Raw genomic sequence first — 57671 nt, 5'->3', positions numbered from 1 at the left:
TACTGCTTGATTTGGAGAGGAACAGCCAATCCGAAGCCATAAAGTTTACATCTGCTCTAAAAGAAGGTCCTTTCTGTGCCCAAGAAGAAGCCACAGAAGCGAGCATAATCATCGCTACTAAAAATACTTTTTTCATAAATCTATTATTCCTATAAATTATTCTCGACTATATATTCGTTCCAGCCCTTACCCTTTTGGCAAGCAACTCTCTTTCAACGCTGCAAATATAGTCTGTTCTGTAAACACCTACAACCAAACATCAATTTCTGTTGTCAAACGTGAATTAAAATCCCCATCTATTACTCTTAGAAAAGGGACTTATCCTGCACAAGACAAAACTAAATCAACCAATAGCAGAGTCGTCATTTGCATATCTGATAATAATACGTATATTTGCACTGCACCATATAAGTGTAGAACTATTAAGGTTTATTCCGGGCGAATACACCTTTTTGGTCTGATTTTTGTGGTGTATAGATTAAATAACAATTAAGTGTAAGTATATTATGATTGATTTCAGCAAGTATCCTGCAGAGCCATTTCGCATCAAAAGTGTAGAACCCGTAGCTATGATCTCTCGTGAAGAGCGTCTCAAAGTAGCAAAAGAGGCAGGTTACAACACCTTTTTAATTAATTCAAAGGATGTATACATCGACCTCCTTACTGATAGTGGGACCAATGCCATGAGCGATAGACAATGGGGCGGTATGATGATTGGAGATGAAGCCTACGCAGGTAGTCGCAACTTCCACCACCTACAAGAAGTGGTACAAAAGCACTTTGGTTTCAAGTACATAGTACCTACCCATCAAGGTCGTGGAGCAGAGAACTTGCTCAGCCAAATAGCTATCAAACCTGGTCAGTTCGTACCCGGTAATATGTATTTTACCACTACTCGCTATCACCAAGAGCGTAACGGTGGTATTTTTGTAGACATCATCCGTGACGAGGCTCACGATGCGACCTTAGATATCCCATTTAAGGTAATATCGACTTGGCGAAGCTCCAGAGAGTTATCGACGAAAAAGGTCCTCAAAATGTGGCTTATGTATGCCTTGCCGTTACGGTAAACCTTGCAGGGGGGCAACCTGTTTCTATGGAAAATATGCGTGCCGTACGTGAATTGACCAATAAGTATGGTATCAAAGTATTCTACGATGCTACTCGTTGCGTAGAAAATGCTTACTTCATCAAAGAGCAGGAAGCGGGCTATGCCGATAAGACCATTAGCGAAATCGTACACGAAATGTTTAGCTATGCTGATGGCTGTACCATGAGTGGGAAAAAGGATTGTTTGGTAAATATCGGTGGTTTCTTGTGTATGAACGATGAAGAACTCTTCCAAAATGCCAAGGAACTCGTAGTAGTTTATGAAGGTATGCCCTCTTATGGTGGTCTTGCAGGTCGTGATATGGAAGCTATGGCTATCGGGTTAGAGGAGTCTATGCAGTATGAGTATATCCGTCATCGTGTACTCCAAGTACGTTACCTCGGCGAACGTCTTAAAGAAGCAGGCGTACCCATTATTGAACCCGTAGGAGGTCACGCTGTATTCCTCGACGCTCGTCGTTTCTGCCCACATCTTACCCAAGAGCAGTTCCCCGCACAGAGCTTGGCTGCCAACCTCTATATAGAAAGTGGAGTGCGCAGTATGGAGCGTGGTATCGTTTCCGCAGGTCGTGATATCAATACAGGAGAAAACCACAAACCTAAGTTGGAAACCGTACGTTTGACCATTCCTCGCCGTGTGTACACCTACAAACACATGGACGTAGTAGCAGATGCAGTTATCGACCTCTTCAAACACAAGGAGCAAATCAAGGGCTTGCGCTTTGTCTATGAGCCTAAGCAACTCCGCTTCTTTACCGCTCGCTTCGAAGAAATCTAACAAAAGAATATATCCCTCGTTTACAAAGCCCTCCTCTTTTTGGGAGGGCGCACAAAAAAAGCCGAGTAACTGTAAAGTTGCTCGGCTTCCTTTTTAGCTTTTAATAAAGAGAGGTTATTCCGTGTTTCATCCCTCCAACAAACCCAAATAAAGAGCGGTGTAGAGCTTCTCAAAAAAGGCAGTCAAAAAGCCTCTCTCTCGAAAGACATTGGAGTATGGAGAGTGTAACACAAGGCGCAGACGTTGAGAAGAAATGAAATATACAGAAGGACATCTTTGAAGACGAGACGACGACAACGAAACAGAAACCCCATTATGCAATAGAGGCAAGGAGGTTTCAACTGAGATTCAGAGAAAAATATCCGTTGCTCCTCTTTCCTTTCCAATAATCTCTTTGGTAAGCCAACGCTCCTGTCGAGAAGAGAAAATAATAAGACTATCTTCCTTTTTATCCATAATCTCCTCGGCTGAGAGTTTTAACTCTTTCAACTTAACATCGGTAATTTCTCCTTCAAATACAGAGTTTTGAATCCAGTTGAGATACTTTCGGCAGAGTTTGAGCATTTTAGCAACTCGCTTCTCCTTAATATCGTAAACCAAAATAATATACATTACCAATACATCTTAAAGGGTTGATACTCCTCTAGACCTAATAAATCTTTGCCCAGTTTGTAGCACTCCAATTTAACCAAGTGTTTATAGCTCACCGAGCGATTGAGTTTGCGATGCTTGATAGTCTCCTGCAGTCGCTCTTCGAAGGCTTGTACAAAGAGCTTTTTACCACTATTATTGAGGATGCAACGGTTGAGCTGTTTGTCGAAATGCTTCTCTTGGATGATACGCTTATTCAGCACCTTGAAGATAGTTCTATCTACCAATATCGGTTTGAAAATTTCAGCAATATCAAGACAGAGAGAGTACCTTCTCTCACCAGGAGAGTGCAAAAAGCTAATAGTCGGATTGAGTTGCGTTTGATGAATTGCCTTCAAACAGAGGGTATAGCACATCATATTACCAAAAGAGATGAGAGCATTCACCTCATTCTGAGGTGGTTGTTTACTTCTTACCCCCATCTCAAAAGAGTCGATAATCGTATCAAAAGCCTCGTAGTATATCTGTCGTATATTGCCTTCAATACCCATTAATGCCTCAATGGAGGTAGAGGTCTCTATACAAGCAGTATATTTGTCAATAAGCTCCATCATAGAGAGAAGTTCCTTACCTCTCTTATTATAGTAGGAAAGATTCTTCTGTATATTAAAAGAGGCTCCTGCAATGAACTTCTGTGCTAACTGAAGGCGTTTCTTTTTGTTCCTATAAGCCGAAGTCTGGGCTAAAAGCATCTTGCCCGAAAGAAGGGAGTCACGGGGCATAAACGAACCCGTATAATTCTCATAATAGTCAAAAAAATGGACTACTACCCCTCTCTGACCAAGGAAATTATACAAACTACTATTGGCTCTTAATGAGCCAAACACGTAAAGCTCATCGATATCTTCAATGGGAAGGTAACGAGGAGCACTGGGCGTATATCTATTCTCTTCCAACTCCTCGTAAGGGGTAAATTTAAGCGTGTTATCTTTACGCTCCAATTCCCCTGGATTAAATAGGTAGTAACTTCTTTTCATACTTCTTCTTCTCCACAGTAACAAAAATCATAGTAGCTACAGTTGCGACAAAAACCTTTCTTAGCAAGAGGCGGGCACTGCTCATTCGAAACAATTTGAGCTATCTCCTGCTCCATTTCGACGATAAGCTCTCTTTCTACATCGCTTAGAAAGACCTCTTCTCTCTTTCGAAGTGAAGGATATTCCAAAATACCCGAAACACCCTTTATCCCATTGCGTTCGAAAACGTAGATGTAGTATTTGAGTTGCCACTCATGGGCCTTTTCTATCTTATTGGACTTCTTGATCTCATGTATGATGCGATTTTTAGCATCGTAAAAATCGACCTTAATGCCCTCGATAGCTACCTCTTCATATTTTTCGGAGCGTTGAGGGTAACTATTCTCATGAATCAATTTACCCTCGTAGACGAGATCTGAGTTCTGTTCAAAGTAAATATGATTGGAAAAGAGCCACAGCTTTCTGTGACAAACCTGATAGTAATTGAAGTGTGTCCCTGTGATTATCATGGTAATATGCTCTTAGTCAGCTCTTATTAAGGTGTATTCATAACTACTTAAAAAGAGAGGGGGTTACAAGATAAATCCCTCATTGTCTAAACGTATTCCCCTTTCGAAAGAGTAACATCCTCTATCCAATTTATATAAACTAAAGTACGACCTCGAGTTACCTAATAGAGGTTGGGGGTTACCTGGATAAATACGTATCTGCACAATTTGAGAAGCCATTTTTTTGAGAAGAGAGGCTATTTTTCTCTTCTGCCTACGTATATCTTCCCAATTTGTCGTATCGCCTCCTAAAAGAGAAGTGAGCTTATCCTCTTCTTCAAGCAATCTCTCAAATTGATCATCTTGGTCATTTTGAGGCACGAAGTATTGATGCTCCTCTCCAAAAGACTTCTCATCAATGAGTCGGAAGCCACCTATCTTTCTATACATACATTGGCGTATGTCTTCTATAAAGTCAAAGTCAGGGTTGCTGTTATCCTTATTTTTAGGACTCCAATGTTTGGCGAAATACAACTCTCGTTGGAGCTTATCGAAAAACCTCTTTTGTACTTCAAACAAATCTTTCTCTTCCCAACTATCTCCTCCCTCTAACGCCTCTTTTGTAAACCTCAAGAGTTCTCTATCTCTTCCTCTATATATCAGTTCTGCTCTCTTGCACTTATTCCGAGTCAGTTCGAATAGCACCACTTTTCCCTTAGTAGGCATTTTCCCATTTCGGTTGCACCTACCTGCGGATTGCACCAGACTGGCAACTGTTGTAGCGTCTCTATACAAGATAGGGAAGTCTATATCTACCCCTGCTTCTATGAGCTGAGTAGAAACCACAATGATACGTTTTTTGTCTCTCAACCTTTCTTTGGCACAGTCGATTTTCAAGCATCTATCCGCTGGGGTAATATGAGTATTGAGTAAAAGCAACTCTTCTGAAGGAATATCTTCCAAAAGCTGTTTATACAACTCTTTGGTGTCATCAATCGTGTTAAGTATAACTAAGCACGAATCTTTCTCATTGAGGATTTCTTCTCTTAACCTCTCAGTCTCCCAAGGCTCGGATGCTTTTTGGATATGGTATCGGTCAAAAAGAGGATTTTCAAAGTGCTTCGGCTCCAATAAGGGAGCAGGAGCAGTATATCCAGAGAAAAATTCTTTTTTCTTATCGGGCATCTTTAGCTCCTTAGGCAGTTCAAAGTTGGGTTGAGTGGCTGTAGATATAATTGCATAACTATCAAACTTCTCGCAAAACTTAGTGAGGTAAGCTACGAAAAAACCATACAGGCGTGGGGGGAGTGCCTGTATTTCGTCCAAAAGGAAAATAGAGTTTGCAAAGTTGGGAAGCTTCAATAAATCTGCATTGCGATTGCTTAGTAACGTCTCGAAAAAGCGAACAAACGTGGTAATTATAAAGGGGTAAGAGAAAGTATTTTCCTTAAAGTCGATGAGGTTAATCTTGTCCAAAAGTTCTTTCGTGGGATTGTGTTCCCACTCTTGCTGCGACCTATTAAAATCCTTATTCTCCGATTTAGAATCTATCCGTTGTATGTACACTTCACATCCCTCGAAAATCTTGACTACTTCAGCCTCTACCTGCTCAGTAATTGAGAGGAAAGGAAGAGCATAAATAATCCGCTTAGGACCTTTCTGTTGCATAAATTCCGAAGCTAAAGAGAGCATCATAAGAGTTTTACCAGAGCCTGTTGGGGCTGTTAGCTCAAAGACTCTCTTTTCGGAGGTAAGCTTTTCATGAAGAGTTTGTACTGCCTCTCGACGTATCGATGTACGAAGACGATTTATCTCTCTCTCCTGACTCAAAGAGGAGAGATAATCTTCAAGTAATTGGGGGTACATCTCAGCAAAGTGCCCGCACTCCTTTTTCTGTTGAGATATGAAGTCTGAAAAGTTGGCAGCGTCTACCTTATCTGCCAAAAGAAGAGCCGAAAAAGCAAATTGATAGTCCAAAAAGAAGTCTAAAGGGTATTCATTGGTTTTATCCGAGAACCCCAACTTTTCTTTGAAATATAATCTTGCCTTTGGGGAATATAAGCAAGTCTGAAAAGGTTCTATAGAAGGGTAGAAGTTAACAATCAACTCTGAAAGCAGGAGTTTACCTCTATTGTCTTGATCTTCTTTATCACCTAAAAAATCAAACAGATTTTGAATTTCATCTTTAGATAGGAGTGTAGCCTCACTTCCATTGAGGGTAAAGTTGGGCAAATCAGTGTGATGCTTAGCTATAAGTACAGCAATAGCAACAAAATCATTGACATTCAGAGGATGCTCTGGATTGATAAATGTAGTTAGAAAATCTTTATTTCTTTGAGAGAGAATTGAACAAAAGAAAGCAAAAGCAGAGAGATAAGAGTGATTTGAATATCCTTTGCTTCTGATTTCCTCCAATTTTTGTTGAAAAAAAGGATTGCACTTGCCGACGTCATGAAACACTGCGACCAAATCCGCGACTGCGGATTTGGTTAGTTGATTAACGTTTGCTCTAACTCCTTTAATGTGGTCTATCAGGAGCTTTTCAGGATGAGACTTTAGACTACTTATATCAGATACCATGCACTCTCTTGCTCCACTTTTCCCTTATACGTATAATGAGGTCCTTCTACCGCTAACTTGTAGGAGGCTTCGGGATATACAATCTGGACATATCTCTCGGGCAAGTTCCAAAAATCATCATTCTGAAAAGTCGGCAGCTTATCAAAACCTACCCGAAAATCATTATATAGATTTTTCAGAATATGCTCATCGGTAGAAATAAAACCTTGAGTCTCAAACAATCCATTTTTACGCTCCGAAAAACATCCTTCGCTCCTAAATTGGAGATTAGCTGGGCAATTGTGCCAACCTAACACAGGTGGATAAATCGAATATTCTTTCTCTATCGACTCTTGAAAGGCAGAGTAAATAGCTTCCGATTTCTCTTCTTTTAGGGCCAATGCTACAAGAAATGAGGGATTTTTCAGGAACTCAAAATACTTCGGAGTCCCCTTTTCAGTCGGATTTATAGCAGTTTTACTTGTGAATCCCCAAGACAATTTTCTTAGAGGATTGATTAACTGCACTCCATAGAGTAAATCTTCTGAAAGTTGAGGATAGAGGCTTTTCATCTCTCTACGTTCTATTCCCAAGACTGCACCAATCACTCCAATTAAAGCGGTCTTGGTAATTAGATCGTGAGAGAGAGGGTTATTATTCGTTTCTGGTCTTTTGAAATGTGCCCACTCTCCCGATACTTCTAATAGAAAGCCTTTCATAACTCCATAAATTCAAACTTGGGTCCCTGCAAAAGTTTCTTTATTGCATCTATTTCTGTATAGTATTTTACCTTAGAAACCTTGTCAGAGTTAGCAACCTCTATCAAGCGGTGAAAATCAAGAGTATAGTCATCCATATTGCGGATATCTTCCTCTCTTTTTCCTTCATTAGGGTTGAGAGAGATCAATCTTTCTACTCCATATATTTTTCGATTAGCTTCGACATATTCAAGCTCTAAAAGAAGGACTGAATTCTGTCCGATTTTACTTCGAGAGTGGGAACTTCCGTCTCCACTTGTTCCATACCAAAGCCCTTCGTACATCAGCTTAATATCTTCTGAAGAGAGAGCTGTTGTCTCTGCAACTTTAGGATTTATCCATCCGTGGATTTGCACTAATGAATATGGAACAATCGTAGTTGTTCCTATAGACCCTTGAGCATTGCCTGCTTTGGAGGTAAAGTGTGTGGTGTTTTGATGCATTCTAAGGTCCACAGAATTTAGAGATGGGTTTAGTAGAGCGAACTGAACTGGCCCTGTAAACTGTACATGTCCGTTGGTGCACGTTTCTTTGCCCACTTTTATTTTTTTTGCATCATCTCCTAAGGTAGAAATTCCACCAAACAAACGTACATCAACTTGTTTTTTTAGAATCTCTCCAATATCTGTGAGTCCTTCGTCATTCCGATTAGCTACAATCCAATTAAGTACCCCCTTAGCATCTGTCTTTCCTACTCCTGTTTTTTCACTTACGTAAATAGGAAGCCCTTTTACATCCTCCAAATAAGAACGCACATAACGTTTCATACGCACATCGCTTACGAGAATCTTTTTGGTTTCCGTATCGTAACGTTGTTCTCCCGTAAAAGGGTCTCCATTAGGTATGTTGTACTGCGTTTCGTACAAGAATAGAATCTCTGATTTCTTTGTTATTGTATTCATTTCTAACTAAATATTGATTATTAAACATTTTCTTCCTCACTTGTTTCTTTGGTGGAGTTATTATAGGAGAAATAGCTTTCGAAAAAGCCAAAAGCACATATCTCCTTGTCGTACTGCTCCCTCAGCTCTTTTATTTTTTGGTCTAACTCACAAGAGTGCTTACGCACATACTTCATCTTATCGTGTAGAACGAGTTTCTCAACCACATCGTTTTTGAAACATATAAGGTCTTGAAGAGTCCCTATTCTACGCGTCAAGATACCCACATAGCTCTTCTCGAAAGAGTTTATCTCTGTGTTTAAATTACGAGCCATTAGCCCTAATAGGAGTCCTATTTGATAGCTCTCTGAATTTGTCATTTGCATATAATTGTCTGTTTTTGTGTTTCGGATTCTTTGCAAGAATATAAAATAGAACTTTAGTTGTTTGAAATGTGCTCGATTGCTTTTTTCCTCTCCATTTCGCACCGAAAATTCTATGTTTTGAATGAAAGCGGGCAAAAGTTGCCCATCGTTATAGTAGCTTTCTGTGTAGATTAAAGGTAAAGTCCTAAGTAGATGGGATTCATATTTATTACCATTGTTCTCCAATATTTGACGGAAAGCATTTGTCAAATAAATTGGCTTTAAAGAATTCTTTCCCTTTTCTGTATTAACCTCTTTCTCCCGTTCTTCATAAACCTGTTTGGCAATAGTATCTATTCTATCTTTTATTTGCCTCAATTTACTCTTCTGTATTCCCGATATTTCAATCAAATCTTTATCGGGAGAAGTGACTCCCCCTTGCTTGCAAAATATAAGATCAAAAGAGGTAACCTTCTCTTGAAGATCATCATCAATTTGAAATATAGACTCTGGGGGACTATTGTTTATAATTAGTTGAGCTTCACTTTCTGTCTCTAAAAAGCTCTCATAATCTTCAGCGGTTAGATTTTCTCCTCGAGGAAGGACTATAACCTTCACATCAGTACCTGAAATTCTTTTCCCTCTTTTGGCGTACTCCAAGGCAAAAAATAGATTTCGAATACCCTCTTGTTGAAAAGATTGAGACTTATATCTACCTACAAGAGAGAAGCCAGGAAATTGAATATCATTCTTTTTATCACCAGAGCAAAGCGTCTTATAGAGTGTCTTTTTTAAGACCAATCCATGGAAGGTACTATCCGTATACTCTGCAATCATTTTTTCATCAACGCAGATAGCACCCCTTCAAATTGATACCAATGTTTGGTACTACCAGGGTATTCAAAATGGATAAAAAGAGTGCAATTACTTACCTTGGAGAGAATCTCTCTCTGTTTTTCATCTAACACATCCGAAGAAATACCCAAAGCTTTTTTGTCATTATCAGAAAGAAAAGCTAAGTTAGCCCTAACCGAAAACTCTAATAGTTGTTTATCATCTCGAAGTAGCTCCTCAAGAGGAGTCTTTACAGCTTCTGAAAAATAATATTTTACAGAACTAGGGAACAATAGCATTTTCTCAATAAGTTCCTGGTTGTTGCCTACCATTCCTCGCATTTTCTCGAACTGCTGTAAAGTTTGAGAAGAAATCGAACTCTCCTCTAAAGTAGTATCCTCAGCCTGTTCTCTAAGTTTTTTCAGGATATCATCATAGTCTGGAATAGCTTTCTCAAAGGAGCTTTTTTCTCCTTTGTACAACTTGTAGTTACCACTTTCTGTAACCTCTATTTCTCCAGTTTTGGAGATTTTTGTTACTTTTTTATGATAGATATCTCCATAGAGAAATTTACCCGAAGTATCACTTTCAGAAGTCTTGAAATCTAAGTAGTAGAGTTGGTCAGTTTCTTTCTCTGGAGTTATCCGTGCCTTACTCCAATCTATCGAATAGTTTTCTTTGACGGGTAAAGTGATATAAAAAGCATCTGCCTCTCTTAAGCAAGACTTTGCCCGGCTAAAATGCTTTATCCAATTATCGGACTCTCTTAGAGCTTTTCCGATGGTAAGTATTGTGTCTAAACTCATATAATGGGGTTCTTTTATTGTTGAATTATAGTAGGCGGAGATAGCCAAAGCCTTGCGAGCATTGCTCTCCTATGCCACTTTCGTAGAGGATATGCATCAGTTCCACGGGAGCTTTGACGCGAAAACGACACATAAATCCTTTCACTTTTGTCTCGAAAGGAGTGCCCGCTTTGATGGTTATAAGGGCTGATTTGGGCGTATTTATCGGCTCAAATTGGAAGAAGTCTTCACCCATATAGGGTTTGTTGTAGAAAGCCTCATATCGGTTGATGAGCCGTAACGAATCGCTTCTTCGGCTCTTTCGTGCAGAGGGGATATGTATTCGGTGCTGCCATCGGGTCGGTGCACTCTTAAACAGATAGGAGAGAGTGTCTCAAAGGTCATTTCTGTAGAAAGAGGAGGAGGCGCCATTGCTCGATACGCTCTACCTTGAATTGCACCGAAGAGCGTCTATCCCCCACCTCAAACACTTGATTGGAGAATAGCCCATGAACGAACTTACTTGTGCTATTCTCGGGCAGGAAGGAAAGCTCCCACGAAACCTTATCGCTCAAAATCTCGAGCCTTGCACTCTCTTTGAGGAGTCTAAACTTTTCTACATTGAGGCGAGAGAAGCAGAAAAGTTTGAACTTCTTTTGATTGGCGAGTCCCGTAAAGCCATTGTTATGTAACCACTCCGTATAGGCTTGGTCAGAGCGAGAGAGTATTTTGTATATCACAGCCGAGAGTTCGTACTGATAGTTAAGGGGCAATAGATTGCCATAGGCAAATTTATTGACCTGTAAGGATATCTTAAATCTCATATAGATTCCAAAAGAATTCTTTTTTCATGAGACAAAGATACAAAATAGGGCTTGAATTGTAACGTATGTTAAACTACTCTATAATAAAGAAGATTATTCTCTACGTAATTAGAGTAACAAACTCTTTCACAAGCTCTTGAAGAAGATTTGTAAAACTCTTCTCTGAAAGTTTACAACATACGAATAGGGCACTCTTCTGTTTTGATTTTCCCAAATACCAATCCCTAATTTTGTGATATTACATTGATTTATTTGTACATTTGCCTGCGAAAAATAAGGAAAACAAGGACTACAATCTTGTTAATTTTGACATATAAAGAAAAGAAAACTCTACAGCAAATCCACAAACCTTATGACAAAAAATTTATTCCTCGTCGCTCTCCTCTCAGCGATGCTTCTATCTTTTTAACAGGTTGTAATAAGCCTAACAAAGAACCCATTAAAAAAGAAAATCCTTGGAAGCAATATGCCTATGGCGAATTACCCCAATTGGACTTCAACAAGTCGCCTAAAGAAATAAAAGAAGAGGAATATAAAATGGGAGCTCGTATGGTAACTCAACAAGATGAGTATGAAGGACAATCTCTCATTTTCAGTTCTTATCCGCATACAGGACTCGTGCTACGAAAGTATTTCTTCCAACAAAATCGGTTAGTAGAGGTAATTCAACTCATCCGTCCTCTATCGGAAGTAATCAAGTATGATGGAAAGGATAGTTTTACACTCAATACCACATTTCAAGAATGGGCCGTAGCGTGGGTTTTAACTTTAGCCGATCTCGGGTCAAAGACTACTACTTCTTGAACGAGGTGTCAAGATTGCAGATGGTAGTGCTACCCGCTCAAATTAACCCTAATGGAGGAGAAATTCTTGCGGAAATGCACTTCTTCATGCAAAAGTAGCGAAGTTTCGAGCACCTTCTGTTTAGGACACCTTGTCTTAACTCTCAATTAGGATACTTAATTCTTTAGAGAAAACATATTTACCCTAACATAAAAAACAGTACAATTATGAAGAAGATTTTTCCAATTACCTCTTTTGTCGCCCTATTTATGGCATTACTTGCTTGCAACAAGCCTGTCTCCGAACCACAAAAAGAAAAAGAGAATCCTCAAAATCAGATTATCCTAAAGGCTATTCCTAAAGCACCAATCGAATTGGGAAGTACGCTAACACAAGTAGAAGAGGCTGAACAAAATCTCGGAAGTACCTTACTCGACAAGCAGGCTGCGGCAGGCTTCGTCGTTCTAAAGTATAAAACGACAGATGAAAAAATGCCTCTCAGAACCTATCTTGTAAAGGAGCAAGAAAACAATTTACTTATCGTAGGGCTTTACACTCTACCCAATGAAGCTGTTTGGAAAGAAGAAAACATACTACACCAAGAGATAATAGACCTTTTTGAAAAGGAAGGATATATCTATAACTGCCGTGTAGACCAAGACAATCAACATCATCACTATTTCCTCAAACCGACTGACACAAAGAAAGCCTCTGAATACATTGAATACTTAGTCGAACAGGAAAATAAAGAGGGCATTGTCTATACAACTTTCAGTGTTCGCATAACAGATTCGGTATATCTGCCATAACCTTTGAGATTCATACAATGCTCTTCTTTTTAGGAGAGCATCGTTATCTTTTCGCATTATCTAAAAACTCAATTAACAAAAACAATCACTATGATCCACAATATATGGAGACGTTTTATACTCCCTTTCATTCCCTTTTTTCTTTTAATCTCATTGGCAACTCCACTCTATGCTGAGGAAGTTACTATTACTATCACTCCTGCTGGCGATGTCATTGACCTTGGTAGCACTCGACTCAACACCTACTCTTCTCCACAAATCATACTCGTAAAAATTTCTCCTTTAGGAGGTTTTGATCACAAGTATACAGTAACATTCGAGAGTGCTCAGGCACAGGATTTCTATCACACTTATGCTTATTTTGATAATGACACCGAAACGGCTAAGATGATGATTTATCTAAATCCTAAAAGTATAGGTAAAAAAGAAGGCGCACTCCTGGTAAAACATGATGGTAACGAGGTGCGTCGTGTGAAAATAGTAGGTATGGGTATAGGAGACAGTCAGCCTGAATTTATCTCAGAAACAAAGCTCATCGAGTTTGGCACTATTGCTCCTGAAAAGTCTTACGAAAAGAGTATCTCTATTACCACCAAGAATAGTGGCACTAATCCTACGGCACAGATACGAGGGGTCAATGCTTCCGACTTTACCCTAACAGGGGCATTGCAACCCAATAAGGAAAATCAGACACTAACCATCACTCTCAATACAGCGACAGAGGGCGATAAAAAAGCCGAATTACTTCTTAAAGACGGAGCAACTGAGAGCATTATCCCGATTTCCGCTCATGCCCAATACCCAGCTCCCGTTTTAAGTACAGAAGTTGCAGCACTCTCTTTCCCCGACACCTATGTAGGAGCTACCTCAAGTCAAAAGTTAGAGGTAAATATGGCTAATATCCGTATAGCACCTATGATTACTATTGAGGGAGAAAACAAGGACCTCTTTACAGTCAAGGGAGAGTTGTCTTTAGGCAGTGATAAAGGGACTTTAGAAATAATTTTTACTCCCAAAGTAGAAGCACAAGTGGAGGCAACACTCAAAATCAAGTCTGGCACTGCCGAAATTAGCCTACCTCTTAAAGCATGGGGGTTTGAAGAGAAAAATGCCGTAATAGAGGTAACATCCGAACAATTAGACTTCGGAAACGTGTTGATACAAACCTATCAAACAGTTAGCACCAATGTTACTATAAAACATACTTCTGCAATTCCTACTCTCGAATTGGAGGGTACACACAAAGCAATGTTTTCGATTGTTTCCCAACCTCGAAGAGGCAGCTTTGTATTAGAGATAGAAAGTATTCCTGATAAGGTAGGTAAGTTTCAAGCAGAAGTCGTTATCAAGTTGGATAAGATTGAAAAACGTTTGCCCATAACCCTACTCTGTTATGCAGAGAATGCTCTGCTAAAAGTCAATAGAGAAAAAATAAACTTTGGCAATGCAACTATCGGTAAGCCTACCATAGAGTATGGTGTCGATGTTACCATGGAGCAACTGAGCGAAGATGTCTCTGTAACTATTGAAGGAACTCATGCCAACGAGTTTAAGGCATCTAAGAGTTCTCTCGAGAGAATTTCTCCAAAAGGGTTTGTGGGGGTTGTTTGTTCACCAACCTCCGAGGGGAGCAAAGTAGCCAAATTGGTACTTTCTTCAGGTAGTCATAGAGTAGAAGTAGCACTCAAGGCACAAGGGGTAACTTCAAATGCCGATATTTCAAGAGCTGGAAGCTCCCTTCAAGTGAGCAACAGCAATAGAGGCGAAATCGTGGTACGTGTAGCAGAAACAGGACATCTACTAAACATCTATTCGGCAGAAGGAAAAACTCTGATGCATAAAGTACTTGAAAACCAAGAAACAAGCTATTCGTTACCTCAAGGTACTTATATCCTCTACTACAATGGAGAATCTGTAAAAACGTTGGTTCGTTCAAATTAAAGAAACCCATGCAAACGACCTTTTTAGGTCCTGCATATTATACACTCTAAAAATCCAAAAGGGGGCTGTTCTCAAAATATATTTTGACACAGCCCTTTTTTATTTCTTCCTTGCAATACTATCTCTCCTTGACAAGATAGCTCCGTAATGGTTCAATAGACTCTATCGGAAAAAGAGGCATCTCTTCCAAAGGCATCATTGCATTGATAAATCCAACATGAGAATAGAGAGACAAGTCTTCGAGTTTTATCTGGCGCTCCTCTATCTTCTTAGATGCGAGCAGATGGGTTCTTTGCACACCCTCTAAAAGAGGAGTAGAAGGGGTGTAATAGATATCTCCTTGGAGAAAGAGTAGATTAGTGTAACTACTATCGGTAACAAACCCATTATGGTCAAAAAAAATCACCTCATCAGCTCCTGCATGAGCTAACAATAGCTCTAAAAAAGCACGATTGGTACTCTTATAAAAATAAGTATGGGAGGGCTTCAGGGGGGCTAACGAGAGACTTTTGATGATCTTCTGCTGATAAGGAATGAAAGAAATCTGCTCTATCTTTTCTCTATAAACTACGCGACACTTAGTCAATCCTTCTCGACAGTCATCAGGGCATAACTCCTCTAAATCGGGCAACTGTATAAAAGGGAGCATATGGTCTCTAAGAGTGCGCTCCACACGAGCTTGATGTAGAGAGAGTAATTGAGGAACTCCTCCCCTTAAGGCAATGCTCTCGAAGAAGGGGTACTCTGTCGGGGAACCTGTTTTCATAAAGAAAATTAATTGTAAGAACAAAGGTATGAGAGAAAAGATTCGTTAATGAAAAGGAAGGTAAATCTTCTGAATAACCTCTTCATACTCCTCTTTTGGGGAACTATTGATGGTAATCCCTCCGCCACTTCGGAAGAAGGTATCCCCCTTCTCATCCTTTTCGATAAAACGAATAAGAACGCCCGAATCGACAGAAGAGCCATCGAAATAGCCGAAAACTCCCGTATAGTACCCCCGACTCTCCTGCTCTGCCTCATGGATGGCTTCAAGGGTCGCTTGCTTCGGAGCTCCCGATATAGAGCCTGCGGGGAGTAATGCCTGAAATATATCGCCCAAATGCTCTAAAGCATTGTCTGAAAGATCTGCAACAATACGCGAACTGACCTGTAGTAACTCGCCTCGCAATGTAGCAACTCGGTCGATATAGCGAAACTCTTCGACCCGCACATTAGTCCCTATGCGCGCCAAGTCGTTGCGCATAAGATCGACAATAGTATAGTGTTCGGCTGTTTCCTTATAATCATTGCGTATGACCTCTTCAGCATCGGGAAGAGAGGCATCTATCGTACCCTTCATGGGGCAGGTTTCAATTCTTTTACCTCCCTCAGAGATTGCCACAAAACGCTCAGGCGAAAAACAGACAAAGCGGTCACGGAGAAGCAATTTATAGGGAGCAGAAGCCCTTCGGTAGATTTGTTCCAGAGAGAAAGGGGTAACAATGGGCGTTTTAAGGGTTAGATTGGCAAGAAAGGAGTCGCCTCGTTGTAATGCTTTTTCTATACGCTGATATTTACGTAGATAGGCACTATAAGAGATGGGATGTAGCTGAAGCATCTCCTCAGTAGCATAAGTTCTTTCTTCCTCTTGAGGGCAAGGAAGACCATTACTAATAGCTCCTACTTGAAAAAATATATCGTTCTGCTGCAGAGGATGGGGCAAGATAAACCCCTGCTGTAAGGCATAGTCTACGGCAAAAAGATAGGGCGTACCCGACGCCCCTAATTTATTCATGCTTTCAAATACGCTACGGACCTCTTCCGACACATGTACCTTTTCCATACTATTATAGTTTCTTTTCTACTGCATGGTATTTTCGATAGGGGAAATACCAATTGCTCGACAAATATACTATAACTTTGCTTGCACTTATGGCGCATATATTAGTTGCAAACTGTCACGACTCCTTTGTCTATAATCTTATAGAGATTGTACGCAGCACCTCGGGGTGTAGTTACGAAGTCTATCCTATCGAACAGTGCAGAGGAGTCTGTTTAGATCGTTTCGATGCGCTGTTACTCTCCCCCGGACCAGGCCACCCTACTGAAATGGATGGACTCAGTGAACTAATAGAGCACACCTACCGCTGTATGCCTATAATGGGTGTCTGCTTGGGGCTTCAAGCTTTAGCATGTTTCTTCGGAGGCTCATTGCGCCAACTATCTCGTCCATTACATGGTCATGCCGATCGTTTACGATTGGCAAATGCCGAGGAGGTATGGTTTAAGGCATTCCCCATAGAGAGTTGCATCGGACGTTATCACTCTTGGGTCGTAGATGAGCAGTCGTTCCCCAAAGAACTTCAAGTGATAGCCTATGCCGAAAGTGATGGTACCATTATGGCACTCCGACACAAGGCTCTTCCCATATATGCAGTTCAGTTCCATCCCGAAAGCTACCTTAGCCCCTACGGGAGTGAGCTGGTACGATATTGGTTGCGTTCTGTACATTCAAGAATTTAGGCTGTACAGTACAACAGGTATATCAAATAAAAAAGTTCAGTATTCAACCACTCTATCCTCTTGACTTCGATGAGTTTCTTAGAGCAAAAAGCAAATCGGCTCTTAGAAGAGTATTTCAGAGGAGGCGGAAGCCAACTAATACCTTCTTCAAAAGGGTTAATGCTTTCGAAAGTTCACACAGATGGTTAGGAACAAAACTATCGAACCTTTTGCGAACAACCATTATACCTTTCGGAAAGGCACTATGGATAGTGTACAAAAGTTTGTTTTCAACAGAAATTCAGAATACCTCATAAAAAATCAGGCTACCTAATAGGGGTAACCTGACTTTTAATAAGAGCATTTCGCACAGTCTCCTAATCGAAAGCGTTCGGGGAACTCTACTCCTCGAAGACTTGTTCTCTTTTAAGAAACTAAAAAAACAGCTCTCAATGAAGTGTTTTCACTCAAAAAAGAATACATCTTTACTGCAACTTATAAACAGTTTTGACAGTAATAGTTGCCGTTTTCTCCCTACTCTTAGTATTGAGTGTACCGCCCCAACTATATTCATCATTTCCGTGAAGTGCTACTATTTGGAATACACCCATAGAAGAGGATATAGCCTTGCCCAAAGAACTACCACTACCCTCTGCAATAGTGAGTGCACGTTCTCGAGCATCGGCAGAAGCCTCTCGTAACATCTCCATCTTGAGTTCATTCAGCTTGGTATAGTAGTAATTGGGGGTTTCAGATGCTAAGTCCACCCCTTGATTGTAAAGATCTGATATGTTTTGATAAGCGCGCTCGACATTTGACACCTCGGCAGATTTTACCTCAATAGTACGCAAACCGACATAACCATACGATGTTCTTTTACCTGTCTCCCAAACAGTTTGAATATCCTCTGCTATCGAGACAGGTCTTACGACAATCTCTTCTGGAGCAATACCCTGCTCTTTGAGATAATCAACGATAATCTTTGTATCCTTTTCTATCTTCATAAAGGCATCTTGAGTGCTACGCGTTCTGCTGTTGAAAGAGAGCTTCCAGACGATTAGGTCACTTACAATGTTACGCTCACAAGCCCCCGTAACGGAAATTTTGGCGTACCCCTCTCTAAAATGCTTTATTCCCCTGCCAATGAACCATGCACCTACAATAATAGCCACACATACGGCAATAGTTGTAATAATCGAATTCTTACTCATAAGTAATATATTTATTTAAGTTTTTAGACACCAAACTTAAATATTTATTATGACACCTGACTCTAAACTTCTTATATGTTGAGGCTTTGACACCCTACTAAGGTGTTCATTGTAAGATGCTACATCAAGATAAACTTTAGTATTATCTATATTTCTCATCGGTATATAGACATAGATGGTTCCCTGTATCTGACACTCTCCATAGGGGACATTGCTAAACCAATCTCTTGCTTGCCAAGTAATGTAAACATTAGCTGCAACACAATTTTCTTTTTCATCATACGCAATCTGTTCTAAATAGACCTTATAACGAAGTTCTTTACCGCTCTGTGGAGCAATCTCACCCATAAGATGCTGAGCCATCCGTGAAGTTGCCGTTTTCAAAATTCCCCCATAGGTACGTCGTAGATACCTCTGCTTATCAAACGCCATTGATGTTTCCTGAAGGGGCTGATTATAGCCATGTAATACTTGTACTGAACTCGCTAAGACGAGCACCAACAAAAAAGATAAAATGTACTTCTTCATAACAATATTGATTTATCGTAAATTCTTTCTTCTCGCAGTTCTCTCTACCAATCATCATCCCTCTCTCTCAATATGAACGAAAGGCAAACAAAAATATAGTAAGAGAAAAAGTTAATCTCCTATTCCAAATATCGATAACCTGTACCGCAGGCTCTCTCGCGGAAACTATTGTTTTATAAAAAAGAAAGCGTGAGGTCGTATTGACATCACACTCTGACAGTAGGCTCCTGAGAAAGGCCTTAGAAAAAAGAATGACACAACACAGCCCCCACGCCTATAAACGTGGGAAGCCGCCACAGCATTCTTCCTTTCTTGAATTTTCTCAGGATTCACTGTCGAAAGAATGAAGCAACGCTTCCTTGTAAAAATAAAAACAGACGAGGGTATTAATCCCGCCGCAACAAAGGTACAAAATCTTCATAATTAATAAAAATACATCTCCTTATTTAACACCTCATAAAAATATCTTCTTCGTTAGCTATTTCAACAAGTTCAATCGAAATCAACAACAACTCCATATATTGCCAATTCAAAAAGAACTATTATCTTTGCGGTGGTCAAAAATCCTCCAAGGATATTGGAAGTGTGGGTGAGTGGCTGAAACCAACAGTTTGCTAAACTGTCGTACGGGTAACCGTACCGGGGGTTCGAATCCCCCGCTTCCGCAGTAAAGACTCTGTGAGTAATCTTTTAGAGCAGTTGAGACCAACGATACAAGTGTTGTAATTCTAATGAATTATGACACTTTTCTTTTGCACTCCTTCATTTCAAGATAGGCACAGAGATAGCTAAATAGCTCGAAATGCGCTCTTATAATCCATAATCCAATTACACCCTTGTGAGAAAGCTATATATCTTTGCAATGTGATAATAGAGGCTTTTTTGTCAGGGGCTATATAAAATATGGCAGGGAGAGATATAATGCACTTCAAAGAGTTTACTCTTCGACAAGAGGGGTGTGGTATGCGTATCAGTACAGATGGAGTATTGTTAGGCAGTTGGGCAACGCTTCATTCGAAAGATATGGTATCTTCCATGCCTTCGTCCCTTGACCCTCCTATGATTATTGACGTGGGTACAGGCACAGGGTTACTTACCTTGATGTTGGCACAACGCTATCCTTCAGCTCAACTCTTAGGGGTGGAAATTGAAGAAAAGGCTAGCCAAATGGCACGGAGCAACGCACTCGCTTCACCTTTTGCAGAGCGCATCTCAATAGTACGTGCCGACTTTGCAAAGTATGTATCTATGCTACCCTCTCATTCCGCTAATTTAATTATCTCCAACCCTCCGTTTTTTCCCTCAGGAGTGGCTACCCGTTCGCAAGAACGCAAGCAAGCTCGTTACACTACAACACTTGCACCTCGCCAACTTTTCGGCTGGGCATCTCGCCTACTAAAACCTAATGGAAAGTTAGCTATGATTACCCCTTACGACCAATTAGAGGCATTACGCACCGCAGCAACTTCGGACGGCTTTGTACCCTTCCGTCTAGCAGCAGTGATTACGGTAGAGGGAAAAGCTCCCAAACGTTTGCTTAGTGAGTGGATATATCAGCATCCCGAAGCTCCTTTCTGCCCTTTAACCTCACTCACTCTACGTACTCAGGAGGGGGAATACAGCTCTCTATCTCGTCAGCTACTCTCTCCCTTTTATATTTTCTTGTAGATTTATTACCACTTTAAGGCAGAGAACACCCCTATATTTAACAGACTAAAACACCATTCTTGTAAAAAAACTACTACATTTGCATCGGTAAGCTTTCTTCTTTCTTGGATTAAGGAGGAGGTTATTAGTCGTAATAGAAAATGTTTAATATATAAATCGTAGAAACCACTATGAAGAAATTAATTACTTTATGTGCAGCTGCGCTTACTCTTTCGAGCGGTATCTTCGCTCAAGAAGTAGTGCAAACGACGGTTCCTTTTGCCCTTCAAAAAGAGGTAGGTGCCCTTCGTGCTTATGATGATTATCAATGGCAAGATTTGAAGCTTGATGGCTACAAAACTCAAGACATCAAGGGAAATGAGATTGACATTAAAGCACTACTCCAATCAGGGAAAAAGGTGTTTATTGATTTTTCTGCAACATGGTGTGGTCCTTGCTGGATGGCTCACCAAAAAGGATTGCTCGAAAAGTTCTATGAGCAGTTTGGTCCACAAGGAACTCAAAGACAAGATTTAGTAGTGCTTTGGGTAGAAGGAGAGGGTAAAAAGGACAAGGTAACAGACCCTAACAAAAACTGGAGTTTGAAATATGGGACCACAGAAGAAGTACCTTATCCTGTTATCAGCGATGCCAAACTTGCTGGGAAGCTGGGTATAACCATACAGGCATGGCCTACTTTCGTAATACTTGCACCTACGGGTCAATATACATCTGGTCTCCCTTTCATCGTAGGACAGTTTGCTGGTGTTGAAACGGAAAAGATGAACGATTTTCTCAGTTCTATACCAAGTCCTAACGAAAAACCTGCTGGAGTGTCGCTTCAGGCTCTTAACTTTGCCTATACAGGAGAAGAAGTTGCTTGGAAACCAGACTATCGCTCGATGTCTGATGTAACAAAGATCGAGTGGACTTTCGAAGGAGCTAACGTTACAACTTCTACAGAACGTGAGCCTAAAGTAACCTGGGCTAACCCTGGTACTTACAAGGTAACTTTGGCTGTAACCAATCAATTTGGCACTGCTACTGCAGAACGCGCATACGAGGTTAAGGATATCAATGTGACCAAATTCCCCGTAGCAGCAGGCTTTGATGATGGCTGGTTCCCCTCTAACGAGTGGCGTACTCTGAGTGTAGATGGCGACAAATACTCTTGGGAAAATGTTAAGACAATGCTTGACCGCGTAGGCTTGAAGCTCAACCCAGGTGCTAAAATTGGTTATAAAACGGCTTATCATGCCATATCTTGGAGCTTCTTCCCCACAAGTGCATCTCAAGGACAAAATGGAATACAGTTTGGAGGAGAGGTACATACTCCTAACAACTGGCTTCTTTCTCCGGCACTAAACATCCCTGCAGATGCACAGAATCCAACCCTCTTCTTCGCATCAAATGCTTTCTTTAGCAATGATCCAGACCAGTATAGAGTGTTGGCTTCTACTGGTTCAACAACCAATACTGCAGACTTTACAGAAGTAATCGTAGCATCTAAAGTTGCTGGTGCTGGCCAGGGACAATGGAAAGCTGAAACAATTGACCTTTCTAAGTTTAAAGGAAAACGTGTAACTCTTGCTTTCGTACACGAATCTAACAAACAAGAAGGAGGAAGTGGTATTTCCTTGGATAACTTTAGCGTAACATTGGACGGAACAGTAGGTATTTCTGCTATCCCAGAAGCTGAGAACGTGGCAGTATACCCAACGGTGGCTAATAATGAACTTTTCGTAGAAGCGGCAGAACGAGCAACTGTTGTTCTCTTCGATGTAACAGGTCGCCAAATTGAGTCTGTTCGTATCGAAGGAGGAAAGGCTCGCTTCAGCACAGTAGCTCTTAGCGATGGCAACTATTTCGTTCGCGTAGTAGAGGCAGAAGGTGCTATCAAGGTAGTTCCTGTTATCGTTAAGCACTAAATGATAAATCGTAGACTACAGAAATAATTAAGTAGTCTAAACTTTAAAAGAGGCCTCTCGACCTAATGGTGAGAGGCTTCTTTTTGCATATTCTATCTTGTATGTCTCTTGCAACCTTTATTGTTATTATACGAAGAGAGAACAAAATTCATATTGCACGTTTCTCTCGTTAAGTCGTGTCAGGGCAATAAAATATAAGAGGCTAAAGGAGTGTAGCAAAAATCTCTGGCTAAAAGAGAAAGTAACAAACGAGGTAGTAACTACATGTTATGACCCACCATCATTATGAAACAGCCTTTATCCCCTCGCCTTTTATCGCTCTGAACAAAATTCTACAATATTTTTTTGCAAGAATTGTTTGCCTTGAAATATTTATATTTGCGTTGTTTATATCCTCAAACCCTCTTGTATGTGGGGACTTTGAGGACAAGAGGAGTATGTATTTTAAGTTAGCACAAAAGACAAAAACAGATTTATAATGAGAAAAATTATTACCCTTTGCTCAACTTTATACCTTGGATTCTTATTATTGTGGGGACAAGGGTCAGTCTACAATAGCTACAACTGGAGAAAAATCTCCCGAGAGAAGTATATCGCTACCGATTTTAAAGGGAATAAACATGACATACAACAATTGCTTCGTCAGGGAAAGAAAATACTCATTGACTTTTCGGCTACATGGTGTAACCCTTGCTGGAATATCCATACGAATCATTTTTTAGAAAATCTCGATAAGGAGTTTGGTCCTACAGGAAAAAGTTCTCAAGACTTAGTAATTCTCTGGGTGGAGGCTACAGGAGCTTCGGAAAAGGAGATTAGAAATCCAAGCCGAGATTGGACTATGGTATATGGTACACAAGAAGAGGTTTCCTATCCCATTATCAGTGATGCCAGATTGGCTGGAGCTTTAGGTATTATTGTGTCTGGTTATCCAACAGTAGCTTTTATTAGCCCTTCTGGAGAGTACACTAACCTCTTTTCTAAAGCTCCTATAAGCAATATCCCCGCTATGCGAGCTCTTCTGGAGTCTTGTCCAGAGCCTCAAACTCTATCTACCCCTCCTACGGCAGGCATACCTACGGCAATAGAGTTTGCTTATACGGGAGAGAACATACAATGGATGCCAGAGTATACCTCTGATAGTCCTATCACATCTTTCGAATGGGAGTTTCAAGGAGCAAGAGAGAAAACTTCCTCTTTAGAGCGTCCCTCTGTCGTTTGGGATACCCCAGGTAGTTACAAAGTCAAATTCACAATTACCAACAAGTTTGGCACAGCTACCAGTGAAACGAACTTTGTAGTGTACGATGGAGCGACGACCCAATTTCCACTCCAAGAGAAATTCGAAGATGGCGCTTTTCCAACGAAGTGGCGTACACTTAAAATGGATAGAGATAATCAAACGTGGATAAATATCAAAACGGAATTAGATCGTTTGGGGATTGCTAATAACGATGCACTCGGCGTTGGTTATAATTCTTCCTATTCATTGGTTTCTTGGAGTTTCTCTCCTACCAAAGCAACCCCTAAAGCAGGTACAGAAAATGAATTCACTTTTGAAGGAGAGGCTCTCTTTCCAAACAACTGGCTAATCTCTCCACCTATAAATATCCCCAACGAAGGAGATATAACTCCTTTGCTGACTTTTTCGACAAGTAGTTTCTTTATAGATAATACAAAAAAAGAGAGGTATCGTGTTTACGCTGCCGTAGGACCTGCGATAAAGGCATCGGATTTTGTCTATTTGCTTGAAGATGCTTATGCTACCGAAAAACCTCGAACTTGGAATACACATACAATAGACCTATCTAAATTCAAAGGAGAGCGTATCTCTCTTGCTTTTGTACACAAGACACTAAGACAAGGACCAGGAGTATTGTTAGATGATATAACCATCACTCTCAAGCCCGAAGTAGCTATTCAAGCTCCCGAGGCGGAAAATGTAAGGGTATATCCTACTGTCGCAGACCAAAAAGTTATCGTAGAGTGTGCCGAGGGAGCGACTGTGATGCTTCTTGATATGCAGGGAAGACAAATCTTCTTCCAGCAAGGGGGAGCAACTTTTATTGAGATACTCACAGACAAATTGAGTGATGGAAACTATTTTGTACGTATCATCGAACAGAGTGGTGCCACCAAGATACTTCCCATTATCATACAGCACTAAAATCTAAGGCAAAGCGTATCTACCATAGTAGGGGTAGGTACGCTTTTCGCATTGAAAGGTTATTCAAAAACGTTAGTATCATAGAAGGTAAAAACAAATAACATTTTGGTATAACATTCTCTGAATAGGTTGGTATAACAAGAGGCTTTGAAGAATACATGAATCAGATTATAGCTCCGATAGAGTGTAACATCTTGGGCTCTTTTTTTCTGATACAGGGTTAATACATGATTGGAAAACACTGAGACTAAACACAATCTCCAGACGACTCTTTCATCAATGGTCTTTATAAAAACATTATATTTGCTTGGAGATTAAAAAAATAACCTATGACACGTTTAAGTGTAAATATAAATAAGATCGCTACATTACGCAATGCTCGGGGAGGAATGATCCCCAATGTTTTGCAGGTTGCTTTGGACTGTGAGCGCTTTGGGGCACAGGGTATAACTGTACACCCTCGTCCTGATGAACGCCATATTCGCTATGCCGATGTAAGAGAATTGAAACAACATCTCACGACTGAATTTAATATCGAAGGTAATCCTACCCCCTCCTTTGTAGATCTTGTATTGGAGGTACTGCCAGCACAAGTTACTTTAGTGCCTGATGCTCCCGATGCTTTAACATCCAATGCAGGCTGGAATGTGGGAGCACACTTTGATTTTCTAAAGGGGGTCGTTGCTCGCTTCAAAGATGCTGGCATCCGTACTTCGATCTTCGTGGGTACTGATTGTAATAACATTAGTCGTGCTGCTGAAACAGGATGCGATAGAGTAGAACTTTATACAGAGCCTTATGCAGCCTCATTCGCTAAGGGAGCGGGGGCAGTAGCCGTCACGGATTTTATCCAAGCGGCAGCTCATGCTTCGACTTGTGGATTGGAGGTTAATGCAGGGCACGACCTTAATTTAGACAATTTACACTATTTTGCCACTCAAGTCAAACCCTTAGCGGAGGTCTCCATAGGTCATGCGTTGATAGCTGATGCCCTTTACTTTGGGTTGGAGGAAACCATCCGTCGGTATAGACAAGAGTTAATCGTTGAATGATAGACATGAAATTCTTTCCCTTATTACAATTAAATAGCATCGTTGCCGACTCTACGCAAGATGCTCTTACTGCCGTGGGTACTGTTACAGAAGCACCCGTTACTCTTTCTGTGTGGGATCTTGCTCTCAAGGGAGGGTGGATAATGCTCGTTTTGGGACTTCTTTCACTCGCTGCAATTTACATTTTTGTAAAGAAGTTCTTGGAGGTGCGTGCTGCTCTCCGCTCTAACTCTTCTTTTATGGAGCGTATCAAAGATTATATCAATACCAACAGGATTGATGCAGCACATAATCTCTGCCTCTCAACAGATACTCCAGAGGCTCGAATGATAGATAAAGGCTTATGCGTCTCGGACGCCCGATGGCAGATATCTCTGTCGCCGTAGAAAATGCAGGTAATCTCGAAGTGGGTAAGTTACAAACCTCTATGCCTCTTTTGGCAACCATTGCAGCTGGAGCTCCAATGATTGGGTTTCTTGGCACGGTAACAGGTATGGTTAAAGCATTCTTTGACATGGCAAATGCAGGTACAGCAATTGATATTTCTCTTCTTTCGGGAGGTATTTATGAGGCATTGGTTACGACTGTAGGAGGGTTGATAGTTGGCATCGTAGCCCTCTTTGCATACAACTTTTTAGTAGCTCGTATTGACAAAACAGTTAATCTTCTCGAGGCTCGAAGTATAGAGTTTATGGACGTACTTAACGAGCTTGCCAAGCATACTCCACAACAATAAGTAGAACCTACAAGAATGGCACTTAAAAGAAAAACAAAGGTTAATGAGGCTTTCAGTATGGCATCTATGACCGATGTTATATTCCTTTTACTCATTTTCTTTATGGTAGTTAGTACATTAGTTGTACCCAACGCTATAAAGGTCAATCTCCCCTCTTCGCAGTCTACTGCTCCGAGCGAGTCCCCTATGGTACGCCTTACTCTAACGGCGGAGTAGGTACTACATTGTTACCCCCACGATACAGACAGCCCAAGAGGTTACTATTGACGGACTTGCGGAACAACTAATACGAGCACAAGAGCAAAATGCAGATATGCTTGTAGCTCTCTACGCCGATGAGGAAGTTCCCTATAAGGAAATTGTAAAGATTCTCAACATTACAGCTCAATTAGATCTAAAGTTGGTACTTGCCACCAAGGCTTTACAATCGCATGTTTAACCTATGTTGCGCAATCGTTTAATAGCCTTAGCTCTCACATTGACTCTCCATCTGATAGGTGTTGGTCTACTCTTTTGGTTAACCCTTTCGAGTAGCGTAAAACCTCGTACTAAGGAGATTACATTAGTACCTGTAGGGGTTTTAGAAGAGACCCCTTCTCAGGAAGTGGCTACTGCAGCGGTAGCTTCATCGCCTGCACCAGAGTCAGTTGCACGACCTATGGCAAAGAAACCTCAAGCCTCCACCCTATCTCAAGAAGAGCCTCTTGTTGCTGATAAGAGAGCGGAAAAGACTGTTCCTTCCCCCACTCCGAAACCCGTGGAGCAGCCTAAAGAAACGGCAGAGGAACGTAGGGGACGCGAGGCTAAGAAAGCCCAAGAGGAAGAACAACGTCGCCGTGACGAGATTAATCGTAAGGTCGTGGGAGCTTTCGGTAAAGGAGGCTCTAAAAAACAAGAGCAAAATGGAGCTGAGGGTAATGCTACACAGGGCAAGAATGTAGGTGCAGGATTTTCATTAGCAGGGCGAAGCATCACAGGTAATGGCGGTATGCCTGCTCGTCCTACAGGGTTTAGACCTACTCGAGGCACCGTAGTAGTGCGCATTGTGGTAAATGATGAGGGTAGAGTTATAGAGCTACCGAGCGATTAAAAGGTACTAACATTACAGACCCTGCTACGCTACAAGCTGCAGTACGGGCGGCAAGGGCGACACGTTTTAATGCTCAACCTGGGGCTGCCGACCAAGAGGGTACTATTACTTACCATTTTGATATTCAGTAAACTTAAAAATAGAAACACAAACGATATGGAAAAGAGAGCTTTTGTTTTTTTAGCAACAGGATTTGAAGAGATAGAGGCGGTTACATCAATAGATATTTTGCGCCGTGCAGGAGTATCAACCACTACTGTTTCAGTTACAGCAGAACTTGTCGTTGTAGGTGCGCATGGTGTACCCTATACAGCAGATAAGACCATAGACCAAATAAAGGGGCAAAAAGCAGATGCTTTAGTACTACCTGGAGGATTGCCTGGAGCAGACAACTTGTATGCTTGTACCTCTCTTCTTGCCATGTTAGAAGAACAAAATAAAGAGAATAAAATCATTGCTGCCATCTGTGCATCTCCTGCAGTAGTATTAGGTGCAACTCATCTTTTAGAGGGTCGTAAGGCTACTTGCTATCCTCTTTTGAGCCTAAGATGCTGGGGGCAACCCCCATCGCACAGCCTGTAATACGTGATGGGCATATTATAACAGGGCAAGGGCCTGCTGCTTCTATGGCTTTTGCTTTGGAAGTTGTAGAGGCTTTGACTGATACTTCTACTCGTAAAGAAGTTGCTGCCGGACTACTTTATAAGGAATAAAAAGCCTTGCGCTAAAAGCAACCCATTGTAAAGGAGTTTCTTCAAACGAACCTTTTGGGCGTGTATCGTATGTTATAAGGGGGAGAGTTGTTGCTCTCCCCCTATTTTTGACACCTATGATGGATATATCACCTCAACATGGATAATCAGACTTAAGTCGAAGTATTGTCCAAACAAAAAAAAATACTACTTTTGCAAAGGATTTGACAGAGAAAGTTAAGTCTTCAATGCGGAAATAGCTCAGTTGGTAGAGCATAACCTTGCCAAGGTTAGGGTCGCGAGTTCGAGTCTCGTTTTCCGCTCTCTTTCATAATACAGTAATTCAAATAGGGCCATTAGAGCAAGTCTCTTGTGGTCTTTTTTGTTCGCAGAGTATTCTTTTTCCATCCGCTAAAACTATGCGAAAAGGTTATTTTTGAAATACTTTTTTGTACTTTCGAAGCAGGAGAAGATTTTAGGACTTCTTCTCCTTGGAAATACATTTTCTTTTGATGAGAAGAGCAAGTAGGCATATTTGTGAAGCTTCTCTTTACTTATGAAGAGGCATTCCCTCAATAAGAGAAATTATAAGAGACCCTCTCAAACTAAATTATTCAGCAAAAAGTAACAGTGTAGTTAGAACTAAAAAGATGAAAAGAATTTTTACCATTGGTTTATTCCTATTGGGACTTATTAGCCTTTTGAACAAGGTTTTTGCCCAAAATGAAGCTATCATTTCTGAGGGAGATATTCCACACTATGTGTCACGTAGTAATGTGCATTTGTTTGAAAAATTGTTACGCTCTCAAGAAGACATCGCAACTCAAGAGAGCTTTCAGAGCATATCCCCAGCCTCTTTGAAAGCCGATAATGATAGCTATGTAGATATCGTTCTTGCCAAAAGTGAGGGAGAAGAAGTACGCTTCGAAGCTAATGTCCCCGATGAGCAAATCGAGGGATTAAACCTTGTTCGCGTTGAACCAGATCCAGATGGAGGTAGCCATAATATACGCATATATCAAGTCAAAAAACAAAATATCCGTATCAAAGGCTCGACAGAAAAACCTCTTACTTGGATAGATACTGAAAATACAGGGATCCGTTCTTTCGACGCTTCTCATTGCGAAACTTTAGAAGAGTTCTATGCTAACAATAACCCAGAGCTTTCCAAAATGGACTTTTCGAAAAATCCTCGTATGCGTATAGTCGCAGCTGCCTTTACACAAATAGATGAGGTGAATGTAAAAGGATTGAAGGCTCTCTCCATTCTGGCAGTAGCTCCCGCTGCTCTCAATGAATTGGATGTAACAGGCTGTGATGCTCTCTCTTTCGCTTTGATATTCGGCAATCGGATTAACGATAACAAAATGACTGATTTTATCACATCTCTCCCTGATTTAACAGCAACAACAAATCCAGGAATGCTCTTTGTTGTAGATGAAAACCCTGTAACTTTTGAAGAGAGAAATCGTTGCTCTGTGGCTCATGTAACTGCGGCTGTACGTAAGGGATGGGGGGTCTTCAACGAAGCGAGAAAGCCTTATAGAGGATATGACTATGCTCCCTCGTATAGCGATGATGTGATTACCTTTCAAACCTCCATCAAGCAGAACAACTCCATCTTCATGCGTATTGAGGGTAAGGATAATGCCGATGTTTTTGTCGATGGTGCAGAGTACTGGCAACGCAAAAATGAGCGCGATGAATATATCCTAAAGAAAAAGACAGTTACTCTAAAAGGTAAAGTGGGATATTTAGATATTTCTGGCTGTGAGATCACAGATTTGAACATTTCGGGCAACCTCCATCTAACCACTCTACGCTGTGCGGACAATCCTGCGATTAAAACATTGGACCTCTCACAACATAAAGACTTGGAATATATTGATATTAAGGGAACTAATATAGCTTCTATCAATGTATCCAATGCAAAAGGCTTAAAGAGTCTAAAGTGCGCTACTACGAAGATTAATAAACTCGATTTGAGTAAAGCTACTCAGCTCGAAGTGCTCCATGCGGCTAATAATACGATTAGGCAAGTAGACCTCAGTGTGGCGAAAAAGCTCAAAGAACTAACAATTAGCGGTTGCTATCTGACAAAATTAGACCTTACAAACAATCCTCTTTTAGAGATGGTACAGGTGCATGATAATTCCCTAAGCGAACTTCTTTTTACCTCTGATAAATTGAGACGTATAAGTGTTTTTGGCAATCAAATTAAGGGGGAAGCTATGACTGCAATGATAAAGTCGCTCCCCACGGCAGAAAAGGGGGATATTGAGGCTTCCATTGTTATTTTTTCCGAAGGTATGGAAAAGCCTGATGGTAATGTCTGTACAGAAAGTGATGTACGAGAAGCTCTTTCGAAAAACTGGAAAGTAAAAAAAATAGATGCCAACTATAATGAACATGATTACCCTGGGATAACGGCTCTTGCCGATGTAGTGGGAGCGCTTGCCGTAACAATTTATCCCAATCCTGCCCAAGAATATGTGATACTTTCAGGTGTACAAAAGGGAGATAAGATAGAACTCCGGACCATAGAGGGAGTATCCTTGTGGAAGAGTGTAACTGAACAAGATAGCCTTCGTATAGATCTCTCTACCTATCCTTCAGGTTGGTATCTGCTCTATACACCTCAAAAAACGCAACTTTTGCGGGTAGATAAATAATCAATCTTCATAGAAAAGGGGTCTAAGACCTCTTTTTTTGTATCCATGGGGTCCATTTTGTAGTGCTTTTTAAGGCTTGTAAAGCTGGGTTAAAAGGATTATCTTTGTGAGACTTCCTTCCAATAATATGAGTAGGAGCTCTTATATTGGAAAGGAAAAGATACAATAATCATCTAAATAGAAAGAATATGAATTTCTTAACCGAAGATAAACTGACCTTTGTAGGAGCAGCGGGTATGATTGGCTCCAATATGGCACAGACGGCAGCTATGATGCGCCTCACCCCCAACATTTGTCTCTACGACCCCTTTATTCAAGGGTTAGAGGGCGTAGCAGAAGAGATGCGTCACTGTGGTTTTGAGGGCTTAAACCTTACCTTTACGGACGATATTGAAAAGGCTTTCACGGGGACTAAGTACATCGTTTCTGCAGGAGGAGCCCCTCGTAAGGAGGGGATGACTCGCGAAGATTTGTTGCGCGGAAACTCTGAAATTGCGGCTGAATTGGGACGTAACATCAAACGCTATTGCCCCGATGTACATCACGTAACCATCATTTTCAATCCTGCAGACATTACTGGCCTTGTAACATTGGTACACTCAGGATTAAAACCTTCACAGGTAACCACTTTAGCGGCATTAGACACCACTCGTCTACAAAGTGAATTAGCGAAGCATTTTGGTGTACTTCAAAGCAAAGTTACCAACTGCCGCACCTATGGAGGTCATGGTGAGATGATGGCTGTTTTCGCATCTACAGCACAGGTAGAGGACACTCCGCTAAGCACTTTGATCGGAACAGACAAACTCTCTAACGAAGAGTGGATAGCTCTCAAAGAGAGAGTAGTAAAGGGGGGAGCCAATATTATCAAACTTCGTGGTCGCTCCAGCTTCCAAAGCCCCTCTTATGTATCTGTAAAGATGATTGCTGCGGCTATGGGAGGAGAACCTTTTGTACAACCTTCGGGCTGTTATGTAGCCAACGAAAAGTACAACCATATCATGATGGCTATGGAAAACAATATTACCAAAGAGGGAGTTATATGCCACGAGATGAAAGGTACGGCAGAAGAGCTGGCTCTTCTTGACCAAAGCTATGAACACCTCTGTGCCTTGCGCAATCAGGTCATCGACATGGGCATTCTGCCTCCTCTTACAGAGTGGAGTAAGATAAATCCTAACCTAAAATAAGTCTAATCCCAGAGAGACTATTAAGAAGTCTCCGTAGGAGAAGTAGTATCTGACACATTCGGGTACTACTTCTTTTTTTATTGATAGAAACTTTTGACACCTCTCTGGAACTTATTCCTTGAAGAGTTAAGATACAACGATGAGAAGCTACAAAAGGGCTTATTTCTTGCTAAGAGCGTTGTTTTTAGATATTTAAGTGTACCTTTGCGGAACATATCAAATTTCAACGTTCGACAAGTATAACACATTAAATAACCATATACGATGGATACGAACAATAAAGTGCGCATTGAAAGCGACCTTCTCGGCGAGAGAGAGATTCCCGTAGATAAACTCTATGGAGTGCAAACACTCCGAGGCATTGAGAATTTTCGTATAAGTAACTTCCGCCTCGACCAGTACCCTCTTTTTATCAACGGTTTGGCTTACACCAAGTGGGGGGCAGCTATAGCCAACTATGCTCATGGACTCCTTACCAAAGAGCAATACGATGCTATCGTTGGTGCTTGTCGTGAGATTATTGAAGGCAAACATCACGACCAATTCCCAATCGATATGATACAGGGAGGAGCGGGTACTACCACCAATATGAATGCCAATGAGGTGATTTGTAACCGTGGGCTTCAACTCATGGGACACCAGGCTGGAGAGTATCAGTACCTACAACCTAACGACCACGTTAATTGCAGCCAGTCTACCAATGACGCCTATCCTACCGCTATTCATTTAGGGCTGTATGCTAAGCATCTTGCTTTGAAGCCTCATCTCGAAGAGCTTATCCGTTCTCTTAGAAAGAAGAGCGAAGAGTTTGCCCACATCTTAAAGATGGGACGTACTCAGCTCGAAGATGCTGTACCTATGTCTTTAGGACAAACGTTCGGTGGCTTTGCTCTATCCTCGAAGAGGAAATCGAGTACCTTGATTTTGCTGCAAAGCAATTCCTCACCATCAATATGGGAGCTACGGCTATCGGTACAGGTATCTGTTCAGAACCTGGTTATGCAGAGGCTTGTGTCAAAGCCACAGCAGAGATTACAGGTTGGGACATTAAGCTGACCAAAGACCTTGTAGGGGCTACCAGTGATACTTCGGTGATGATTGGTTACTCTTCTGCCCTCAAGCGCATTGCTGTTAAGCTCAATAAAATTGGCAATGATATTCGTTTGTTAGCTTCTGGACCTCGTTGCGGATTGCACGAAATTAACGTACCTGCTATGCAACCCGGTTCTTCTATTATGCCTGGTAAAGTGAACCCCGTTATCCCAGAGGTATTGAGCCAAGTATGCTACAAGGTAATGGGTAACGACCTGACTGTAACCTTAGCAGGAGATGCTGCTCAAATGGAGCTAAATGCTATGGAACCCGTTATGGCACAATGCTGTTTCGAGAGCTGTGATCTCTTGATCAATGGTATGGACACCTTCCGCCTACTCTGTGTAGATGGTATTACTGCCAACGAAGAAGATTGTCGCAACTACATCCGCAACAGTATCGGTATCGTAACTGCATTGAACCCTGTTATTGGATATAAGAACTCAACCAAGATTGCCAAAGAGGCGATGGAAACGGGTCGTGGCGTGTACGACCTCGTATTGGAGCATGGCATCCTTACCAAGGAAGACTTGGATACCATCTTGAGTCCTGAGAATATGATTAAGCCTGTAAACTTACAGCATATCAAGCCTTTGAAGTAAGCTCATAGAGAGGAGATAACGCAAGCTTCGAAAATTTCTTGCCCCTCTCCCTATAAGCATTACTAAAAACAAAAGCACCTTAGAAGAATTTCTGAGGTGCTTTTTTATGGGCTCTTCCGTGGTGTAGAAAAATCCTTGTGGCTGTAATGATAGTTTTTCCGATAATAGAGCTTCTGTAAAGATGTTGGAGAGAAAAGAGAGGGGGGAGTCCCCCAATAGATATCACTAAAGAGCTGCCTCAAAAGGAATAATCCTAACGCTCAGAAAGGTCTATGCTTTTCCCTAAAAGGGTTAATGCTTTCGTCTGAAAGCACTGATGGGTTCTATATGTTCATAGAGTCATTCGATATGATTACATAATAAGATACTGACTATGTATTATTAACAATTATTTTCTGCCTTGTTTTTTATGATAGTTAGGTAATGAAAATTAGATGAGAATTAGTATTTACAGTCTATCTCATCCTATATATATTTTTTGCAATACGTTTCAAAATGACGTAAACTACCAAGTCTCTTAAAAAGGCTTTTCATCGCCTTTTTAAGAGACCCTACAATAGTTTTTTGAACAACTTACTCTTTCAAAGAGCGTGAACTTCGGAGTTAGACTCTATAGATAGTATATCAGGGTGCTCAGACAAAGAGAGGATTTGCTTACTGGTAAGAGAGACCGATAGTATACTAGGGCTTAAAACATGAATCTTCTCCGTTCCCAAAGGAGGAATACTTTTTCCCTCTTGGATTACAATCAAGACCTCAAAAAGATCATTCTCGTTGCTTTTTCTTAGAAATTCTTCTAATTGTGGGTGTAGTGCACTCATAAAAAATGAAATAGTAAATAAAAAGAAGCGGTCTTCTACCTTTTTACTTCGAAGAAGACCACTTCCTATTGTTTAGTTTTTATGAAACAGCGGCATCACAGTTTATTAATCCTGCTCCATAAGTTTCGTCAAATGCATTATCTCCGAGATCCATCGAAGTATTGGCTATAATGTTCTTAATCAAAGCCACTCTTCTATTGGCTGGAACATCTGCATATTTCTGGGTTAGGAGAGCTACCAATCCAGCAACATGAGGACAGGCCATACTGGTGCCAGAAAGTTCCGTATATCCATTTTTGAGATATGTCGAATTTATTCTAACTCCTGGGGCAACACAAGTTACAGGGTTCCATTCGTTGCTTCTACGACCTCTGGAAGAAAAATTTGCTATTCTACCTCTTCTATCGACTGCTCCCACCGCAATAGGACTTGCATTCGGTGTATTAGGGACAAAAGTGTTCGCAGGACCATTTACCCATGGATAACTTGTTTGGAAAGAATTACCCGCAGCAACTACAACTGCCAAGCCTCTATCTTGACAACGCTCTATAATGGAAGCATATGCTAGAGAAGGTCCATAGGCCCCCCCAAGACTCATACTTGCCACTTGGATATTATTCTTCAAACACCACTCTAAAGCAGCTATAATATCTGAGGTAAATCCTGAACAATTATCCCCTAGCACCTTAACGGCAAAAAGGTTTACATCGGGAGCCACACCAACTACTCCTGTAGAGTTATTTTTTGCGGCAAGAATACCAGCACAATGGGTTCCATGTCCATTTCGATCATTGAAGCTACTCTCCCCTGCTACGAAGGAAACTCCTCCAGAAATGCTTAAGTCCACGTGAGAAGCAATGCCACTATCAAGAACTGCTACATTAACTCCTTTACCCGTAATTTTTCTTCTCCAAGCAGCAGGGGCGTTTACTAACTCCATATTCCAAGGATAATCTTGATACGATGGAGGAGTTGGAGCAGGAGAAGAGTATCTGAGATTCCTAAGCAAAGAAACATACACATCTCTCAAGACTGCTCTTACGATACGTTGTTTCCATCGGGGCAGCACTGCAATGGGGGGAATAGAACCTGGGCGAGCACCAGGCCACCAAGGCTGTATTGGTCGTTTCTTTTTCTTTAACTTGGGTCGACGGACTTTTTTTCCTCTTAATCGGAAATCTCGAAGATTAGGATATTCTTCAGCTTCTATCTCTGAGTCTAAGTCATAATCTTCGTCCATATACTCATCTTCAAAACTCTCATCCTCAAAGTCATAATCTCCATCATCTTCTAAAAAGGAATTCAAAAAGTCCTTTTGATCAAAATCTAAGGCATGTACTTCATAGTCTTCCTCAACAGAGAGTACTTCTTTGCTGTTTTGAAGGATTTTTACTTCTTCTTCAGAGAGTTCTAATGCAGAAACCCCCAACTTTTCGAAGTGTAAAACATCCGAACTTGCTGGAACTTCCTCAAGAGCCATTGTGGTAACCCCATCTTTGCACCTTGTTTTAGGTACATTCAAAATACTGACGGCAGTGGTTTTACTAACATCCCCTTTGGTGTAGGTCACCAAATAACGTTTTTTCTTATCCATACGCTATTGTTTGTTAAAAGTTAAACACAAAATATTCTTTGCATGCTTGTTTGCAGATCAACTCTTTTACCGTTTAAGATGAATTTAGGCATAAAGAGAACCGTTTTATGATCTGACCTATTTATATTTGCAAATATACACAATACTTTTAATATATAAACAACGTATAAATGGATTGAAATGTTTTTTTTGGGGGGGGGGAAGGATGGAAGATCTATAATTATTCAATGTTTATCGAAGAGCGTTGCTGGGTAGCGTAATAACGACAGTAAGGGGTGAGTCCACACTCTTCACACTTGGGTTTGCGTGCCACGCATACATATCTGCCGTGTAGTATGAGCCAATGATGCGCCTTGGGGATTAGGTGTTCTGGGATATATTTGACTAAAGTCTCCTCCGTTTGACGAGGCGTTTTCGAGTTGGTTGTTAGTCCCAGACGATTGGAGATACGAAAAACGTGTGTATCTACCGCCATAGCAGGCTGATCGAACACCACAGAAGCTATTACATTAGCTGTTTTGCGCCCTACTCCTGGCAACTTCATCAAGTCTTCTCGCTGGGAGGGGACTTCTCCTTGGAACGTATCACATAGCATCTTAGCCATAGCAGAAAGGTGTTTTGCCTTATTGTTAGGGTAACTGATGCTCTTGATAAGTTCGTAAATCTCCCCTACTTCGGCAGTAGCGAGTTGCTCTGCCGTAGGGAACTGCTTAAAGAGTTGAGGGGTAACCATATTTACCCTCTTGTCGGTACACTGTGCCGAAAGAATGACGGCGACCAGAAGTTCAAACGGAGTCGTGTAGTCCAACTCCGTTTCTGCTATGGGCATATTTTCTTCAAAATACCTTATGATATGCTTGAAGCGTTCTTGTCGGGTCATAGAAAGAGATTCTTATGGGTTATTTTATTTCAGAGAGAGACTACTCCATACGTTGTACTAAATCTCGCACTACGATAGGAAAGTAGATATGCTCCAAACGATGGATGCGATTTGCCAATGTGTCTGGGGTATCTATTTCGGGATATACGGGGCAGGTTACTTGACATATAGTAGCTCCATGGTCATACTCTGCATCTACAAAGTGTATTGTTATACCCGAAAAGCGTTCGTTGTGAGCAAGCACCGCCTCATGCACATGGTGCCCATACATCCCCTTGCCTCCAAATTGAGGTAGAAGGCAGGGTGGATATTTACAATGTGTCCACCGAATTGTTCCAAAAGAGGTCCCGATATTTTACCTAAAAAACCAGCCAAAACGATGAGGTCGATGCCTTCTTTTTTCAGAAGTTCACAGACGGCACCTCCCTCAGCGAGTTCCGTTCGAGAGAAGTGCACGCATCTAACTCCCAGTTTTTTAGCCCTCTCCCAAACACCTGCTTTGAGGTTGTCACACACGATAATGGGAAAGGAACATCCCTCTTTTTCGCCCAATTGAGCTATCAAATTCTCGGCATTGCTACCGTTACCACTGGCAAAAATTGCAATTCTTTTCATCTTTTATAGTCAAGATTATTCGCACAGATGTGTAATCTTTGTGCAAGAAAGTTGTATATTTGCTACCGAGTTTGTCTCAGGTTGGGCAAAAATGCCTTTCTTTGTGGCAAAGATAGTATGAAAGGTACTATTATTTGAGCTCTCTATAAGCGTATGGAGAACTTGTAAGTTTTTGGTAAGTGAGTAATTAGATAAATAATAAACCCTCTAAACAGAGTAAAACAATGAACGAAATTCAAGAAAAAGTAGTAGAACTTATCGTAGATAAGCTTGGTGTTGAAGCAAGCGAAGTAACAATGGAAGCTAACTTCACTACAGATTTGGGTGCAGACTCACTCGATACTGTGGAGCTAATGATGGGCTTTGAGCAGGAGTTCGATATGAAGATTCCTGATGAAGATGCTCAAAAGATCCAAACTGTAGGCGACGCTGTTAAGTATATCGAAAGCCATAAGTAATATGGAATTCAAAAGAGTCGTAGTTACCGGTCTTGGAGCCTTGACCCCCTTGGGGAATAGTGCTGGTGAGACTTGGGATAATCTCTTGGAGGGCAAGAGTGGGGCAGCCCTATCACCCTCTTTGATGCTTCGAAGTTCAAAACCACATTCGCTTGTGAAGTAAAGAACTTTGTCCCAACGGATCACTTTGATCGTAAGGAGGCTCGTCGTTACGACCGCTACACCCAGTTTGCATTGGTTACTGCCAAGCAAGCTCTTGAGGATGCAGCGGTAGATCTTGAAAAGATCAATAAAGAACGTGTAGGGGTTATTATATCATCGGGGATCGGAGGTTTGACTACTTTCGAAGAGGAAGTAATGCAATACTCTCCCGAAGTGGGACCTCGTTTCAATCCGTTCTTTATTCCTAAGATGATTTCAGACATCGCTGCAGGGTTAGTATCTATCGAGTATGGATTCAATGGCCCTAACTATTCTGTAGCTTCTGCTTGTGCTTCATCTACTAACGCAATTATCGATGCTGCCATTATGATCCGTTTAGGTAAGGCAGATATGATGCTTGCAGGTGGTAGTGAGGCATCTGTTACTGCTGCTGGTATTGGTGGTTTTACAGCGATGAACGCTCTTTCAACACGCAATGATAGTCCTCAGACGGCAAGTCGTCCTTTCAGTAAGAGTCGTGACGGCTTTGTATTGGGAGAGGGTAGTTGTGTGCTTATCTTGGAAGAGTTAGAGCATGCTCTTGCTCGTGGGGCAAAGATATATGCCGAGTTTGGAGGCTTCGGTCTTTCTGCCGATGCTCACCATCTTACAGCAAGTCATCCCGAGGGATTGGGCGCACAGCTCGTTATGAAGCGTGTGCTGGAAGACTCAGGTATGACTCCTGCCGATGTGGATTATATCAACGTTCACGGTACGAGTACTCCAGTAGGAGATGTTAGCGAGGTTAAAGCCATAAAAGCTGTCTTTGGAGAGCATGCTACTCGCTTGAACATTAGCTCGACGAAATCAATGACGGGACACCTGTTGGGGGCTGCTGGGGCTTTGGAGGCATTCGTTGCCGTGAAGTCTGTGGCAGAAAATATTATTCCTCCCACGATTAATCACTCAGACGATGATGACGATCCAGAAGTAGATCCATCGTTGAATTATACGTACAACAAGCCTTGTAAGAGAGATGTACGGGTAGCTATATCCAATACTTTTGGTTTTGGTGGTCATAATGCTTCCGTACTCTTTAAGAAATACCAATAAGTATTTTGTGATAGGCTCAATGCTGTATAAAATTGGCTAAATGAAGTAAGGGACATCTCCTTGATATATGTAAAGGGTGTCCCTTACTCTTTGTTTGATAGTATAACTCTCAATACACAATCATTACATTGTCTATGAATTGGGCGACGGTTTTGAACTTTTTTTCCTCTAACTATTTTGGTAAATTTAGGAAGAAGAAGAACGAGCCAAATTGGGCTGTGTTGGAGAGTATTCTGGATTTTAGTATTCGCAATAAGGAATACTATCGCTTGGCTCTTATAGACCCTTCTTGCCATCAAACAGGAGCGCAAAGGCATTCTAATCAAAAGGATAACGACCGTTTAGAGTTTTTGGGAGACAGTGTCATTGGGGCTATTGTTTCCAAATATCTCTATTTGAAGTATCCCGACAGCTCGTAGGGCCAATGTCTGAGAAGAAAGCACGCATTGTGTCTCGAGAGATTGGAGACTCCATTGCCAAGCGAATAGGTATAGATAAAGTACTTATTAAGAATAAAAACAACCCTTTGGCAAAAGATGCTTTGGGCAATGCTTTAGAAGCTATTGTAGGAGCTATCTTTTTGGACAAGGGTTTTGAGCAAGCAGAGAGGTTTGTTCGCCAAAAGATGATTTCTATTTTTGAAGAAATCAATCAGGAAAACCCCGACTTAGGTATCAACTTTAAAAATAAGTTACTTGAGTGGGGACTTAAAGAAAAGATAGAGATAGATTTCCGTCTCGTACACCACAATCCAGGTCCTCATTGTACTTTTGTCTCCCGAGTGTATGTAGATGGCGTTGCTTTAGGGGAAGGAAAAAGTTCTACTAAAAAAGGTTCTGAGCAGGTGGCTGCTAAGCATGCGCTGGCAGTTCTTCGTAAAAAATCTGCCCCTCCCTCTTCGACCAATTAACCCAAATTGTACTTAAGAAGTAGTAACTTCTTACAGTGTAATAATAGTAATATGAAAATACTCCAAGAAAAATTGGCCTCCTATACGGCCCCTCAAGAAGCTCAAGCTATGGGGATATACCCCTATTTCCGTAAGATAGAGTCCGAACAAGACACGGAAGTGATTATTGATGGGCGTAAGGTGCTTATGTTTGGCTCTAACTCCTATTTAGGGCTTACAAACCATCCTATTCTTAAGAAAGCAGCCATCGAGGCTACCGAAAAATATGGTACTGGATGTGCTGGTAGCCGTTTCTTAAATGGAACTTTAGACAGTCATATCGCTTTAGAGAAAAGATTGGCTGAGTTTTTAGGTAAAGACGATGCAATTATCTTCTCGACAGGTTTTCAGGTAAACTTAGGGGTGGTTTCTATCCTTACGGGGAGAGAGGATTATATCATTTGGGATGAGCTTAACCACGCTTCTATCATTGAGGGAATGCGTTTGACTTATAGTACTAAGCTCAAGTATAAACACAATGATATGGCTTCTTTGGAGCGTCGATTAAAGCAATGTACTCCAGGTAAAATAATCCTCATTGTTGTAGATGGCGTCTTTTCTATGGAGGGAGATATTTGTAATCTACCCGAAATAGTACGTTTGGCTAAGAAATACAAAGCAACTTTGATGGTCGATGAGGCACATGGTATAGGAGTGCTGGGCGACTGTGGACGAGGGGTTTGCCATCACTATGGACTTAGTCAAGATGTAGACCTTATTATGGGTACATTCAGCAAATCGTTTGCTTCACTTGGAGGTTTCGTGGCAGGCGACAAAGTGCTTATCAACTACCTTCGTCACCATGCTCGCAGTTATATCTTTAGTGCCAGTTGTACACCTGCTTCTACAGCAGCTGCCAATGCAGCTTTGGATATTATGCTTTCTGAACCTGAACGTTTCGAACGTCTTTGGGAACTTACCCATTATGCCCTTGACCGCTTCCGTTCATTAGGATTCGAAATAGGCAATACTTCTACGCCTATTATCCCCCTTTTCATCCGAAACAATGAGGCTACTTTCTGCATAACGCGCGATCTTTTCCAAGAGGGGGTCTTTGTAAACCCTGTAGTTTCTCCTGCAGTTCCCCCCGAAGATACGCTCATTCGCTTCAGTCTGATGGCTACCCACACCAAGGAACAGTTGGACTTCGCTATAAATGCGTTACATAAAGTCTTTGTAGCCAATGGTATTATCCGTTCATAAATAAAAAAGAGAGCCTTTTTTGAAAGAAGATATTGCAGATATCAAAAAAAGTAGTACTTTTGCACTCGGGTGAGTCCTACACGACCAGCTCCCTGTGAATCCCCCAGGGCTTGATCGCAGCAAGGGTAGTAGGTCGTAGCGGTGCGATGTAGGTTGCTCACCTGTATGCCTCTTTAGCTCAGTTGGCCAGAGCACGTGATTTGTAATCTCGGGGTCGTTGGTTCGAATCCGACAAGAGGCTCAAAAGAGTGAAAAACTCCCTTTCAGACAAAAGTTTGGAAGGGAGTTTTTGATTATTATTCTTTTTAGAAAGAGAGGATTAACTCTCTTTTTCTTAGTCAAAAGACATACATTATGAATTCAAAAAAGATGTTAGCAAAAGATTTTTCCCTCTTAGGAAGTACTCTTGCTAACATCTAATAAATTATTCAATTGCTTTCTTTAAGGCATTTTTGTATTATGTTCGTGGAAGAAAATTACTCCTCTGAACGGAACATAGGATCCCAAGGTGGCAACATGGTAGCCTTTTGATTCAAAAGTCCCTTAGCTGTATCATTGAGATATTTCTTTTCTACTACAATGCGGAAAGTGTAAGCATCAAACCACTCATCGGTAATAATCAAGTGTCCTTGGTATCCAGAGGTGCTACCCCAACTATTTTCTACCAACCATTTTAGAGGCTTTCCGTTAGCATCCAAGTCTACAGCTACAAGTGTCATAGCATGCGTAGAGCCACTGTCACCAGACTGTATACGCTCCTTTTTACTCATTGTAAAAGGTACTCCTAATACTGCTTCATAGTCATTGTAGTTGAGACTAAGGATACCATTCTTACTGTCCAACTCTTTACCCACATCACAAGAATAGTACATCATAGTATTATCCTTAATGGAGGCTATGGCCATAGCTTTGAGGTCTTCTATAGGGAGGTTTATATATGTCCAATTCTTACCATCGTAAAGATGGCGGTCATACTCGATTTGATAAGTTTTGTAGAAAGGACGAGAAGGGTCATTCATAAGCATTACATACTCATCTCTAAGGTCTCTACCCACAAACTCTTGGTAAAAACTTTGGGGCGTGTATTCTTTGGTACTGATAGGGTTACCTTCTGCATCTTTCAATGTATAGGTAAACTTCGTAGGAGGCTCTCCCAAATTAAGTACTAATAGGCGATAGATAGACTGTAAAACCTCTATTTTTTGCTTTTCCAACTGCTTCTCAGAAGCTCCCTTAGCAGCTGCTTCGCGCAAACGTATACCAGCCTGGCGCAATAACTTAGCGATAGTAGCAGAAAGTTTGTTAGTATTATTACTATTAACTGTCTCAGGCATTACTTCAGCAGGTACTACTCCATACTTAATAAGGTTATCCGAAACACCTGTAAACTGCCCTCCATCATTTATTGGATGAGCAAAGAGCCATGCTACAGTACGCTCGTCGATAGCCTTACTTCGTGTATCTATAATACCTTGTAGAAAGAGGTTTGATTTCTCTAACTGATCCCAAAAGAAGGAGTAGTTATGTGAGAAGAAGAACTCTCCTGTTTTGTGCTGGTTGATAAGGTCGGCTCTTAAGACATTTAGCCCTGTAAAGAGCCAGCAACGACCGCTCTTCTGTTGGTCTGTAACTCCCTTACTCTTTACACGATGAGAAAAACGTCCATCGGGTTTGATAGTGTTGCTTCCATTGGTAAAAGTCATTCCATTTACCAAGATAGCATTGCGCAAGGCTCTTTCAGAAGGAGTGTTTTGAAATCCTTGACGGATTGTTTGAAGGGCTTTTTCATCTAAACCTCCTTTGCCTGCTGTTTGTCCCCACAAAGAGGAAGTTGCCATAGACGAAAAGAGTGCCAAGGCAATGGCAATCGTTTGTTTCTTCATAAAAAAATGGTTTATACTAAGTTTTGTTATTACTCAATTACAGCAAAGCGTACCAATTCGCTATTCTTAGTTTTGGGGTCGTAGATCATTACGACATAGATCCCAGAAGAAAAGCGCTCTCCAGAAGCGCGTCGGGCAGGGAAAGAAACCTCAGTTCCCGTAGCCATAGAGGAGTGTAGCAGGTTGCCATAGCTGTCCGTTACTTTTATCTCCATACCCACTGTAAGCCCGGTTATCGAAACTTTGTCGGTGTCTTCGGGGCGTACAGGATTAGGATATACGTGGATAGCAGACATACTCTCTTTGGTAGATGCTCTATTACCTGTCTGGTAGGTCATGAGTCCTACGGGAGTTGTGATGTAGAGAAGCCCCGAATTGGGGTCAAGGTTAAGTGTGCGGATTTTGTCTGAAAGCAATGGACTATTGCTGGTGGTGAAGTGTTCTAAAATCTCTGTACCATCGGCACTTAGAAGATAAAGCCCCCCTCCGTCAGTTCCCATCCATTTATTGTTAATGTTGTCTACGGCAATAGTTACAATAGGGATATTATCCAAAACATAGAAGAGGTTGGGCTCTTTACCACCCACTGGACGAGAAGCAATAGGAGAAGCGTTTGGATTACGTAGTATGCCTAAAGGATTAGAAACAACCAAAGGTCCTTTGTCTGTTCCTAACCAAAGCATTCCATTGCGGTCTTGTTGCAGTGTGAAGATGGTTTGCGTGGCAATGCTTTTACCAGTTCTATCCATAAATTGAGGGATATAGAGCATCTTGTCATCTCCCGTATTATCGAGAGTTCCTCCATTGTTTAGTACGAGTATTCCTTTTTGAGCATCGCCACGACGAGCAATGGTAATCCATACATCTCCATTGCTCATAAGATGTGTTTCTCCGAAGGAGTTAACATTAATAAGAGTAGGGTGATAATATTTGTACCACTCCCCTTCTTTGGTACGATAGAGGATATTTTCTCTCACTGAGCCTTGTGCCATCCAAAGCCCCCCTTTCTTGTCGAAAGCTAAACTACTCACACGTACAAGATGGTCTGCGAAGTCTTTGTCGGGAGCGGCAGAATGGAGCGGAGAGTTGTGCATAGAATAATGCGCCACGTAGGCATTATTACGAAACTCGAAAAGACCTTCGCCCCAAGAGGAAACCATATAATGATTTTTATCTGTTGGATCTATGGCTATACATACCATATCGTTGAAGAAAGAATTACTCTGTGGAGAGACATCTTGTGGAGTAATGTTGGTCCAACGAGAGTCTTCAAATATTTTAATCGTTCCAGGTAACCAGTGTCTATCGGAGCCACGTCCTCCTCCGACGGTATAGAATCGATTGTTTTCAAAGAGAGAGTAGAAATAATTATTGTCCCATGGAGCATTTTTGTCGAGATGTAACTTTTGCACCGTCGTTGCTGCACCTCCTGTTGTAGAGAGAGCAGCGATAAAATGAGAGGTGCTGTACCAAAAAGTTTCTACTTCTACATTATTAGAAAGGTTAAGAATAGGAGCTTCTTCGGAGACTAAAACTCGATTGTTTTGTTCTCTATCTCTTAGAGAAAGCTCTTGCTCTGCGATGATGAGAAGAGCATTAGAGGTAGAAACAATAGAGGTTACTTTTTCTTTGATGAAAAGAGGTTGAAGATTGGCACTCTCCAAGGAGGATAGGGCAAGGGTGTAAAGCCTTCCTTTGCTATCCAACAAAAGCAACTCCTCTCCGTTAAGAGCCAAGGAAATAAAGTCTGCTCCCGATGTGGGGAGTGTTATCAATCTCCAATTAGAGGGGTCTTGCAAGTTATTTTTCTCACTACCTATATAGAGTTTATTGTCAGGAAGGAGGGCATATATCGAAGTATCTCGAAAGGCTATGTTAAGTACTTTTTTCCCGATGAAATAGGTAGCATCGATGACTCCACGGGCAAGATCCATTTTGGATATCCCAAATCCTCCTACCAGATAGGTCTTTTCTTCATTGGGAAGGATATGAGAAATGGTTTTGTCCGTAAGGCGCAAGTTCTCATAGATAGCTGGCACGTTACGCACTTCACCCTGCAAATTAAGGATGTCAATATTGCCTGATAGGTAGTAAATAATGAGAGAAGATGTGGTTCTACTATAACGTATCGAGGCGATTTGGCTGTCTGAAAGCCCCATCTTACGATCTATTAGTAGGGAAGAGACCTCAGTAAGTTCTTTATTTTTGTTAGGGTAGTTCTTCTTATCCACAAAAAAGAGAGAGCCATCGCCTACTACAAAAATCCCTTCGGGAGTATCTTCGATTTGTGAGTAGCTACTCTTGGAAAGAATGGACTGCCATAGATAATTTTGCCCCTCAAGACGAAAAGCTATCGCAAGACAGAAGAGGGACAGCAATAAAAAGCTCTTTTTCATACTTCAGACGCCGTATTTGAATCTAAAAACTCTTTGAGGGCCACTACTGCTTTATACCGATGGCTTATGCTATTTTTCTCGCTCTCACACATTTCGGCAAAGGTTTGTGTTGCTCCCATTGGCACGAAAATAGAGTCGTAACCAAAGCCACAGTTACCTCTTTCTTCTTTTATGATTTCTCCCTTGACAACCCCCTCAAAAAGATGTTCTTGCCCTGCCTCATCAATGTAAGCAATTACAGTCCGAAAGCGAGCTTTACGGGGACAAGGAGTAGAAGACAATTCTTTGAGAAGCAATCTTCTATTTGCTTTATCATCATGCTCTGCAGAGGCATAGCGAGCTGAGCGCACACCGGGAGCACCATTCAACGCTTCTACCTCCAACCCCGTATCATCAGCAAAGCAGGGGGCTTGCACTATTTTGTAGAGTGCTCGTACTTTTATAAGAGCATTACCCTCAAGTGTATCGGCACTCTCTTCGGGCTCGCTCGTTACACCTATTTCTTTGGGCGAAACAACAACGTATGGAGAAGAAAGGATACTTCTTACCTCCTCTATCTTATGAGCATTGTTGGAAGCAAAGATGAGTTTTTGCATTACTTTTGCTATGTATTGTAGTAAGACTTTCCTGCAAATTTAGCAAGATGACCGATATAATCCAAGTACGAGAGTTTTGCCTCTCACTCCCAGAAGCAACAGAGTCTTTTCCCTTTGACGATCAAACGCTCGTTTTTAAGGTAGTGGGCAAGATATTTGCCATTATACCGTTAGATGAAGAAAAAGAAAGTGTCGCTTTGAAAAGTACAGAAGAGGTAGCCAGAAAAATCCGTGAGCGGTACGATAGTAATGTAATACCAGCCCCTCATCTGAATAAGAAGTATTGGAGCAGGATCCGTCTAAAAAGAGAGATTCCCTCCGCTTTGGTAGAGCAATTGATAAAGCACTCCTACTGTTGTGTAGTAAAGAAGTTACCCAAATATCTAATCAAAGAGTATCCTCAGCTTTTATCCGTAGATGATGAAGCCATTGATTTTTAATCCTATTCAACCATCTTCGCCCTCTATAGAGAGTACCTATACCCACCTTTTTGCTCTGGCAGAGAGTGATGAAACTCTGCCATCAGGTGCATTTATAGACGCGGACTTTCAAACGCAAGGGCGAGGGCAACGTGGTAATTCGTGGTACTCCTCCAGAGGCTTAAATTTACTCCCTTCCATCTTGGTACGCTATCCTTATCTCTGCCCTCACCAAAGTTTTCGCATCTCTATCCTAACGGCATTGGGCATTATCGATACGCTACAAAATTATGTTCCTTATCCCCAAAATCTTTTCATTAAATGGCCTAACGATATCTACTATAACGACTGTAAAATTGCAGGTATTCTCATCGGGCATTCCATTGAGGGGCTTTATGTCCGCTTTTCGGTAATTGGCATTGGATTGAATGTCAATGAATATAGCTTCCCCAGTATACTCCCAAACCCCACTTCGTTACGACTTATTAATAAAGAAGAGATCCCGCTAAAAGAAGTTCGGGAGGAATTATTAAAACGATTGAGTGATAGACTCCCTTGGGCGGAAGGGAAATATTGGAAGAGCGAAATACTATCGGAGTACTGCTCACTGCTCTACCGAAAAGGGACTTGGCACATCTACGAGGATTTGAAGTTAGGTGGTGAGTTTCTTGGAAAGATAGAGACCGTATCGGAAGAAGGATTCTTACAAGTGAGAGACAAAAAAGGAGAACAACGCTCTTTTGCCTTCAAAGAAATTGCCTACTTACACTAAGCAACGGAGAGTGCCTGAGTGTCGATAACAATGCAATGAATTTGGCATATATACGTCAGGTTTAAGAAGAAATTTTCACAACTCCTCTAAAGAAAAACGCCCACACGAATGTAGGCGTTATCTGTATGATTGAAAAAATATGTCCGATAAATCTATTGAGACTGTACTCTCCTTTTCTTTTAACAGGTTGCTGTTGTCAATATCATGTGTACTTCCTCGAAGTCTCTATCGATTTGAGCTACTAATTCTTGGTGTGTATCGAAACGCATCTCTCCTCTTGTATGGGCTATCAATCGATCGAAAGTTTAGCATCATAAAGATTGCCCATAAAATCAAATATATTTACCTCGATACTCTCCTCAAGTCCATCTGCAATAGTGGGGCGTCTGCCAATGTAAAGCATACCACCATAGCGTTGCCCCTCGATAGTTACCCAAACAGCATACACACCATGGGGAGGGATAAGTTTGTGACTATCTTCTAAAGAGATATTGGCAGTTGGATAGCCGAACTTACGTCCTAAACCCAACCCTCCTACTACAGAACCTCTTAGGCAGTAAGGGTATCCCAAGAAACGATTGGCAGTAGTTAAAGAGCCTTCTCGCAACAACTTGCGCACAGAACTGGAACTATAAGGCAATCCTAACTCTTTGTCATAGATAGGATCTTGGGGGAGTATTTCTATACCATAGCATGCACCGATGGTGTGATAGTCCGTGCGAGGAGCTCCCTTTTGTGGCGGACGTCCGAAATTATGATCATACCCCATGAGAAGCTTTTTTACCCTCAGTACCTTTGCCAATATACTGGAGCAAAACTCCTCTGCTGAGAGAGCTGCCAAAGGAGGATCGAAAGGTAAAACAACAACATAATCGACCCCTGTAGCCATAAGATGCTCCAATTTTTCTATTTCTGAATGGAGCTTTTCGTAGGGTACATCGGGGCGAACCACCGCAATTGGGGGTTGATCAAAAGTAATAATAGCAGAATGAAGACCTGCTTTTTTTGCCTCGTTTTTAAGGCAATTGATTAGATATTTATGTCCTAAGTGCACCCCATCAAACACTCCCATAGTCGCAACTACGGGGCCTGCGAGTGCCACACCTTTGGGTAAAGAGATACCCTCTTCGGTGCGAATCAATTTTATCGTATCCATGAACTTGGGTTTTGCTTGGTGCGCTCGTGCCACACTTGGAAGTTTAGAATCGCTTTGTTGGAAAAGCTGTCTACAGCTACACGTCCCAAAGGTTGGTGCGCCTTGACCTTCTGCCCCTTCTTTACGACCACATTAGTTATGTTTGAATAAACGGTAAGGTAGTTACCATGGCGAATAATGACAGCCACTTTAGCTCCTTCTATCACAAAAACAGAGGTAACAACACCATCAAAGACAGCCCGCGCACTGGTGCCATTGGGGACTTCTAAATCAATTCCATTATTGTTGGTCTGCACTTTACTTAATTGATTGTGTTGCTGCACACCGAAGCGTCCAACTATTTGGTAATTGTTATTAACAGGAGCAGGTAGGTTACCTTTGTTTTGTGCAAAACTACCTCCCAATTTGCGCTCCTCTGCGGTCATTGGATAACCTCCCTTGGTAGCCGCCTTACGCTCTTCGACAATTGGGGCTTTCTCACCTCGTGCGGCAGCCTCTCGAGCCCGTCTTTCTTGTTCTTCACGAGCCTTGCGCTCTGCTTCGGCTATTTCAAAAGCAATTTGTTGCTCGATCTTTTTGTTTAGTGTGGCTATTTGTTGCTGTTGTTTACGACGAAGGGCTTTGAGGTCTTTTTCCTTTCCTTGAAGCTGTTGCACCTCAGAGATGCGCTGTTTCTGCTCTTGTTGTAAGAGATTGCACTCCTTTTCTCGTTGCACCAAAAGGGTCGATTTGTTGTTTCTGTTCGCTTCGATAGAAAAACGAGTTTGTTCTAAAGCCAAACGAGTCTCTTTCAATTGAGCGGAAGCCTGCTGATGAGCCAACGCATATTGCGATACAAAACGCATTCGCCTTACCGCCTGATCAAAGGCCTCTGACGAAAGCACAAAAAGCATAGGGTCGGTGGTAGATTTCCTATGTTGTAATGCTACTACCGAGCGAGCATAAGCCTCTTTACGTAGCTCTTCTTCTCCTTTTAGGTATTTTTCCTGCCGTTGAAGCGAATCTATATCTCCATTGAGGGCTTTAATCTCGGCATCCAAGAGGTTTATTACTTTCTGACGCTGACCGACCTTTTTCTTCAATAAATTGACCTCTTTCTGCTTCTTGGACTTATCCTTGCTAATCTTGTTCAGTTCCTTATTGGTCTTCTGTATCTCTTCCATAGCAGCCTTGCGCTGACGTTCGAGATTTTGCACCTTTTTCGACTTAGTTTGTGCTGATAAAGTTATAGAAGATAACGCCAAAATCATGGCGAGAAAGATATATAGAATAGATTTCATGCTACTTAGGGTCTAATCTTGAAACAAACTACGAAGTAAACGAACCACCTCATCCGTTCTCATCTCTCGGTACTCAAATGGAATGTTGGGGCGTAAACGTTCAGCTGCAGAAACCTCTCGATGCAATGAACGGCTCACATAGTGCAATGCTACCTGTCGATGTCCTTGGCGAAAAACCTGAATCTTAACATCGGTCGGCAATGCTCCGGGTGTACGACTGGCATACGAAGCATAATCTATAACGGCATGCACTCCTCGGTAAAGGGGCATTGTTACGGCTCGATGTGGACGGATAAGATCGTTTAAGCGATAATGTAGGTATATAGGCCAATCGGAGGGATGCACTTCAACCTCTCCTTCTTCGGCAAAACCTATCTTTTCAAAAGGACGTACTGCTTCTCCCAAGAGCAAACTCTCAAGAATAGAATAGGATAGGGGAAAGGTAAGTTGCTGACTTAAATAATCATAAGAAGTTCTGAAATAACGCTCGTTGTAGCGGTCTATAACAATCAGTTCTTCGGGCAAAATGTAGATACGCGCTACTTCAGCAAACAGTAAGGGACGGAAAGAAAAATAGAAGCCATATCCTGGATGAAATGATATATCCGTGCGAACATCTATTGAGAAACTGGGAATTTCTATTGCCAAAGAACCCGAGGCTTGCCAAGGTACAGGCTCTACACGAGTTTCGGAAAACTGTCGCAAATACTCCTTCGGACGTACCGCTATCGTAGCTGATGCCTCTAAGGCTTCTTGACGTGTGCCACAAGAAGAGAGCATTAAGAGAAAGCTCCCAAAGAGCAGAAGACTGCATAGTAAAGCTCCTTTTATTTTCACCTTTGTAACTTTTTGAGATGCTCTATACGTACCCTAATCTCTTCATTCGGTGCAGTAGTCAACTCTTTTTCAAGCCACTCTATTGCTTCGTCTACCTTACCCATCTCTTCCAGTACTACCGAGTGGTGCATAAGATAGGTAAAACGACTTTGGGGATTATCGGCACTGTTTTCTATCGCTTTGCGGAGGTAAATTTCCGCCAATGTATAATTTTTTTGAAGGTAAAGAATATACCCATAAGTATCCAATATGTAAGGAGCCTCGGGCTGGAGAGCTACAGCTTGTGCTGCCATACGTGCTGCCTTTTCGAGTTCAATACCTTTAATTGCTAAATAGTAGGCATAGTTGTTCAACACATTAACCTGTTTGGGGTCTTCGACAAGAGCTTGTTCGTAATGCTCAAAAGCCTGTTCTTCCCTTTCTTGCGCATAGTACAAATCTCCCAAATGCGAGAGTATCTCTGCTCGTGTGCTACGCTCCTCTGGGGGCGTCAGTTGAAGAGCTTTTTGGAAAAGCTGCTCTGCCAAATCATATTTCTCCTCTGCTGTTCTAATCAAGCCCCTATACACAATGAGCGAAGGGTCATTGGGGTACTGTTGTAATCCCTCTTCAATAAGATGTTCAGCACCTGCTATATCGTCTTTCATAAGACGTTCCTCAACAAGTGCCCCCCAAATCTCTGGATGATCTTTAGGGAATAATTGTGTCAATTTATAAAGATACTTCACCGCCCCTTCTGTATCGCCCTGCGCATAAAGCTGTGGTACGTAGGAAGCGTGGAAATCATACTTGTCGGGATGAAGGCTTAGGAGAGTTTCGTAAACAGGATTATACTCTTTGAAAAGCACTCCCTTTGATGTCTCTTGCTGCAATAGGGGCAAAATGGCTGCAAGCAACTCATCGGGCGACAATTGCCTCGAACCTATCAAGCGTAAGAGTTCATTACAAGCCTCTGTACGGCGACCCTCTATCATATAGGCAGAAGTAGCTATCAAAGCACAAGGAGGCAGAAAACGCTCTTCTTCGGATAGACGATTCAAAATCTCTCTTACGCCCTCTGTATCTCCAAGCGATAAAAGTTGCGACAGTCCTTCAATAGATTTTTCGGGGTTTTCTTTAATCTGACTTTTCAAAAGCTCTTCTGCATAGAGACGCACCTCCTTACGATCTGCCCCCTTAGCTTGCAAGAGCTTGAAACGTATCTGATGCATTACCTCCTCGTAGGGAGTGTCTTGCATGTGGGGAGACATTTTTTCGAAGAGTTGTTCCGCCTTGTCGACCTTACCTGCCACAATGTAGATTTCGGTAAGAAGCATTGCAGCCTCTACCTCTGTAGGAGCGTAGAGCCGATAGCGTTCAAGTGCCTCTATTGCCTCTCTCCACTCCTGTTTTTGAAGCAAAGCATTTACATAAGTATGCATGTAGCGTTGTTCAGAAGGCAAAAGTTCAAATGCCTTTTGAGCCCACGCATATGAACGAGCCGATATGCGCCCTTGTGTAAGCTCTGCCAAAGCATGTGCTGCGGCTGCAGAGGGTGAGTAAAAAAAGGAATTAGAAAGCAAGTGATAAGCTAAAGAAGGTTTGTCGGTATGGAGTGCCATCATACCTTGCTCAAAAAGAAATTGCGCACGAAGGCTATCTGTCGCCTTAACATCCACCCCCTGAGCACAGAGCGAAAAGAGGCTAACCCATAATCCAACAAGACTTATCGATAGGTGCTTAAAAGGTAAACATCTCATAGAACAACCACTACACAACTACCCTACTAATTCTTAACACCCGAATGACCAAAACCACCTGTACCTCGTTCGGTCTCGTCAAGCGTATCTACGGATTTCCATTCTACCGTTTCATACCGCGCTATAACCATCTGAGCGATGCGGTCTCCCGAAACTATTTCGACCTCCTCTTGGGAAAGATTGATAAGAATAACCCCTATCTCACCTCGATAATCTGCATCGATTGTACCGGGAGTATTAAGCAGTGTGATACCTTTCTTTAGAGCTAAGCCACTACGAGGGCGTATCTGTGCCTCGTAACCTGCTGGCAAAGCTATTGAAATACCCGTAGGTATGAGCTTGCGCTCTCCAGGCTTAAGGAGCACAGGCTCCTCCAAAAAAGCAGCAAGATCTACTCCTGCCGAGAGAGGAGTCGCATAGCGAGGCAAGGGATTGTTCGACTTATTGATAATAGGAATCTGCATACCTCTTTTTTACTACTAAGCAGTACGTTGCTACCTCTTCTTTTTAGAGGGCGAAAAGCATATTGCTCTCCCTCTAAGAAAACACAGTACAGGCTCTCCACGAGAAGTAGTTTATTCAGTCCACTAAAGTACTAAAAAGCGACGACACTGCTACCCATTGATAAATAGAAAAAACTCACAAAAGTTCAAAAAAGAAACGATAGACATTGAGTTATGTTGGGATGCGAAATCCTATCCGCTGTAAGACTTCTCGTTGATAAGCATTTCCCCCTATGGCGATATATGCCTCGGGTTCTCTGTGAAAGGGGTAGTTTACTCGATGCAACTCGAAATCTGAAGGATTTTGCGCAAAAAACTTCGGTTTGACGAATAGTGTGGGAAGTTTGTAAGAATACTTCTTCTAGCCAAAAAGGGTGTTCTGAAGGAATGGTAATGAAAGGATGCTCCAATTCAGGCACTTTGATTCTTGATAAATCAACCCCCTCCCAACCAAAAAAGCGGAGAGTATCCTCCAATACACTACGAGAACCACGAGCTTTTCCCTCGGCTGAAAAACCCGCAATATGCGGTGTTGCATAACTTACAAAGGGCAATAACTCTTCTTTTATATAGGGCTCTCCCTCCCAACAGTCTATCATTGCGCTCCCCACTCTTCCCATTTTTAGAGCTTCGAGAAGGGCTTGACTGTCGCTACTCCCCCTCGGGCAGCGTTGAGAACAATAGTTCGTGGAGAACAGCGTGCGAGTAATTCTGAATTGATGAGATGATGCGTTGCATAACGCTTCTCTCGGGTTAGTGGTGTGTGGAAAGAGAGAAGAGAACAATGCTCCGCCAAATGCTCCAAAGAGTGAAAGTCTGCCTCTCCCTCTCGCTCTGCTCTTGGGGGATCACACAATAAGATTTCACCTACGACCACCTCCGCCATCTGCAAGAGGTTTCGCCCCACGTTACCCACCCCTACGATACCCAAACGCTCCTCTCTAAGGGGACGGCCCTGTTGTATCGCCATCCAAGAGAGTGCGCATAGCACCCAATGTGCTACACCTCGAGCATTACATCCAGGAGCATTGTGCCACTCTATCCCGTGTGCTGAGCAGTAGGAAGCATCTATGTGGTCAAAACCTGCCGTTGCTGTAGCTATAAATCGAATAGGGGTTTCTTCCAAAAGAGCGAATCGCATCGGGTAATACTACGAATGAGCAAGCCTTCGGCTCTCTCGGCTATAATCCTTGCTCGAGTTATCTCTTGCGAGGGCAAATAGATAATATCTGCCACGGACTCTAACACCCCTTTTATGTAGGGGAGTGAGGCATCGGCTATCAAACGGGTAGGCATATCGGTTAGATGTTTTTCTTTGCGCCTGCAATAGTACACTAAATAAAACTTCTGACCAATAGTCTCTATGCCATGACCCTCCCAAGTAAAGCCTTTTATCCCCCTTAAGAGAGGCTACAACAGATGAGTCCATACACAAAGCACCCCAAAAGTTATAGTTAAAAACCTTTGGGGTGCCATGTAATTTGATACTTAGTCTATAGGGTTACTTCTTTAGAAGAGGGTGCCTTCGATATCTCCTCTGGTAACTCTCTTGAGATCAAAGAAGTCTGTTTTATCGAAATACTCTGGCTCTTTCTGCATAGATATCTGTTCAGAGTTCTGAGTATGTATTATCCATCGCCCTTCAAAAACAGAAGAATTTGCACTCTTTTTGTGAGTAACGACTATAACATTTCTGCTCTTTTTGATAAGGACATCCACGATTTTATCCTCTCCGTCCTTAACATCTCCTCCAAATACTCTAAAGGTTGCTAAGTAATCCTCCCTATTTTGGGTGGTGTCACTATCATAGAATACCACTCTTACATTAAGCTTTCGATAATCTTTCAACTCCCCATCGTACTGCTTATACTCTCCGTCCCAAACAGTGCCCATAAGATCAATTTTTTGATTGGGCAACATAGGTTCTTGCTTTTTCTTCTCACAGCTTGTTAGAGTTAAAAGTGTGATGAGGCAACAAGCCCCAAAGAGATAGAAATAATCTTCTTCATAGTTTTTCTTTTTATGTTGGTGTATTAACTCACAAAACACTTTTCTACTGCCAAAAAGAGCAGGTCCATACCCTCAAAGAGTGTCAAGGAACCTTTTAGCAAACTTGTGCTATACAATAATAGCAGTTTAACTCTCTTTTGCTGACACAAATGTAACGACATTACTGTATAGTACAAAATCTCCAAAACGAAGGAGTACTATTCTATAACAGGGGTAGTAGTAAAAGAGTTCTTTCACCCCTCTTTGGGGATAGTTATAAAGGATGTCCTTTACCCTTCTGTGACACAACCAAAAACCCGCCCCCCTCTATCCGAGAGAGCCGAACTTTCGATGCTATTACGAGACTATTTACCACCCTCTACTTACTACCTCATTGAGGAGTAGTGGGGAGGGTAGGTGTTTCGCCCAAGTTAGGCAATTGAGGAGCAGGCTGTTCCTTAGTAGTCTGCTCAATAACTTCCAGTACTTGCTTTTCTTCGTTAACGGATGAATGCAAAAAGTGAGTAGACACGATACTTAAAACGGCTATTGTACAAGCCAACCACCAAGTACCTTTTTCCAAAAAATCGGTAGTCTTACGCACACCCATAATCTGATTGCTTGAAGAGAAGCCTGAGGCCAAACCTCCACCCTTGGAGTTCTGAATAACAACGAGCAATATAAGTAAGATCGCTGCCAACAAAATCAAAATAGTCAAAAATATAAACATTGCCTTTATATGTATCTAATTTATTTACTGATTTCTATCAATCGTTCTAAGAAACGTATCTGATCTGCAAAGTAACTACTTTTTTCTGGATTTTTGTCTTTTATAGAGAGAATTATATTGAGAGCTTTGTCGTAACAATGCTGTTCGATATAGAGTCGGGCGAGTGTTTCGGTAAATATTGGTGCTTCAACCTCATCCGCAGTAAGAGAAGCACTAAAGGGCTCTTCGAGAGGCGATATTTCTTTAGGCAAAACGGTTGTAGGCTCTTCAAAAACAGGAGCAAAAGTCGAATCTCTTTCTGTAGAAGAAGACTTCTCGGAAGATATCCCATGTAGAGAGAAATAGTCGCCTGAAGTAGAAGTATAGTCCGAAGAGAGTGCCACTGGCGCAACTTCATTTTCTTCCATCTGGTCTAGGAAACGTTCTACCGAAGCAAAACTATCTGTGTCAAGGTATTCGTGATTTGAATACGAGGGGGCAATATATCTTTTCTCTACCATAACGTAGAGTTTGTTGCGGTCTGCCAAGAAAGGAGCTAAACGCTGCAACTCGGAAAAGTAACGAATATCCTCTACCAGAGCTAAGTTGTAAAGGTACAAAAAGACAAACGTATGGGCATAGGGGTAGCTATCGACCATATATCTAAGGTCTTCCAAAGTACCCTTATGGAGCAACGTAGGGTCATTGAGATAGGCATTCAAATCTTCTGCTGTCATCCTTACCAGTCTTCTGCCGTGGCGTTAAATATCTGCTTGGTAATATCTTCTGTAAGCTGTCGAACCAAATCGTCCTGCACATCGGAAAAGAGAGAGCTACTTTCAAAATCGGTGTAGGCAGAAAAAGCTCGGTCGAAGTTTTTCTTTGGATTGGCATTATTTTCAAAATGCACCGAAACGGTCATCGTAAAGCGTGTCAATAAAGCATAGGAGTTCTCCTGCACCGCCACGGGAGCTAAATCATAGCCTACAATGGCTCCTTCGAGAGTAAAGTCGCCCCCTTGAGACACCTCTTCTAAACGAGTTTGACGTCGAAACAACTCTCTAAGAGCTTCCGTAAATGACTGACTCAATGGCGGATAAACAAGTGGAGCTTGGTTGTTAAAGAGCGATATAGAGAAGGTCTTCGTAGAGGCATAGTCTATCGAAGCCCCCGAAAACTTATACGATATACTACACCCTGTTATAAAGAGAGTCAATAGAAAGAGACTGTACCAACCGACCCCCTGTTTCTTACAACTATTCCAAGCCATATTCTTTCAATTTACGATGTAGTGTGCGTACCGATATTCCCAACTGGTCGGCTATCTCTTGGCGAGTAGCATTTTTATTCCTCGCCATGGCCCTCTTAATAAGAAAACGCTCCCCATCGAGAAGGGTTACAATAGAGCCATCAGTAGCCAACTCCTCTTCGGGCATCTCTTCGCTGTCTATAATCACCGTTTCATCTGCTGTTCGTGCAGAGGTTATAGGTGTAGAAGAAAGTGGTAAAAAGTGTGGAGTAGTCTCTACCGTCGGAAGGTCTGCTCCTTTCCCTCCCGCAGAAGAGGGAGTAAATATTTGCGGAGGGCATTCTTCGGGACGCCCTTTTTGAGGGAGTAATTCGTTAACTTTCGCCTTAACTTCATTGAGTTCGCGACGCAAATCGAAAAGTACTTGGTATAAAATCTCCCGTTCGTTAGCAAAACTTTGCCCTCCCTTAGCTCCCTCATCTGCCGAAGCTACGAGTACGGGGTGTAAATCTTGCAACCCCTCTTGCTGGAGATAATTACGTAGCGTAGTAATTCCTATTAAGCGAGACTCTTCGAGTACGCTCATACGGTCAGTAATATTTCTCAGCTCACGTATATTGCCTGGCCAGCGATAGGCTTGTAACATCTCCTTGGCTGCATCGTCCAAATCCAATGGAGGTATTTGATAAAGGCGAGCAAAATCGGAGGCGAAGCGACGGAATAGCAGAGGGATAT

General features: G+C 41.8%; 54 protein-coding genes, 3 tRNA genes and 5 pseudogenes (2 of these 62 running past the window's edge). 29 read left to right on the top strand and 33 right to left on the bottom strand.

The window, feature by feature from the left end:
* A protein-coding gene (locus tag JCM15907_RS03410; protein ID WP_025842722.1) for a porin family protein crosses the window boundary here: on the bottom strand, positions 1 to 136 show its beginning. Its footprint begins 488 nt before the window's first position; only the first 136 of its 624 coding nucleotides appear in the window; the start codon lies at positions 134 to 136; its stop codon lies beyond the left edge, outside the window.
* Between the two features lie 370 nt (positions 137 to 506).
* Here JCM15907_RS03410 and JCM15907_RS13310 point away from each other — a divergent pair, with 370 nt between their 5' ends.
* On the top strand, positions 507 to 1070 hold the full coding sequence (locus tag JCM15907_RS13310) for a beta-eliminating lyase-related protein (RefSeq protein WP_242396788.1): 564 nt from the start codon (positions 507 to 509) through the stop codon (positions 1068 to 1070).
* A complete protein-coding gene (locus tag JCM15907_RS13305) occupies positions 995 to 1888 on the top strand; it encodes a tryptophanase (protein WP_242396787.1) in 894 nt (297 codons plus the stop codon). Before JCM15907_RS13310 ends, JCM15907_RS13305 begins: the two co-directional genes overlap by 76 nt.
* Before the next feature lie 348 nt (positions 1889 to 2236).
* Here the strand turns inward: JCM15907_RS13305 and cas2 are convergent, their stop codons facing one another.
* The 10 genes from cas2 to JCM15907_RS12815 all read right to left on the bottom strand — a co-directional run bounded on the left by cas2 (position 2237) and on the right by JCM15907_RS12815 (position 11010).
* A complete protein-coding gene (cas2, locus tag JCM15907_RS03400) occupies positions 2237 to 2500 on the bottom strand; it encodes a CRISPR-associated endonuclease Cas2 (RefSeq protein ID WP_025842721.1) in 264 nt (87 codons plus the stop codon).
* The gene (gene cas1b / locus JCM15907_RS03395; protein WP_025842720.1) at positions 2500 to 3516 is read right to left on the bottom strand and encodes a type I-B CRISPR-associated endonuclease Cas1b; all 1017 of its coding nucleotides are present in this window, start codon (positions 3514 to 3516) and stop codon (positions 2500 to 2502) included. The genes cas2 and cas1b overlap by 1 nt, the downstream gene beginning before the upstream one ends.
* Positions 3513 to 4025, bottom strand: coding sequence for a CRISPR-associated protein Cas4 (gene cas4, locus JCM15907_RS03390; protein WP_025842719.1), 513 nt, complete (start codon positions 4023 to 4025; stop codon positions 3513 to 3515). Before cas4 ends, cas1b begins: the two co-directional genes overlap by 4 nt.
* A 63-nt stretch (positions 4026 to 4088) precedes the next feature.
* Entirely contained in the window at positions 4089 to 6584 is a 2496-nt protein-coding gene (locus JCM15907_RS03385) for a CRISPR-associated helicase/endonuclease Cas3 (protein ID WP_025842718.1), read from the bottom strand.
* A complete protein-coding gene (cas5, locus tag JCM15907_RS03380; RefSeq protein WP_025842717.1) occupies positions 6569 to 7282 on the bottom strand; it encodes a CRISPR-associated protein Cas5 in 714 nt (237 codons plus the stop codon). The genes JCM15907_RS03385 and cas5 overlap by 16 nt, the downstream gene beginning before the upstream one ends.
* Positions 7279 to 8223 carry a type I CRISPR-associated protein Cas7 gene (locus JCM15907_RS03375; protein WP_025842716.1) on the bottom strand — a complete coding sequence of 315 codons (945 nt, stop codon included), beginning with the start codon at positions 8221 to 8223 and terminating at the stop codon, positions 7279 to 7281. The genes cas5 and JCM15907_RS03375 overlap by 4 nt, the downstream gene beginning before the upstream one ends.
* 20 nt (positions 8224 to 8243) lie before the next feature.
* On the bottom strand, positions 8244 to 9404 hold the full coding sequence (locus JCM15907_RS03370; protein WP_025842715.1) for a hypothetical protein: 1161 nt from the start codon (positions 9402 to 9404) through the stop codon (positions 8244 to 8246).
* A complete protein-coding gene (locus JCM15907_RS03365) occupies positions 9401 to 10207 on the bottom strand; it encodes a hypothetical protein (protein ID WP_025842714.1) in 807 nt (268 codons plus the stop codon). The genes JCM15907_RS03370 and JCM15907_RS03365 overlap by 4 nt, the downstream gene beginning before the upstream one ends.
* A 25-nt stretch (positions 10208 to 10232) precedes the next feature.
* Positions 10233 to 10442 (bottom strand): CRISPR-associated endoribonuclease Cas6, encoded by a 210-nt coding sequence (locus JCM15907_RS12820; RefSeq protein WP_051522355.1) that lies wholly within the window; start codon positions 10440 to 10442, stop codon positions 10233 to 10235.
* Between the two features lie 145 nt (positions 10443 to 10587).
* Positions 10588 to 11010 (bottom strand): hypothetical protein, encoded by a 423-nt coding sequence (locus JCM15907_RS12815; protein ID WP_051522354.1) that lies wholly within the window; start codon positions 11008 to 11010, stop codon positions 10588 to 10590.
* Positions 11011 to 11316: 306 nt separating this feature from the next.
* On the opposite strand from JCM15907_RS12815, the gene JCM15907_RS03355 reads away from it, so the two are divergent.
* The 3 genes from JCM15907_RS03355 (at position 11317) to JCM15907_RS03345 (ending at position 14543) form a co-directional block, all read left to right on the top strand.
* Positions 11317 to 11814 carry a hypothetical protein gene (locus JCM15907_RS03355; RefSeq protein WP_025842713.1) on the top strand — a complete coding sequence of 166 codons (498 nt, stop codon included), beginning with the start codon at positions 11317 to 11319 and terminating at the stop codon, positions 11812 to 11814.
* A 206-nt stretch (positions 11815 to 12020) separates the two neighbouring features.
* Positions 12021 to 12602, top strand: coding sequence for a hypothetical protein (locus tag JCM15907_RS03350; protein ID WP_025842712.1), 582 nt, complete (start codon positions 12021 to 12023; stop codon positions 12600 to 12602).
* 90 nt (positions 12603 to 12692) lie between these two features.
* A complete protein-coding gene (locus tag JCM15907_RS03345; protein ID WP_025842711.1) occupies positions 12693 to 14543 on the top strand; it encodes a choice-of-anchor D domain-containing protein in 1851 nt (616 codons plus the stop codon).
* 118 nt (positions 14544 to 14661) lie between these two features.
* On the opposite strand, the gene JCM15907_RS03340 is transcribed toward JCM15907_RS03345, so the two are convergent.
* Together JCM15907_RS03340 and JCM15907_RS03335 are read right to left on the bottom strand one after the other, a co-directional pair.
* Entirely contained in the window at positions 14662 to 15309 is a 648-nt protein-coding gene (locus JCM15907_RS03340) for an aminotransferase class IV (RefSeq protein WP_025842710.1), read from the bottom strand.
* A gap of 45 nt (positions 15310 to 15354) precedes the next feature.
* A complete protein-coding gene (locus JCM15907_RS03335) occupies positions 15355 to 16368 on the bottom strand; it encodes an aminodeoxychorismate synthase component I (RefSeq protein WP_036885397.1) in 1014 nt (337 codons plus the stop codon).
* Positions 16369 to 16457: 89 nt separating this feature from the next.
* Here JCM15907_RS03335 and JCM15907_RS03330 point away from each other — a divergent pair, with 89 nt between their 5' ends.
* Positions 16458 to 17048 carry an anthranilate synthase component II gene (locus JCM15907_RS03330; RefSeq protein ID WP_025842708.1) on the top strand — a complete coding sequence of 197 codons (591 nt, stop codon included), beginning with the start codon at positions 16458 to 16460 and terminating at the stop codon, positions 17046 to 17048.
* A gap of 464 nt (positions 17049 to 17512) precedes the next feature.
* Here JCM15907_RS03330 and JCM15907_RS03325 read toward each other — a convergent pair whose 3' ends face one another.
* Complete coding sequence (locus tag JCM15907_RS03325; protein WP_025842707.1) at positions 17513 to 18238, bottom strand: SIMPL domain-containing protein; 726 nt, start codon at positions 18236 to 18238, stop codon at positions 17513 to 17515.
* A 36-nt stretch (positions 18239 to 18274) separates the two neighbouring features.
* Positions 18275 to 18766, bottom strand: coding sequence for a hypothetical protein (locus tag JCM15907_RS10505; protein ID WP_025842706.1), 492 nt, complete (start codon positions 18764 to 18766; stop codon positions 18275 to 18277).
* 579 nt (positions 18767 to 19345) lie between these two features.
* On the opposite strand from JCM15907_RS10505, the gene JCM15907_RS03315 reads away from it, so the two are divergent.
* The 15 genes and pseudogenes from JCM15907_RS03315 (at position 19346) to JCM15907_RS13940 (ending at position 33634) form a co-directional block, all read left to right on the top strand.
* Positions 19346 to 19431 (top strand) — tRNA-Ser (locus tag JCM15907_RS03315).
* Between the two features lie 238 nt (positions 19432 to 19669).
* Positions 19670 to 20434 (top strand): tRNA1(Val) (adenine(37)-N6)-methyltransferase, encoded by a 765-nt coding sequence (locus tag JCM15907_RS03310; RefSeq protein ID WP_025842705.1) that lies wholly within the window; start codon positions 19670 to 19672, stop codon positions 20432 to 20434.
* A gap of 170 nt (positions 20435 to 20604) precedes the next feature.
* Complete coding sequence (locus JCM15907_RS03305; RefSeq protein WP_025842704.1) at positions 20605 to 22341, top strand: T9SS-dependent choice-of-anchor J family protein; 1737 nt, start codon at positions 20605 to 20607, stop codon at positions 22339 to 22341.
* 478 nt (positions 22342 to 22819) lie between these two features.
* The gene (locus tag JCM15907_RS03290) at positions 22820 to 24508 is read left to right on the top strand and encodes a choice-of-anchor J domain-containing protein (RefSeq protein ID WP_025842702.1); all 1689 of its coding nucleotides are present in this window, start codon (positions 22820 to 22822) and stop codon (positions 24506 to 24508) included.
* 329 nt (positions 24509 to 24837) lie between these two features.
* Positions 24838 to 25560 carry a pyridoxine 5'-phosphate synthase gene (locus tag JCM15907_RS03285; protein WP_025842701.1) on the top strand — a complete coding sequence of 241 codons (723 nt, stop codon included), beginning with the start codon at positions 24838 to 24840 and terminating at the stop codon, positions 25558 to 25560.
* A gap of 5 nt (positions 25561 to 25565) precedes the next feature.
* Positions 25566 to 26296: pseudogene (locus tag JCM15907_RS10500) on the top strand (MotA/TolQ/ExbB proton channel family protein).
* A gap of 15 nt (positions 26297 to 26311) precedes the next feature.
* Positions 26312 to 26735, top strand: a pseudogene (locus JCM15907_RS10495) (ExbD/TolR family protein).
* 3 nt (positions 26736 to 26738) lie between these two features.
* Positions 26739 to 27386, top strand: coding sequence for a hypothetical protein (locus tag JCM15907_RS10490; protein WP_051522353.1), 648 nt, complete (start codon positions 26739 to 26741; stop codon positions 27384 to 27386).
* A 156-nt stretch (positions 27387 to 27542) separates the two neighbouring features.
* Entirely contained in the window at positions 27543 to 27968 is a 426-nt protein-coding gene (locus tag JCM15907_RS10485) for a DJ-1 family glyoxalase III (protein ID WP_306305467.1), read from the top strand.
* Entirely contained in the window at positions 27935 to 28099 is a 165-nt protein-coding gene (locus tag JCM15907_RS13815) for a type 1 glutamine amidotransferase family protein (protein WP_306305466.1), read from the top strand. Before JCM15907_RS10485 ends, JCM15907_RS13815 begins: the two co-directional genes overlap by 34 nt.
* Positions 28100 to 28328: 229 nt before the next feature.
* A tRNA-Gly gene (locus JCM15907_RS03260) sits at positions 28329 to 28401 on the top strand.
* Between the two features lie 327 nt (positions 28402 to 28728).
* Positions 28729 to 30750: a T9SS type A sorting domain-containing protein gene (locus JCM15907_RS03250; protein ID WP_025842700.1), complete on the top strand. Its 2022-nt coding sequence runs from the start codon at positions 28729 to 28731 to the stop codon at positions 30748 to 30750.
* A 188-nt stretch (positions 30751 to 30938) separates the two neighbouring features.
* Positions 30939 to 31940, top strand: a complete 1002-nt coding sequence (locus JCM15907_RS03245; RefSeq protein WP_025842699.1) for a malate dehydrogenase — start codon at positions 30939 to 30941, stop codon at positions 31938 to 31940.
* 264 nt (positions 31941 to 32204) lie between these two features.
* A pseudogene (locus JCM15907_RS10480) lies at positions 32205 to 33181 on the top strand (lyase family protein); the annotation flags it as partial.
* Positions 33155 to 33634: a lyase family protein gene (locus JCM15907_RS13940; protein WP_370664406.1), complete on the top strand. Its 480-nt coding sequence runs from the start codon at positions 33155 to 33157 to the stop codon at positions 33632 to 33634. The pseudogene JCM15907_RS10480 and the gene JCM15907_RS13940, both read left to right, overlap by 27 nt.
* Before the next feature lie 900 nt (positions 33635 to 34534).
* Here JCM15907_RS13940 and JCM15907_RS12090 read toward each other — a convergent pair.
* The 3 genes and pseudogenes from JCM15907_RS12090 to purN all read right to left on the bottom strand — a co-directional run bounded on the left by JCM15907_RS12090 (position 34535) and on the right by purN (position 37544).
* Positions 34535 to 36049 (bottom strand): S8 family peptidase, encoded by a 1515-nt coding sequence (locus JCM15907_RS12090; RefSeq protein WP_025842696.1) that lies wholly within the window; start codon positions 36047 to 36049, stop codon positions 34535 to 34537.
* A 220-nt stretch (positions 36050 to 36269) separates the two neighbouring features.
* Positions 36270 to 36929 carry an endonuclease III gene (nth, locus tag JCM15907_RS03220; RefSeq protein WP_025842695.1) on the bottom strand — a complete coding sequence of 220 codons (660 nt, stop codon included), beginning with the start codon at positions 36927 to 36929 and terminating at the stop codon, positions 36270 to 36272.
* Between the two features lie 40 nt (positions 36930 to 36969).
* A pseudogene (gene purN, locus JCM15907_RS10470) lies at positions 36970 to 37544 on the bottom strand (phosphoribosylglycinamide formyltransferase).
* A gap of 191 nt (positions 37545 to 37735) precedes the next feature.
* On the opposite strand from purN, the gene JCM15907_RS03210 reads away from it, so the two are divergent.
* The 6 genes and pseudogenes from JCM15907_RS03210 to JCM15907_RS03185 all read left to right on the top strand — a co-directional run bounded on the left by JCM15907_RS03210 (position 37736) and on the right by JCM15907_RS03185 (position 41649).
* Positions 37736 to 38002 carry an acyl carrier protein gene (locus tag JCM15907_RS03210; RefSeq protein WP_441828649.1) on the top strand — a complete coding sequence of 89 codons (267 nt, stop codon included), beginning with the start codon at positions 37736 to 37738 and terminating at the stop codon, positions 38000 to 38002.
* 1 nt (position 38003) lies between these two features.
* Positions 38004 to 39256: pseudogene (gene fabF, locus JCM15907_RS10465) on the top strand (beta-ketoacyl-ACP synthase II).
* Between the two features lie 134 nt (positions 39257 to 39390).
* On the top strand, positions 39391 to 39675 hold the full coding sequence (locus JCM15907_RS03200; protein WP_025842693.1) for a ribonuclease III domain-containing protein: 285 nt from the start codon (positions 39391 to 39393) through the stop codon (positions 39673 to 39675).
* Between the two features lie 5 nt (positions 39676 to 39680).
* Positions 39681 to 40166 carry a putative dsRNA-binding protein gene (locus JCM15907_RS03195; protein ID WP_025842692.1) on the top strand — a complete coding sequence of 162 codons (486 nt, stop codon included), beginning with the start codon at positions 39681 to 39683 and terminating at the stop codon, positions 40164 to 40166.
* A 51-nt stretch (positions 40167 to 40217) separates the two neighbouring features.
* The gene (gene spt / locus JCM15907_RS03190) at positions 40218 to 41408 is read left to right on the top strand and encodes a serine palmitoyltransferase (RefSeq protein WP_025842691.1); all 1191 of its coding nucleotides are present in this window, start codon (positions 40218 to 40220) and stop codon (positions 41406 to 41408) included.
* 167 nt (positions 41409 to 41575) lie between these two features.
* Positions 41576 to 41649, top strand: a tRNA-Thr gene (locus JCM15907_RS03185).
* Between the two features lie 235 nt (positions 41650 to 41884).
* On the opposite strand, the gene JCM15907_RS03180 is transcribed toward JCM15907_RS03185, so the two are convergent.
* From JCM15907_RS03180 to rdgB, 3 genes are read right to left on the bottom strand one after another with little or no spacing between them, the layout of a single operon-like run.
* Positions 41885 to 43291, bottom strand: coding sequence for a C1 family peptidase (locus JCM15907_RS03180; protein ID WP_025842690.1), 1407 nt, complete (start codon positions 43289 to 43291; stop codon positions 41885 to 41887).
* 29 nt (positions 43292 to 43320) lie between these two features.
* Positions 43321 to 45687: a type IX secretion system anionic LPS delivery protein PorZ gene (gene porZ / locus JCM15907_RS03175; protein ID WP_025842689.1), complete on the bottom strand. Its 2367-nt coding sequence runs from the start codon at positions 45685 to 45687 to the stop codon at positions 43321 to 43323.
* Positions 45684 to 46283, bottom strand: a complete 600-nt coding sequence (gene rdgB / locus JCM15907_RS03170) for an RdgB/HAM1 family non-canonical purine NTP pyrophosphatase (RefSeq protein ID WP_025842688.1) — start codon at positions 46281 to 46283, stop codon at positions 45684 to 45686. The genes porZ and rdgB overlap by 4 nt, the downstream gene beginning before the upstream one ends.
* A 47-nt stretch (positions 46284 to 46330) precedes the next feature.
* Here rdgB and JCM15907_RS03165 point away from each other — a divergent pair, with 47 nt between their 5' ends.
* Both JCM15907_RS03165 and JCM15907_RS03160 read left to right on the top strand, forming a co-directional pair.
* Positions 46331 to 46723: an MmcQ/YjbR family DNA-binding protein gene (locus JCM15907_RS03165; RefSeq protein WP_025842687.1), complete on the top strand. Its 393-nt coding sequence runs from the start codon at positions 46331 to 46333 to the stop codon at positions 46721 to 46723.
* Entirely contained in the window at positions 46704 to 47474 is a 771-nt protein-coding gene (locus JCM15907_RS03160; RefSeq protein ID WP_025842686.1) for a biotin--[acetyl-CoA-carboxylase] ligase, read from the top strand. The genes JCM15907_RS03165 and JCM15907_RS03160 overlap by 20 nt, the downstream gene beginning before the upstream one ends.
* Positions 47475 to 47763: 289 nt before the next feature.
* Here the strand turns inward: JCM15907_RS03160 and ribF are convergent, their stop codons facing one another.
* The 12 genes from ribF to JCM15907_RS03105 all read right to left on the bottom strand — a co-directional run.
* Entirely contained in the window at positions 47764 to 48630 is an 867-nt protein-coding gene (gene ribF / locus JCM15907_RS10460) for a riboflavin biosynthesis protein RibF (protein WP_051522352.1), read from the bottom strand.
* Positions 48618 to 49880, bottom strand: a complete 1263-nt coding sequence (locus JCM15907_RS03150; RefSeq protein WP_242396785.1) for a murein hydrolase activator EnvC family protein — start codon at positions 49878 to 49880, stop codon at positions 48618 to 48620. The genes ribF and JCM15907_RS03150 overlap by 13 nt, the downstream gene beginning before the upstream one ends.
* A 42-nt stretch (positions 49881 to 49922) precedes the next feature.
* A complete protein-coding gene (lolB1, locus tag JCM15907_RS03145) occupies positions 49923 to 50747 on the bottom strand; it encodes a lipoprotein insertase outer membrane protein LolB1 (RefSeq protein ID WP_025842684.1) in 825 nt (274 codons plus the stop codon).
* On the bottom strand, positions 50744 to 52486 hold the full coding sequence (locus JCM15907_RS03140) for a tetratricopeptide repeat protein (RefSeq protein WP_025842683.1): 1743 nt from the start codon (positions 52484 to 52486) through the stop codon (positions 50744 to 50746). The genes lolB1 and JCM15907_RS03140 overlap by 4 nt, the downstream gene beginning before the upstream one ends.
* 26 nt (positions 52487 to 52512) lie before the next feature.
* A complete protein-coding gene (gene dut, locus JCM15907_RS03135) occupies positions 52513 to 52950 on the bottom strand; it encodes a dUTP diphosphatase (RefSeq protein WP_025842682.1) in 438 nt (145 codons plus the stop codon).
* 661 nt (positions 52951 to 53611) lie between these two features.
* Positions 53612 to 54130, bottom strand: a complete 519-nt coding sequence (locus JCM15907_RS12080) for an NAD(P)-dependent oxidoreductase (protein WP_051522350.1) — start codon at positions 54128 to 54130, stop codon at positions 53612 to 53614.
* Entirely contained in the window at positions 54088 to 54285 is a 198-nt protein-coding gene (locus JCM15907_RS12075) for a hypothetical protein (protein WP_051522349.1), read from the bottom strand. The genes JCM15907_RS12080 and JCM15907_RS12075 overlap by 43 nt, the downstream gene beginning before the upstream one ends.
* Positions 54286 to 54498: 213 nt before the next feature.
* Entirely contained in the window at positions 54499 to 54909 is a 411-nt protein-coding gene (locus tag JCM15907_RS03125) for a hypothetical protein (protein ID WP_148297447.1), read from the bottom strand.
* 460 nt (positions 54910 to 55369) lie between these two features.
* On the bottom strand, positions 55370 to 55708 hold the full coding sequence (secG, locus tag JCM15907_RS03120) for a preprotein translocase subunit SecG (protein WP_025842680.1): 339 nt from the start codon (positions 55706 to 55708) through the stop codon (positions 55370 to 55372).
* 20 nt (positions 55709 to 55728) lie between these two features.
* Complete coding sequence (locus tag JCM15907_RS03115; protein WP_025842679.1) at positions 55729 to 56424, bottom strand: DUF8458 domain-containing protein; 696 nt, start codon at positions 56422 to 56424, stop codon at positions 55729 to 55731.
* Positions 56425 to 56426: 2 nt separating this feature from the next.
* Positions 56427 to 56957 carry an LptE family protein gene (locus JCM15907_RS03110; RefSeq protein ID WP_025842678.1) on the bottom strand — a complete coding sequence of 177 codons (531 nt, stop codon included), beginning with the start codon at positions 56955 to 56957 and terminating at the stop codon, positions 56427 to 56429.
* Positions 56944 to 57671 carry the 3' portion of a sigma-54 interaction domain-containing protein gene (locus tag JCM15907_RS03105; protein ID WP_025842677.1) on the bottom strand. It continues 571 nt past the right edge of the window, so the window shows 728 of its 1299 coding nt (coding positions 572–1299); the start codon falls outside the window, past its right edge; the stop codon is at positions 56944 to 56946. Before JCM15907_RS03105 ends, JCM15907_RS03110 begins: the two co-directional genes overlap by 14 nt.

The sequence above is a fragment of the Porphyromonas gingivicanis JCM 15907 genome, from assembly GCF_000614585.1.
In the GTDB taxonomy this organism is placed as follows: Bacteria; Bacteroidota; Bacteroidia; order Bacteroidales; family Porphyromonadaceae; genus Porphyromonas; species Porphyromonas gingivicanis.
Note: the sequence above shows the minus strand (reverse complement) of the source record. Positions and strands in the feature narration are given on the sequence as shown.

Bases quoted from the DNA above. Each gene is read 5' to 3' on its own strand.
- JCM15907_RS13310 (WP_242396788.1), top strand. From the start codon at position 507: ATGATTGATTTCAGCAAGTATCCTGCAGAGCCATTTCGCATCAAAAGT.
- cas2 (WP_025842721.1), bottom strand. From the start codon at position 2,500: ATGTATATTATTTTGGTTTACGATATTAAGGAGAAGCGAGTTGCTAAA.
- cas1b (WP_025842720.1), bottom strand. From the start codon at position 3,516: ATGAAAAGAAGTTACTACCTATTTAATCCAGGGGAATTGGAGCGTAAA.
- cas4 (WP_025842719.1), bottom strand. From the start codon at position 4,025: ATGATAATCACAGGGACACACTTCAATTACTATCAGGTTTGTCACAGA.
- JCM15907_RS03385 (WP_025842718.1), bottom strand. From the start codon at position 6,584: ATGGTATCTGATATAAGTAGTCTAAAGTCTCATCCTGAAAAGCTCCTG.
- cas5 (WP_025842717.1), bottom strand. From the start codon at position 7,282: ATGAAAGGCTTTCTATTAGAAGTATCGGGAGAGTGGGCACATTTCAAA.
- JCM15907_RS03375 (WP_025842716.1), bottom strand. From the start codon at position 8,223: ATGAATACAATAACAAAGAAATCAGAGATTCTATTCTTGTACGAAACG.
- JCM15907_RS03370 (WP_025842715.1), bottom strand. From the start codon at position 9,404: ATGATTGCAGAGTATACGGATAGTACCTTCCATGGATTGGTCTTAAAA.
- JCM15907_RS03365 (WP_025842714.1), bottom strand. From the start codon at position 10,207: ATGAGTTTAGACACAATACTTACCATCGGAAAAGCTCTAAGAGAGTCC.
- JCM15907_RS12820 (WP_051522355.1), bottom strand. From the start codon at position 10,442: ATGGGTGAAGACTTCTTCCAATTTGAGCCGATAAATACGCCCAAATCA.
- JCM15907_RS12815 (WP_051522354.1), bottom strand. From the start codon at position 11,010: ATGAGATTTAAGATATCCTTACAGGTCAATAAATTTGCCTATGGCAAT.
- JCM15907_RS03350 (WP_025842712.1), top strand. From the start codon at position 12,021: ATGAAGAAGATTTTTCCAATTACCTCTTTTGTCGCCCTATTTATGGCA.
- JCM15907_RS03345 (WP_025842711.1), top strand. From the start codon at position 12,693: ATGATCCACAATATATGGAGACGTTTTATACTCCCTTTCATTCCCTTT.
- JCM15907_RS03340 (WP_025842710.1), bottom strand. From the start codon at position 15,309: ATGAAAACAGGTTCCCCGACAGAGTACCCCTTCTTCGAGAGCATTGCC.
- JCM15907_RS03335 (WP_036885397.1), bottom strand. From the start codon at position 16,368: ATGGAAAAGGTACATGTGTCGGAAGAGGTCCGTAGCGTATTTGAAAGC.
- JCM15907_RS03330 (WP_025842708.1), top strand. From the start codon at position 16,458: ATGGCGCATATATTAGTTGCAAACTGTCACGACTCCTTTGTCTATAAT.
- JCM15907_RS03325 (WP_025842707.1), bottom strand. From the start codon at position 18,238: ATGAGTAAGAATTCGATTATTACAACTATTGCCGTATGTGTGGCTATT.
- JCM15907_RS10505 (WP_025842706.1), bottom strand. From the start codon at position 18,766: ATGAAGAAGTACATTTTATCTTTTTTGTTGGTGCTCGTCTTAGCGAGT.
- JCM15907_RS03310 (WP_025842705.1), top strand. From the start codon at position 19,670: ATGGCAGGGAGAGATATAATGCACTTCAAAGAGTTTACTCTTCGACAA.
- JCM15907_RS03305 (WP_025842704.1), top strand. From the start codon at position 20,605: ATGAAGAAATTAATTACTTTATGTGCAGCTGCGCTTACTCTTTCGAGC.
- JCM15907_RS03290 (WP_025842702.1), top strand. From the start codon at position 22,820: ATGAGAAAAATTATTACCCTTTGCTCAACTTTATACCTTGGATTCTTA.
- JCM15907_RS03285 (WP_025842701.1), top strand. From the start codon at position 24,838: ATGACACGTTTAAGTGTAAATATAAATAAGATCGCTACATTACGCAAT.
- JCM15907_RS10490 (WP_051522353.1), top strand. From the start codon at position 26,739: ATGTTGCGCAATCGTTTAATAGCCTTAGCTCTCACATTGACTCTCCAT.
- JCM15907_RS10485 (WP_306305467.1), top strand. From the start codon at position 27,543: ATGGAAAAGAGAGCTTTTGTTTTTTTAGCAACAGGATTTGAAGAGATA.
- JCM15907_RS13815 (WP_306305466.1), top strand. From the start codon at position 27,935: ATGCTGGGGGCAACCCCCATCGCACAGCCTGTAATACGTGATGGGCAT.
- JCM15907_RS03250 (WP_025842700.1), top strand. From the start codon at position 28,729: ATGAAAAGAATTTTTACCATTGGTTTATTCCTATTGGGACTTATTAGC.
- JCM15907_RS03245 (WP_025842699.1), top strand. From the start codon at position 30,939: ATGAATTTCTTAACCGAAGATAAACTGACCTTTGTAGGAGCAGCGGGT.
- JCM15907_RS13940 (WP_370664406.1), top strand. From the start codon at position 33,155: ATGCAACCCGGTTCTTCTATTATGCCTGGTAAAGTGAACCCCGTTATC.
- JCM15907_RS12090 (WP_025842696.1), bottom strand. From the start codon at position 36,049: ATGGATAAGAAAAAACGTTATTTGGTGACCTACACCAAAGGGGATGTT.
- nth (WP_025842695.1), bottom strand. From the start codon at position 36,929: ATGACCCGACAAGAACGCTTCAAGCATATCATAAGGTATTTTGAAGAA.
- JCM15907_RS03200 (WP_025842693.1), top strand. From the start codon at position 39,391: ATGAATTGGGCGACGGTTTTGAACTTTTTTTCCTCTAACTATTTTGGT.
- JCM15907_RS03195 (WP_025842692.1), top strand. From the start codon at position 39,681: ATGTCTGAGAAGAAAGCACGCATTGTGTCTCGAGAGATTGGAGACTCC.
- spt (WP_025842691.1), top strand. From the start codon at position 40,218: ATGAAAATACTCCAAGAAAAATTGGCCTCCTATACGGCCCCTCAAGAA.
- JCM15907_RS03180 (WP_025842690.1), bottom strand. From the start codon at position 43,291: ATGAAGAAACAAACGATTGCCATTGCCTTGGCACTCTTTTCGTCTATG.
- porZ (WP_025842689.1), bottom strand. From the start codon at position 45,687: ATGAAAAAGAGCTTTTTATTGCTGTCCCTCTTCTGTCTTGCGATAGCT.
- rdgB (WP_025842688.1), bottom strand. From the start codon at position 46,283: ATGCAAAAACTCATCTTTGCTTCCAACAATGCTCATAAGATAGAGGAG.
- JCM15907_RS03165 (WP_025842687.1), top strand. From the start codon at position 46,331: ATGACCGATATAATCCAAGTACGAGAGTTTTGCCTCTCACTCCCAGAA.
- JCM15907_RS03160 (WP_025842686.1), top strand. From the start codon at position 46,704: ATGAAGCCATTGATTTTTAATCCTATTCAACCATCTTCGCCCTCTATA.
- ribF (WP_051522352.1), bottom strand. From the start codon at position 48,630: ATGGATACGATAAAATTGATTCGCACCGAAGAGGGTATCTCTTTACCC.
- JCM15907_RS03150 (WP_242396785.1), bottom strand. From the start codon at position 49,880: ATGATTTTGGCGTTATCTTCTATAACTTTATCAGCACAAACTAAGTCG.
- JCM15907_RS03140 (WP_025842683.1), bottom strand. From the start codon at position 52,486: ATGAGATGTTTACCTTTTAAGCACCTATCGATAAGTCTTGTTGGATTA.
- dut (WP_025842682.1), bottom strand. From the start codon at position 52,950: ATGCAGATTCCTATTATCAATAAGTCGAACAATCCCTTGCCTCGCTAT.
- JCM15907_RS12080 (WP_051522350.1), bottom strand. From the start codon at position 54,130: ATGCGATTCGCTCTTTTGGAAGAAACCCCTATTCGATTTATAGCTACA.
- JCM15907_RS12075 (WP_051522349.1), bottom strand. From the start codon at position 54,285: ATGCCTACCCGTTTGATAGCCGATGCCTCACTCCCCTACATAAAAGGG.
- JCM15907_RS03125 (WP_148297447.1), bottom strand. From the start codon at position 54,909: ATGTTGCCCAATCAAAAAATTGATCTTATGGGCACTGTTTGGGACGGA.
- secG (WP_025842680.1), bottom strand. From the start codon at position 55,708: ATGTTTATATTTTTGACTATTTTGATTTTGTTGGCAGCGATCTTACTT.
- JCM15907_RS03115 (WP_025842679.1), bottom strand. From the start codon at position 56,424: ATGACAGCAGAAGATTTGAATGCCTATCTCAATGACCCTACGTTGCTC.
- JCM15907_RS03110 (WP_025842678.1), bottom strand. From the start codon at position 56,957: ATGGCTTGGAATAGTTGTAAGAAACAGGGGGTCGGTTGGTACAGTCTC.